We start from the raw sequence: 57671 nt of genomic DNA, 5'->3' as shown, positions 1-57671 counted from the left end.
GTACACCAAAGCCAATATCGAAGGATTTGCCATGCTGCAAAATCAGGAAATGTTATTGATCCTTTTCGGTGTTTTGATTGTGGTGGGAGGCCTATTGAGTGTGCTGAGCACATTGAGAGCTGTAAATAAATATTTAAACATGTCCCTTGACGAACTTTATTGATCATGAGCAATTCACCTTTTCCTTTTTCAAAGAAAAATTATCGACTTATGCTGGCTGGTCTGGCATTGATTATTCTGGGATTTGTCATAATGGCCCTGGATGGTGAGCCTCATGGCAATGGATTTTTAGGGTTGACTTTAGGCCCAATTATAGTTCTAGGAGGTTTTATCTTTGAGTTTTATGCGATTTTCGCCAAAACAGAGAAGAACTAAAATCAGCATCGCGCAGTTTCGCCTGGTGTGAACTGTTTCCCCACATAACATGCAGCAAGAAACTTACGGAGAAGTATTTCTGATCGATAAACCACTGGAATGGACCTCATTTGATGTGGTAAAAAAAGTAAGAAATGCCCTTCGTATCAAAAAAGTCGGTCACGCTGGCACCTTGGATCCCTTGGCCACAGGATTATTGATCGTATGCGCTGGAAAGCAAACCAAGCAAATAGAGACCTACATGGGTCAGGAAAAAGAATATTCCGGGACCTTTGTGATCGGTGCAACTACGGAATCTTTTGATTTGGAAAAACCAGTGATCCCTGTATCCGATCCCTCACACATCACCCTTGCGCATGTGACCTCTGCTGCGGCTCAGCTGACAGGTAATATTTTACAGGTGCCGCCCATGCACTCAGCGATCAAAGTGGACGGAAAACGGGTATATGAGTCTGCCAGAAAAGGAATTGAAGTAAAAATGGAAGCCCGACCTGTTGAGGTCCGTGAATTTGAAATAACAAGTTTTCTAGGAAATGAGGTTGGTTTTCGAATATCATGTTCCAAAGGAACTTACATCCGAAGTTTAGCCCGAGATTTAGGGGAAATTCTAGGTGTAGGAGCTTACATGAGTTCCTTGCGTCGGACACGAATCGGTAATTTTTCAGTAAAAGACGCGCATCAACTTCCTGAATTAATCGAATCAATAAAAGCAAGAACAGATGAAAATCTATGAAGGTCTTGCAGGTTTTAGCCCCGTCAAAAACGCTGTAGTTACTTCTGGGACGTTTGATGGGGTTCACTTGGGTCACCAAAAAATCCTGAAACGAATCCGCGAAATCGCAAGATCAATTCACGGGGAAACAGTTTTAATCACGTTTTGGCCACATCCCCGATTGGTTTTGTATCCGGATGAACACAAGCTCCGCCTGCTGAGTACGTTCGAGGAAAAAACTAAATTACTCAGGCAATTTGGCATCGATCACTTGATTACTATTCCTTTTACCAAAGAGTTTTCTCAATTAAGCTCTCAAGAATTCATTCGGAAAGTGCTGATAGATTCAATTGATACCAAAAAACTGGTAATTGGATATGACCATAGATTTGGAAAAAACCGGGAAGGCAGCTTCGAATACCTTAAAACTAACAGTACATCCTTCGGATTTGAATTGGAGGAGATTTCCCGTCAGGATGTAGATGAAATCGGCGTATCCAGTACGAAAATCCGAAAATCGTTAGTATCCGGAGATGTCAAAACAGCCATGACTTACCTAGGAAGACCCTATGAACTGAATGGAATAGTGATCAAAGGGCAGCAGATTGGTCGATCGATTGGTTTCCCTACGGCCAATATTCATATCCCAAATGACTACAAACTTATCCCAAAAGACGGCGTTTATGCAGTAGAAGCTCTTGTGGGTGGGAGTATGTATAAATCCATGCTGAATATAGGGAATAGACCCACAGTAGATGGAACCAAGAAGACAGTAGAAGCTAATTTATTTGACTTTCAAGGGGATCTATATGACAAGCAGATCACGGTGTATTTCCGGGAGTTCATTCGGGATGAGCATAAATTCGAAAGCTTGGATGCATTGAAAAATCAGCTTTTTCTTGATCAACAGCATGCAAGAACTATTCTATAAACCCAGATTAACATGATAAATAAGACTGTAAAAAATGCCGCTGAGGCTGTCGCAGACATACCGAGCGGTTGTATTCTGATGATGGGGGGCTTTGGTTTGAGCGGCATTCCAGAAAACTGCATTCAGGCCCTATTACAGAAACCGATATCAGGACTCACTATCGTATCAAATAATGCAGGGGTGGATGATTTTGGAATCGGCCTTTTGCTCAAAAAACGGATGGTGAAAAAGATGATTTCCAGCTACGTCGGTGAAAACGCAGAGTTTGAGCGGCAATTGTTAAGTGGAGAGCTGGAGGTGGATTTGATACCTCAGGGGACCTTAGCCGAACGTGTAAGGGCTGGAGGCGCAGGAATCCCGGCTTTTTTCACACCCGCCGGAGTGGGCACTGAAGTAGCTCAGGGAAAGGAAATCAGAGAATTTGACGGCAAGATGTATTTGATGGAACGCTGGCTCAGAGCTGATTTTTCAATCATTAAAGCTTGGAAAGGCGATACAGTAGGAAATCTGATATTTAAAGGTACGGCCCGAAATTTCAATCCCATCATGGCAGCTGCCGGCAAAATATGTATAGCTGAGGTAGAAGAATTGGTCGAAGCGGGGGAATTGGATCCCAACCAAATTCATACGCCGGGAATCTACGTACAGCGGATTTTTCAGGGAGTGAATTATGAGAAACGGATTGAGCAACGAACAATAACCCCCTAAGCCATGCTGACTAAAGAACAAATCGCAAAGCGAATAGCTAAAGAGGTGAAAAATGGACAATACATCAACCTTGGAATAGGTATTCCTACCTTGGTTGCCAATTATATCCCAGCAAGTTTAGATGTAGTCCTTCAGTCCGAAAATGGCCTACTGGGCATTGGCCCCTTCCCTACTGCGGATAAAGTAGATCCAGATTTGATCAATGCAGGCAAACAGACGATCACCATGGTACCGGGATCAAGCCTATTCAATTCAGCCGAATCTTTTGCCATGATCCGTGGAGGTCACGTTCACCTCACTATCCTCGGTGCAATGGAGGTATCCGAAAATGGAGACATTGCCAACTGGAAAATTCCCGGAAAAATGGTCAAAGGCATGGGTGGAGCTATGGACCTGGTGGCTTCTGCGGAGAATATCATCGTTGCCATGCAGCATTGCTCCAAGGATGGCCAGTCTAAGCTTTTACCACAATGCTCCTTACCCATAACTGGAATCAGGTGTGTCAAAAAAATAGTGTCTGATCTGGCAGTGTTGGAAGTTTCTCCAAATGGCGGCTTTATTCTAAAAGAAAGAGCTCCTGGAGTCTCAATCGATGAAATCAAAACCAAGACTGCAGGAAAATTGATCATCGAAGGAGAAATTCCCGAAATGACTTTTGATTAAATCAATCAACGGGAACTTGAATCGCATTTTACGGGTTTCCCGATAAATTTTGACTAAATGAAGAAATCAGAAATCAAATTCCAGATAGAACTGGATGAGCAAAATCTACCAAAAACTATCCAATGGGATGCCTCAGATAAGGAATCGGAAGGCTTAGAGTCCACCAAAAGCATCAGTGTCAATGTTTGGGATAATCTGAATCATGCCACGCTTCGAATTGATCTCTGGACTGAAGAAATGTCCGTAGTCGAGATGAAGCGATTCTATATAGACATACTAGGCGGAATGGCCCAGACTATCTTGAACAGTACAGGAGATGAATACATGTCAGAAGAAATAAAAGAACTATGTGACCGATTGGTCCGCCATGTGAATGAAGAGAACAAAAAAAACTCTTGATCTAAATCAAAAAACCCAAAAAAGTCCTGAATGCAATCAGGACTTTTTTTTAAAGTAAATGCAAATCAAAACTCAATGATTTAGGATTTTTTAATAAAATCAACGGAAAGGTTAAGTATTTACAATAGAAGCTTGAAAAATTTTCTATTTCTTTGGAAAAGTTCCTCAGTTTCCCAAAAGAGCCAATTTCTCATTTTAAGAAGCAGGCATTTTTTTTAGTTGGGAAAAATTGAAATATCAGTTTTTAACATAAATTTCGAGGAATTGAAAGCCTAAACGGCACAATGTCAATACACCAAAATAATTACACAAAATAGCCTATGAAAAATTTTACAAGAAAAATCTGGGGGACAGTGTTTTCACTCCTACTTCTGGTTTCCTTGGGAACCGGAGTTGCGCTCGCTCAGACAACCATCTCCGGCACAGTCACTGATGCAGATACCAAAGAGACATTGGTCGGAGTAAATATCCTTGTCAAAGGAAAAGTGATCGGCACGATCTCAGATCTCTCAGGTAAGTTCACCCTCAATGTATCACAGAACCCTCCGTTTACATTGGTGTTTTCAATGGTGGGTTTTACTACTCAAGAAGTGGAAATCACAAATGGAATAAGTGATCTTTCCATAGCCATGTCAGAATCCTCCATCATGGGACAAGAAGTAGTGATCTCTGCCTCCAGAGTGGAAGAAAGCATCATGCAATCTCCTGTATCGGTAGAAAAAATGGACATCATTGCCATTCGTGAAGTACCGCAGGCCAGCTTCTACGATGCCCTCAATAATATGAAAGGTGTAGAAATGAGTACGCAATCGCTTACCTTCAAATCGTTTAACACCAGAGGATTCAACGCAAACGGCAACGTGCGAACAGTTCAAATGATCGATGGAATGGACAATCAGGCACCTGGGTTGAACTTCTCCGTTGGTAATATTGTCGGTATTTCTGAGCTTGACCTCGAAAGTGTAGAACTACTTCCTGGTGCTTCCTCTGCATTGTATGGTCCAAATGCGATTAACGGGATTCTATTGATGAATTCTAAAAATCCTTTCCAATATCAGGGATTATCAGCAAGTGTTAAAACTGGCATCATGAGTGAGCAAAGCAGATCAACTGCTTCTACTGGCTTTTATGATTTCAGCGCCCGCTATGCAAAAGCTTTTAACAACAAACTAGCCTTCAAAGTAAACTTCTCTTATCTGTCTGCAGACGATTGGCAAGCCAATGATTTCAGAGATCAATCGCTTCTAAACGGCTCTTCTATTGAAGGAGGTTCAAGATTAAATAATCCAGGCTATAACGGTGTAAACGTCTATGGGGATGAAAGCACACAAAACCTGTTTTCGGTAGCTCAATCCTTGACACAAACCATCAATCCTGCAACTGGTCAGCCATTTTTACCAGCAGCAATCCTTCCTCTGATTCCACAGTCACAGATATCCCGGACAGGATATGCAGAGCGTGATCTGGCGGATTACAACACCAAATCAATCAAATTCAACGCAGCTCTGCACTGGAGATTGAATGACCGGGTAGAGGCGATATTCCAGGGAAATTATGGAGCAGGTACAACAGTCTATACTGGAGCTGACCGCTATTCCATTGCAAACTTTAAGTTGGGTCAATACAAAGCAGAGCTTAGAGGCTCACACTGGTACGTAAGAGCCTATACGACTCAGGAGCGTTCTGGAGATGCCTTTGCTGTAGGTATCGCAGCCAATGCAATCAATGAAGCTTGGAAACCTTCCGAACTCTGGTATGCCGAATATGCAGGAGCATTTGCGCAAGCCAAAGCTCAAGGCGCGGATGATGCTACAGCCCATGGCGTGGCACGTGGTGTGGCAGACACTGGAAGATTTGCTCCGGGTACAGCAGAATTCAACCAAGCCAGAAACAATACCACCTCTACTCCTATTCCTGGACAGTTTCAAACTATCCCAAGAAATATCGGATCCCAGTTTGTTGACAAAACTAACCTCTACCACGTTGAAGGTTCTTACCAATTAAAAGACGTCAAATTTGCCGATTTCGTAATTGGTGCTAACTATAGAAGCTATCAGCTGAATTCTGAAGGAACCTTATTTGCTCTTGATGAAAACGGCAGCGAATTTTCTATTGCTGAATACGGCGGATACGCTCAAGGCACCAAAAAACTGTTTAACGACAAGTTTAAACTGACAGCCTCTGTGAGATATGATAAGAACGAAAACTTCGATGGACAGTGGTCACCTAGAATATCTGGTGTATATACCGCAGGAAATCACAATTTCAGAGCATCTTATCAGACAGGTTTCAGAATACCTACCACACAGGATCAATATATTGATCTAGTAACTCCACAAGCTCGATTGATCGGTGGATTGCCTTTGTTTAGAGATCGATACAATTTCAGCCAAAACCCAGTGTATTCTCAAGCCACTGTAGCTAACTTCGGTGGTGCTGTGCTAAGAGATGCAGGAACTGAAGCCGTGAGAAACGCTGCTGTACAGCAGGCTATTCAGATCTTGATCGCTCAAGGTATCACACCTACTCCAGAATTGATCGCGCCACTAGCAGCTCAACTTGTACCTGTAATCGCGGCAACAAACAATCAGAACCTCCTTGTTGAAGAAGAATTGACTGACTTCCAGCCTGAGAGAGTAAAATCGTTTGAAGTAGGCTATAAAGGCCTTATTTCTAACAGACTCTTAATCGACGCCTATGCCTATTTCAACGAATTTGAAAACTTCATTGGCGGTCAGGTTTTGATTCAAGATAGAAATCCAAACCCTCAAAATCCTGCTTCAGCACTTGGGTTAAACCTATTGAGCGCGAACACAAGAAATGTGTTCTCCATGCCAGTCAACAGAACAGAAGTAATCAAATCATGGGGATGGGCCGTTGGATTGGATTACAAACTTCCTAAAAACTACTCCGTAGGCGGGAATGTATCCTATAACACACTATCAAACCTAGAGGACTTTGCAGAGACTGGATTTCAGCCATCTTTCAACACACCAGAATATCGATATGTTCTTAACTTCTCTAATAGAGAGTTTGTGAAAAACACAGGTTTCTCGCTGTCTTACAGATGGCAAGGTGAATTTGTATGGCAATCCTCATTCGTAGGCCCTGCAGTATCTTCTTCGCAACAATCCGTGATGCCTGCCTTCGGCACCTTTGATGCTCAGTTCAGCTACAAACTGAAAAACCTAAAATCCATCTTGAAAGTGGGCGGATCCAACTTGTTCAACTCAAGTGGATACCGTCAGGCTTGGGGTAACCCGACTGTCGGCACGATGTACTACATCAGTTTGACCTTTGATGAGTTTTTGAACTAAGACTCGATAAAATAAAATACAAAAGGCCATCTGGTAACTCCGGATGGCCTTTTTTAATTATCTATCACGAATACTATTTATTCAAATCAAAGAGATATAAGTCATTTGGAAGTTGAATGCTGGAAGCAACCAACCAGAAAATATGTTTGGATTAATAAATGGGTAACCTAAGGTGTAGGAAATTTTGGCTTTACAAATTAAGTAAGGTAAATAGCCCAAACCATTCCTATTTAGGAGATGATTACCAATGCTTTCCAGAGCTAAGAGATCCATGAATTGAATACAAATGAGTAATACAAAAGCAATTGAAAGTCATCTAGAATGAGCAAACTTTAGGAAAGAGCAAAAAAAAACCTGTCGATGAAGACAGGTTTTTTAGAATTCAAGAAACGTATATTAATTCACATCGCCCATCAATTTCTTGAGAACCGGTTTCAATAAAAAGAGCAATAGTGCAGATCCGACCACCGTATAGACGATCATCATAAACTGATCGGGCATGGCCGCCAAACCTTCTTCTGTTCCACCACTTGCCTCTCCAGCAATAATCCCGGCAAACAAGTTTCCAAGTGCCACAGACAAAAACCAAATGCCCATCATTTGTCCTCCATAGCCCTTTGGTGCTAATTTGGTTGTAACCGAAAGCCCAACTGGTGACAAACTCAACTCCCCAAATGTGTGAAGCATATAGGTAATGATTAACCAACTAGGGGCAGCTAAATCACCAGATGCCGCAATCTTTGTCGCGAAATACATCACAAAGAAACCCAATCCTAGTTGCAAAAGTCCAAAGGTAAATTTCAGAGGAGAGCTAGGTTCTAAATTTTTTCTCCCCAACCCTACCCATAGGGCTGCGAAAAACGGAGCGAAAATGATAATGAATAGTGAATTGATAGACTGGAAATAACCTGTTGGGATTTCCCAACCTAAGATCGTTCGGTCAGTAAATCGCTCGGCAAAAAGGTTCAAGGTGGACCCTGCTTGCTCAAAGCCTGACCAGAACATTGCTGAGAAAATAAAAAGGATTGCAATTGCGCCAACCTTCATTTTGTCAGGCTTTTCTAACCCACCAAAGAGCATCACATAGCCCAAATAACCAAAAGCAACTATTAATATAACTGTCCCCGATGCTCCTGCAATCGCTGAAGCGTCTATTGAAATCACACCTGTAAATAGTATCGCGATAATCACTGCACCAACTAGCCCGACCACTGAAGTAACGGACCTGAGTTTTTTCCTAGAAGCAATTTCTTGTTGCGTGACCGCAATAGGAGGTTCTCCATATCCATCCAGAGAGCTTCCTGTAAGTTTATATTGAATCAAACCAAACACCATACCTAGACCTGCCAATCCAAAGCCCATGTGCATATCATACTCAGCAACCGTACTACACGCTATAGGAGCAATAAATCCACCTAGGTTAATGCCCATATAAAAGATTGAAAATCCTGCATCACGCTTGGAACTGCCTGGAGGATAGAGTTGACCGACAATAGAGCTGATGTTGGGCTTCAATAATCCTGTCCCTAAAACGATCAAAATCAAACCCAAAAAGAAAGAAGTGGTGTCTAGGGTGCTGAGTGAATCTTTGGCTGCAGAGCCGCCATTAATCCAAGCTTCCACTCCTGGAAGTGCCATCATGAAATGACCTAGAGCAATAATAATTCCTCCGTACCAAACGGATTTTTTGAGTCCAAAAAGCCGATCAGCTAGCCAACCTCCAGGTAATGCCAAAAGGTAAACTCCCATCGTGTAGAGTCCATAAACAGCTCCGGCTGTTTTATCATCGAAACCTAACCCACCATCTACGATCGCTTTGGTCATAAAAAGGATTAAAAGTGCTCGCATTCCATAGTAACTGAAGCGTTCCCACATTTCAGTAAAAAAAAGCGTCATCAGTCCCTTTGGATGACCGAAGGCTGTTCCGCCTTCAAATTCTGGAGTCAGTTGTTTTTCCAAGTTCGTTTGTGTTTTGGGTAATATTCAATCTACAATGATAAACTTTTTTGCTTCTTGTTTCCAAAAGTTTTACAACCCTGACACTCAGATTCTCAAATTTTACTGAGGAAAATCAGCTTTAGCCTTTCCGCTATAACTATAAAAACTCTTCAAGTCAAATAATATTCTGTTTTTATTCCGTAATCGATTGAAAAGCGAAAAAATGAGGTTTTTTTGGTTTCGTTTTGAAAATATCTCCCTAATTTTGAGTAGACAATTTTCAGTATTTAAACCCAAATACGTATGCAGGACCTTGTTCTGACACCCTCTCTTTCTTCCTACCCACAACCAGATGTGGACACCAGTGGGAAAGTATTCACCAACCTTACCCCAGCCGAATTAGTCGAGCATGCTCTGAGCCGAAAGGAGGCATTCCTGACGGCCACAGGTGCCCTGATGGCAGACACCGGTAAATTTACCGGACGGGCTCCTCAGGACAGATTTATAGTGCTAGATGAGAAAACCAAAGACGCTGTCTGGTGGGGCGATGTCAATATCCCATTTGACGAAGGAAAGTTTGATGCTTTATTGGAAAAGATGAAATACCATCTTTCCACCAAAGACTTATTCGTCAGACATGCATTGGCTGGTGCTGATCCTGAGTACCAATTAAACCTAAAGGTGATCAACACCTTGGCCTGGCATAACCTATTTTGCTACAACATGTTTCTTAGGCCAAGCAAGGACCAAATCAAATCCTTTCAATCCGATTTCACGATCATCTGCGCGCCAGATTTTGAAGCAGACCCAGAACTGGATGGGACACGAAACCCAAACTTTGCCATCTTAAATCTAAGCAAGCGGATGATTCTGATCGGTGGAACTGCCTATGCTGGAGAGATGAAGAAGGGAATATTCTCAGTTCTGAATTTCATCCTTCCGCATGAGCGAAATGTGCTATCCATGCACTGTTCCGCCAATATGGGAAAGGATGGGGATACGGCGATATTTTTTGGACTTTCCGGTACGGGAAAAACTACGCTATCTGCGGATCCCAACCGCCAACTGATCGGCGACGATGAGCACGGCTGGACCAAAAATTCCGTTTTCAACTTTGAAGGTGGCTGCTACGCCAAAGTCATTGACCTGACTCGCGACAAAGAACCGGAGATTTATGATGCGATCAAGTTTGGGGCGATCGTTGAGAATACCCGATTCAAACCCGGGACAAGAGAAGTCGACTACACCAATAAATCTATCACGGAAAATACCCGTACCGCCTACCCGATCCATTACATTCCGAATGCGCTAAATCCCTCAGTAGCAGGCATCCCCAAAAATATCTTTTTCTTGACAGCAGATGCATTTGGAGTGATTCCTCCGATTTCAAAATTGAACAGCAGTCAGGCAATGTATCATTTTATCTCTGGCTATACCGCAAAAGTAGCGGGAACAGAAATGGGCGTCACTGAACCAAAATTGACTTTCTCGGCATGTTTTGGAGCGGCTTTCCTTCCTTTACATCCGACTACTTATGCAAAGCTTTTCGGCGAAAAAATGGAAAAGCATAAGGTGAACGTGTGGCTGATCAATACCGGATGGACTGGAGGACCGTATGGTATAGGCACCCGTATGAAGCTCTCTCATACTCGGGCAATGATTTCAGCTGCTCTCAACGGAAACTTGGAATTTGCGCCATTCAGAAAAGACCCAATTTTTGGATTTATGGTCCCTGAACTATGCCCAGACGTTCCTTTCGAAATCTTGAATCCAAGGAATACCTGGACAGATCCAAATCACTATGACGAAACTGCCAGAAATTTGGCTAAGGCATTTGTGGACAATTTCGAAAAATTCAGAGACGATGCTGATCACACGATAATAGAAGGATCTCCGATCGTTTAAGAAATAAGGGAATGAAATTCATTCCCTTTTCTTTTTTTCATGCTAAAAAACCAAGTCTAGGTCCTATTTTTGCCAACCAAATTCTTCTGAACCATTGTACGGTTAACTAGAAATTTTGAATCGGTGGAATCGGGTATGACAAATACCTCAAACATCAGGATAAGTACCTATCGAGCAAGATTTTAGGTGACCATTAAAAACAAATTATAAAGACATGAAAACTGCAGAAATCATTACAGAAAAAGGGACTATGAAAGTAGAATTCTACGAGAAGGACGCCCCTATCGCTGTTCAGAACTTCATAGACCTTTCGACCAAAGGGTTTTACGATGGGCTGACTTTTCACAGAGTAATCCCAAATTTTGTAATTCAGGGAGGATGCCCAAATGGAACAGGTACCGGTGGACCAGGTTACAAAATCAAATGCGAATTGGATGGGGACAATCAATACCATGATCGTGGTGTTCTATCGATGGCGCATGCCGGGAGAAATACAGGCGGTTCCCAGTTTTTCATCTGCCACAGCAGGACCAATACCGCACATTTGGACAGAAATCACACTTGCTTTGGCAAAGTAGTCGAAGGCTTGGATGTCATCGATGAGATCAGAGCAGGTGATAAAATTGAAAAAATCGTAATCTCAGAAGCTTAATGAAATCCCCTCAAATGAGGGGATTTTTTTTGAAGGACACTTAATCCAAGGTTTGGAATGGTAATTGAGTCTGATCAATTCATCAAGTTCAATCCATGAAAAATCGAATCGTCCTTCTCTCTTTTTTTATATTTCTGGTTACTTCTCAAGCTTCATTTTCTCAGCGATACGGCACAGCTGTTGGAATACGACTTGGCAACTCAGATTTAAACCGAACTTTTGGCCTTACAGTCCAGCAGCGTATACTTGACCGAGTAACACTTGAGGGTATTTTGCAATCGGATTTCAATAGAAATACAACCTTATCTTTTCTCGCCGAACGACATCGCCCGCTTATTTCCAAGCGGTTTAATTACTACTATGGTGGAGGGATTGCTTTCGGCAACGAGGAGAGTTTTGTGAAAAATGAGGAAACCAAACTTATAGATCATACCTATGGAAATTCAACGATTGGCATCGACTTGATCGCTGGGGTGGAATTAACCGTTGCGAATGCTGTGATTTCACTCGATTACAAGCCAAATATAAATCTTGCCGGGAGATCGGAGTTTTACAGAGGACAGGTAGGAATCTCAGCGAGGACTGTGTTGGTGAAAAGTAAGGAGCAGAAACGCAAACAAAGGCAACGCCAAAAAGCCAAAAAATCATCTCAAAGAAAATCCGTCAACCCCTTTTCTGAATTATTCAAAAAGAAATAATCACTGATTTTCTATTCGGTTTTGAAAGAAAACCTTTTCATGGATGTCGGAATTTTTGACCACGCTACGGTACCATTTCATCCGAAGCTTGTTTTTTTCAGATTCGGAAAGGTAAAAGTCAGGTAGGGTTAGCTCCTCAGCCTTTTTAACCAAATCATACAAAATAATGGAGGCTGAAACAGAAATATTAAAACTGTCGGTAAAGCCCAGCATGGGAATGTGTACGAGACCATCTGCTTTGGATTTGACCTCTTCTGATATTCCTTCGTGCTCATTTCCAAATACCAGAGCTAGTTTTTCTGTCGGCTGCAAATCGTAAATTGGCATGGCAGAAGGCTCTGGACTGGTTCCATAAATCTTGTACCCTTTGGCCTTTAGTGTGTGAAAACAGTTGTCTACAGAATTTGTCCCTTCTTTGAAGTGCTTGTATAGATCAACCCACTGAGAGGCACCACGAGTCACAAATGGATTGACCTTGTATTGATCCGTTTTTTCGATGATGTGAATGTCCTGCAGCCCAAAACAATCGCAGGTACGGATCACTGCACTGGCATTGTGAGGCTTAAAAATGTCCTCCAAAACGACTGTGAGATGTCGGGTTCGTTTAGATAGCACCTTTTCCATCACTGATTTTTTATGGGCAGTGATGTATTGACCTAAATAATCTAGCAGGTCCTGATCAAATTCGTTATCGTATATAGATTTAGTCATGAAAACTCAGGGGCTTTTAGAAAAGCCCCAATTGTTCATCATCGTCTTTTTTAGGCGTCAGATCGATCTTACTTCCAACTTCGAGCTCCTGATCTGTATCAGCAGACTCCACCTCTGAGACTTCTTCTTCTTCTTCACTTCCCACATCTTCATCGGTTTTTTCTGAAATGATCAGTGAAATTTCTTTGACTGGATAAGTGCTGAGCTTATTTCCAATGGCCTTCCAACCCTTGACATCGATGAGCATATCGAGGTCATACTCCATGATTTCATCTTCTTTTCCTTTACTCAACGTGACTGAAACCTGCGGTTGATTTGCAGTCGATACGACCTTGAGGTAAGATTGCTTATGATCCGTGATGAAGTTGAATCGCTTGTTGACAGTGGTAGTTTCAATCAAAAACCGCTTGACAAAAAAAGTTTTGGTTCCACCATCAAAATAAATGGCAGAGATGACTTTTTGAATATCAAACTTCTCTATCAAGACCACATCTTTGGGTTCGTATCGATTGGTCAATTCAAAGCTGGTAAGCTCGTAGTCGCCGTTTCGGTAAAAAACAAGAATCTTATCATCTCCCAAAAAGTTGCCAATTAACTTGCCTCTTTGATCTGTATTGAGCCGTCCGATCACGGCATCATAGAATATGTTGATCCCACCCAACGTGGATTTTCCTTCCATTTTCAGTTGAATCTTTCTGACTGGATATCGGGTCAGAATATTCCCGCCTGCTCCCCTGCCTTTGATTTCGATCTCAGCAAAGTCAAAGTCAAAAACTTTCACTCTTGCTTTGGCGCCCTGAGTCAAATAGACAGTCACGAGTTCCGCCTCACCATTCGGATTTGCAGTCAGGTAAAGAACTTTTGTACCCTTGGTTCCTTTGGTCAGATCGTATTCCTTGTCTCTTGTGATCCCACCGATTTGGAATCGCTTGACCATGGCTCGACCTGAGCCTCCATCCAGATAGATCAGGTTGTAGGTCATTCGGTCATCATTCTTTCGAAAAACACCTACATACAGGATATCCTTTCCCATAAATCCTTTCTCCTGAATTTTGGATACCATGAATTTACCATCACGACGCAAAACAATCACATCATCCAAATCAGAACAATCACAGATAAACTCATCCTTTTTAAGCCCATATCCAACAAAACCATCCGTCCGATTGACGTAGAGCTTTGCGTTATTTGCTGCTACCACAGTGGCTTCGATCGTATCCAAAGCACGAATCTCTGTCTTTCGCTCACGTCCTTTTCCATACTTATCCAGGAGACTTTGATAGTATTTGATCGAGTATTCCGTGAGATGCTTGAGGTTGTAATTGACCTCTTTTAGCTCCTCTTGAAGACGTTTCATCAATTCATCTGCCTTGAAGGCATCGAATTTCGAGATTCGCTTGATTTTGATTTCTGTCAGACGAACAAGATCATCCTGAGTGATTTCCCTGTAAAAGTCAGGCTTGTAGGGATCCAAACCACGATCAATTGCCTCCAACACTGCATCCCAAGTGGTACATTCCTCAATATCCCGGTAGATTCGGTTTTCGATGAAAATCTTCTCCAACGATGAGAAAAGTAAACGCTCCATCAATTCCCCTCTGCGAATCTCCAATTCTCGCTTGAGGAGTTCTTTGGTTTGCTGTGTATTGTATTCGAGAATTCTGTTTACTGTGAGGAATACAGGCTTGTCATCTATAATGACACAGGCATTTGGTGAAATGGAAATTTCACAGTCCGTGAATGCATACAAGGCATCAATCGTCACATCCGGAGAAACTCCCGGAGCCAGCTGGATCTGGATTTCGACATCTTTGGCCGTATTGTCGACGACTTTTTTGATTTTAATCTTTCCTTTATCGTTGGCTTTCAAGATAGAATCAATCAAAGAGTCTGTGGTAACACCATACGGAATCTCTTTGATAACTAGCGTCTTACTATCCTCCTCTTCAATTCTGGCTCTAACCTTTACTTTTCCGCCACGATGCCCTTCATTGTATTCTGAGAAGTCAGCCAGACCACCAGTCATGAAGTCTGGAAGGACATTGGTTTTGTTTCCTTTCAGGATTTCTATCGACCCTTCGATCAATTCGATAAAATTGTGTGGTAGGATTTTAGTAGAAAGTCCCACTGCGATTCCCTCTACACCTTGGGCTAGAAGCAAGGGAAACTTAACGGGTAGCGTGACTGGTTCACGCTTTCTTCCATCATAGGAAAGCTGCCACTCAGTAGTCTGCGGATTGAACACCACATCCAAAGCAAACTTGGACAGACGAGCCTCAATGTAACGCGCCGCTGCTGCACCGTCACCTGTGCGGACATCACCCCAGTTTCCCTGAGTCTCGATGAGCAGTTCCTTTTGACCCATGTTCACCATGGCATCGCCAATAGACTGATCACCATGTGGGTGATATTGCATGGATTGGCCGATGATATTGGCGACTTTGTTAAATCGGCCATCATCCATTTCCTTCATGGCATGGAGAATCCTCCGCTGTACTGGCTTCAGACCATCCTCTATCGCTGGTACAGCCCGCTCCAAAATCACATAGGAGGCATAGTCCAGAAACCATTCCTTATACATGCCAGTGATAGGCACAGAGGTGTGAAGACTTTCGTCTCCACCTTCTACAGTCTTATTTTCGTCACTCATTTATACTATCCAATTTTGGTAAATGTAAGTAGTCACCAAGACCATACTTACCGAAATCATATTTCCGATCAGGAAATAATCGTTTGAAACTTTATTCTCGTCAGCCTTAATCCTAGTACCAATTTTCAATGCCCCGAACAAGGTCAACCCATGGTATACTTCTGTAAACAAGCAGAGATAAAGAAATATCCGTTCAATAATTCCATTCCACATGGGACGAGTTGATCCATATTCCCCCAGATAATGCTTTCTGACCCTGCGAAATGTAACATATGCCACCAACTCAGAGCCTATATAAATGAGGAAAAAGCTAATCGATATCGGCATAAATCAATCTGGTCAGTTTTTTGCGTTTTCGGTAGGATTCCAATCCCAATGACTTGAACCTACGCCAAATCAGCGAAACATCTTTTGCTAAGATCTCAGCTACTTTTTTATAGTCTCGGTAATGAAAGTATCCACTAATAATCTGTCGATCCTTCCATTTCCATTCTTCTTGCATCTCTAAGAGGATATTCATGGCCAATGCCATTTGTGTTTTTTTAGCAATCGTACCAGAAATCACCATTCTATCCTCTTCCTGCTTCATTTCGACCAAAGCTTCCCTTACTTCTGAAAGTCCAGGCCCCAGCATCCCGTAGGCTATTGTTGGGTTAATAGGCGTAGAAATTTCCCCGAATCCCAAGCTATATCGAATCAGAATCTCTACATCCAGATCCCAGCGGTACTCCTCCAAAGCTATGACCACTTCAGCGGCTTCTTTTGCCGAAGTGACAATGCCTTGGAACTCATCCCCAAGTGTAATGGTCAGCGGTGATTCAAAGCTGGTAGAATAATCTTGATTCACCTTTTGGATCAACCTCGCAAAATTCTCCTGAAGTAGGGTTTGATCTCCTTCCCTGCTTCCTATGATATCTCCCATTAATATCCAATGTGACATAAGTTTCTAATTTTGCATTATTTATACAAATATATATTTTTTTGCATATTTTATACAAAAATATATTTATTGTATTTTTCATGCAAATTTAAACTACGTCAAGCTCCTCTTGCTCTTCAGTTTTTCTCGGATCATCCAGAGCCAGATCTTTTTCAATTTTCAGATTATCGATAATGAAAAGCTGTCGATCCGGCGTATTCTTACCCATGTAGAACGTAAGCAGATCAGATATCTTGGTCTCCTTATTCAAAATGATAGGATCAAGCCGAATATTTTCTCCAATAAATGTCCCGAATTCTTCAGGTGAAATCTCTCCAAGTCCCTTAAATCGGGTGATTTCCGGCTTGCTCCCCAACTTGTGAATCGCACGCTGCCGTTCTTCATCAGAATAGCAGTAGATCGTTTCCTTCTTATTCCGAACCCGGAAAAGAGGCGTATCGAGGATAAAAAGATGCCCATTTTTCACCAGGTCAGGGAAAAACTGGAGGAAATAGGTCATGATCAACAATCGGATGTGCATCCCATCCACATCTGCATCTGTAGCGATGACAATCTTACGATAGCGTAGATTTTCGATTCCGTCTTCGATATTTAAGGCATGCTGAAGCAGATTGAACTCTTCATTTTCATAGACCACCTTTTTGGTCATGCCAAAACAGTTGAGGGGTTTTCCACGAAGTGAAAATACAGCCTGAGTCTGTACATCACGCGATTTGGTAATAGAACCGGAAGCCGAATCCCCTTCTGTGATGAAGAGCATCGAATTGTTTTTTACATCCTCATTGGCCTTGGGATCATCGTAATGCACACGACAATCTCTCAGTTTTTTGTTATGAAGATTGGCCTTTTTGGCACGCTCATTTGCGAGCTTTTTGATCCCTGAAATCTCTTTGCGCTCACGCTCAGACTGCAAAATCCGCTTGAGTAAGGCATCTGCTACTGCTGGGTTCTTATGGAGATAATTATCCAGTTCGGTTTTGATGAAATCATTCACAAAAGTCCTCAGGGTAGGCCCATCGGGACCGACACTCTGAGAACCCAGTTTGGTCTTTGTCTGCGACTCAAAAACAGGCTCCTGGACACGCACTGCAATAGCCGCTACGACAGATTGCCGAATATCTGACGCGTCGTAGTCTTTCTTGAAAAATTCCCGGATCGTTTTCACAATCGCTTCGCGAAAAGCAGCCAAGTGAGTCCCTCCTTGCGTCGTATATTGCCCATTGACAAACGAATAATATTCCTCACCGTACGAACCTGAGTGAGTAATAGCCACCTCGATGTCGTTTCCTTTAAGATGAATGATCGGATAGCGTATACTTTCCTCATCAATCTTATTGGAAAGCAAATCATACAAACCCCGATCAGAAAAGTACTTCTTCCCATTGAAGTTGATTGTCAATCCGGCATTCAGATAGGCATAGTTCCAAATCTGATTTTCGAGATATTCTGGGATGAAGTGGTAGTTTTTGAAAATAGAAGCATCCGGAGAGAAAACGACTTTGGTTCCATTTCGATCATTGGAAGGCCCTATAGGCGGATCATTCACCAAAATCCCTTTTTCAAATTCAGCCATTTTGGATTGACCTTCCCGAAAGGATTGAACTTTGAAAAAATCTGCCAAGGCATTGACCGCTTTGGTACCGACTCCATTCAATCCTACTGATTTTTGAAAAGCCCCGGAATCATACTTTCCTCCGGTATTGATTTTGGAGACACAATCGATGACTTTTCCCAAAGGGATGCCCCGCCCATAATCTCGGATTTCAACCTTGTGCTCGGAAATTTTCACATCGATCGTCCTGCCATACCCCATCATGTGTTCATCTATGGCGTTGTCCAAAATTTCTTTGACCAAGACATAGATTCCATCATCCTGAGCACTTCCGTCACCTAATTTTCCGATATACATCCCTGGACGAAGGCGGATATGCTCACGCCAATCCAGAGATTTGATACTGTCTTCTGTATATTTTACTGGTTCTGCCATAATGCTACGTTAATCTCTATTCTGAACCTGCTTGAATTTGCCGATCAGCAGGACAAACAGTCCAATCACCCAAACTACCAAAAATGCTGGAAGCAAGTAAAAGAAAAAGTCAAACTGGCTACTGGAAATTTCTTCCTGATTGTTGATCGAGTGAACAAAAAACACCAATAAGGCCAAGCTGAGATTTACTATGCCTCCAAAAGAATAAAACCAGGCAAGAAAATAATCCCGAAACGGATCCCCAATTGGAAATATCCGGTGAAGCCGCTTGTTTGATTTCGTTTCCAAGGACTTAGGCGGCAATAAGATGATTCCATTGAAAATCACAAACGCTGCAATCATGCCATAAAAAAAAGAACCCTTTTCCCAATCTCTAATCAACGTTCCATTTTCATCGATGCCTAATCCGACGGTCTCTGGAAGTGCCGAATAGAAGTACAGGAGAAAGAACACAAAAAGCAAAATACTGACAAAGTAGAATGCCTTTCCAAATCTGTAATACATAAGTTTGAGTGATTGAATGCGCTAATATAACCGATTTGGGTAAACCGAATGAGTTAAAAATGTGTTCAAAAGAGCGATTTAACTGACAACTGAAGTCAGGGATAGCCCAATCAAGTGAAACTCAATGAACTGCCGATAAATCCAGAATTCTAGGCCTTAAAACCTTTGAAAGCTTTTGGGAAAGCTTCAAAAATTGACACCATCTTTGCGGCTCAATTACATCAAAATGAAAAAACTAACCTATCCACTAATCATCCTGCTATCAGCTTTTACCATGTTGTCTTGCAGTGGTCCATTAGATGCCGGAAATGTAAATCTTGAAAACTGGAAATCTGACCGCGATGGCTGCAAAGGTCTCAGAATGCAGGAACTTGAGGCATTTCAGGCGATCAAAAACACCTTCCTTGGGGCGGATAATCAGGCTTTGATCAAGACCTTTGGGCGACCAGACCGAGTAGAATTAGTGGATAAAAGCCAAAGTTTTTTCTTCTACTTTATCGAGCCCAGCGGAGATTGTGCCGGCGTGGAAAAAGAAAAAGAACCCCTGCGAGTTCTTTTCCGAATGAATGCGATCAGTAAAGTATCAGAAGTGACTATCACAACCCTGAACCCATAAAGCAAAGGGCAGCTGCACCAAGGGTACCTGCATTGTTTTCAAGAGTAGCTTTTTTCAGTTTAAGGTCTTTCACATAGTAGGGAGTCAGAAACTTCCTCGTATTGTACTCAATGGTTGGCATCATAAATTCGAGGCCAGCTGAAATCCCCCCTCCAAAATAAACGTCAGTAACGTCCAAAATGCGAACAGTAGATACAATCGCTTCACTGAGAATCTGTGCTACTTCCTTGAATACCATTAGCGATACTTCGTTTCCCGTCTTTGCGGTATCTACCAGCAAATGGGTTCCCAGATCTTTGCCAATCAACTCTCCTGCTTTTTCTGGATAAGCATTGATCAGATTGTCCATTATCCGCAGGATTCCATTTCTCCCGATGAGTGTTTCCAACCCTGCATTTCCTCTGGATAGCATATGACCCATTTCCAGTGCATTTCCCCTTGATCCTTTGAATACCTGACCATCTAAAACCAACGCACTGCCAATTCCGGTACCCATAGTGATAAACAGGAAATTTTCGGCGACATCGCCTTTACCATAGTAGAATTCACCGATAGCAGCGGCGGCAGCGTCATTTTCCATGAAAAATTCATGATTGGGGTACTTTTCCAATAATCCTGCTTTGAGTGGAAATCCGTTCAAATCCGGAATAGCGGGGATTTCCAATGGAGTCGTTCGGTTCTTGGATATCATACCAGGCAAGCCGATGCCTACTTTCTCAACTTCCGGGTATTTGGCCAGAAATTTCCCCATCCCCTCGATGAAGCATTTTCCAAAACCATCAGGATGATCTCTGTAGGGAGTAGTATCTTCTTTTTGGAAGTCCAGCATAGTGCCCTCCCTGTCTACTAATCCGATCTTGAGATGTGTGCCTCCGACATCTACACCCAAAAAAAGAGAATCCTGTTTGCTCATTGTTTATTTATAGGTTTGATTGTTAAAAAAGCAAAAGAAACGGTTTACTTCCTATAATCTTTGCCGATCTCGTAAAAAATTTTCAATACAGCAGGACAGACCAGTGTATTTTTCAAACTTAAGTCCAAAATCCCCAGCATATTTTTTCGATTTGTGTGAGGATATTCACGGCAAGCCTTTGGGCGGTCTTCATAGACAAGACACTTATTATCAGCTCCCAAAAATGGACAAGGCGATGACCTAAGTACATAATCGCCCTCTTCATCTCTGAAAAGATAGGCATCGATAAATTCACTGCTCTTCATCCTGAAAACTTTCGCGAGACGATCGATGTCAGTTTGAATAAAAATAGGACTTGTCGTCTTGCAACAGTTTGCACAGTCCAGGCAGTCGAGTTCTTGGAAAGTATCTTCATGCAGCTGCAGGAAAATTGAATCCAGGTTCTTCGGTTTTGTGTTTTTGAGCTTGTCCCTCAGCTTCTTATTTCCGGGAAATTCTGACTTACTTTCCTTGGAGAATTTTTCGAGATCTATTTTCAATTTTCAAATGATTGATTTATATGCACTTAAATAAAATCAAAAAAATCCAATCGTTTATTTGATCGGGCTGTCGGCGTTTTTTTGAATGACACTTAAAACCTTAAATGATTTCCAATCGATCGTATTTTTTGGTAAATTCATCTAACTAAACCCAAACGACTATGAAACTCCATCCATCAGAACTTTACTTCTATCATAGCCCCACACAGACTGTAGACAAGCAAACCAAAGCTTATGCAAAATCCTTGACCAAGTTTGTCAATGAAATAGACGTCATCAAGGAGAAGATCACTGCTACGCAGTGGGACCAAATCCTGAAGCTTCTCAACTTGAGGGCAAAAGACCTCATGAATCGAGCTCATCCGGATTACCAAAAACATATTGCTGGCAAAGATTGGGATGATGAAGGTTGGCTGAATATTCTTGCCAATTACTCCTACCTCATCAAAGCACCGATTGCCATTTTCAAAAAGAGAGCAATCCTCTGCAATACCCCAAGTGATATTCTTAAACTGGATTAATCGCGGTTTACAGAAATTCCCTCAGGACTGATGACGATCTGTCGCGCTTTGAACAGTTGGCCGATGCACTGTTTGAAGTGCTTCTTTGACATACCCAATACAGCTTGAATCTCTGCAGGGTCAGACTTGTCATGAAGAGGCAAAAAACCCTTTTCTTCCAAAATAGCTAAGATTTTCTCTGAACCCTCATCGTATTTTACTCTTCCCACAGGCAACACTTGTAGATCAAGCTTACCATCATCCCTTCTTTTTTTCACCCATAGCTTCCGTTTTGATCCTAGCTCCAGGGGCTGAAAAACCTCATTTGAATAAATCAACCCTTCATATCTATCCTCTAGCAGTACCTTGTAGCCCAAATCGGTTTTTTCAAAAATCAACCCCTCGGTCTCATTACCGGGCTCATAATCCTTGGGTGCCGGATACATAAAATCCCGGTATTTACTCACTCCGATCAGTCTGTTGCTTTTAAAATCAACACAGACCCGAATCAGGTATTTTTGTCCAACTTCCATGTTTTTTGCCATTTCTCCATTTGGGACAAAAAGATCTTTTGGCAATCCCCAATCCATAAATGCTCCAAATTTGGTCACTTCTTTGGCCTCCAAAACAGCAAAATCATCTAAGAGTGCGAATGGTCTTTGGGTCACGGCGACCGGTCTGTCTTCGCTGTCGGTATAGACAAATACCTCAAGTACGTCCCCCTCTTTTTCCTCGCCTTTGAGATAGCCTTTTGGAAGAAGCACCTCTCCCCCATCACTGAGCGCTAAATAAGCTCCAAAGTCAGTGAATCGATTTATTGATAATTTATTGATCAGGCCAAGTTCCTTCATGTATTTTTAATTTGATTTTTAAAGGCCACATAGCCTGTCCCGATTTTTCTTCAGGAGATTCTCAGATAATCGAAAGAGTTCACCCAAGGTAAAGTATGTAGCCTCGATTTAATCCGTCAAAGTTAGGGATAAATCCTGTCGCCCCACGGAAATTCTGCGACAAACAAAGTCAGGAAAGGACAAGTTTGAATTGGAAATGGAGTGGCTTAGACTTAGTTTTGAGCTCTTCATTAGTGGCCTTTTGGCCAAAATAAACCCAAATTATAGCATTCACTCCTTTCATTCAACGGATTATGAAATCAATCTCAGTCATAGGTTCGGGCACCATGGGAAATGGCATCGCCCATGTTTTTGCCCAGCACGGATACGATGTTTCCCTAGTCGACATCAAGCCAGAGTTTCTTGAAAAGGCCTTGTCTACGATATCCAAAAACATGGATCGTCAGGTAGCTAAAGGCTCTCTTTCCCAAGAAGATAAAGACGCAGCCTTATCGAGAGTATCCACCTTTACCAGTTTGGAAGAAGGAGTGAAGCATGCCAGTTTGGTCGTAGAAGCAGCTACCGAAAACATGGCCCTAAAACTGGATATTTTCCGGCAACTAGATCAATTTGCTCCCGCAGATGCTATCCTTGCCAGCAATACCTCCTCCATCTCCATCACCAAAATAGCTGCGGTAACTCAGCGTCCAACTCAAGTCATTGGGATGCACTTCATGAATCCTGTGCCTGTCATGAAATTAGTGGAGGTAATTTGTGGCTATGCTACCTCTAATGAGGTGACGCAGCGAATCATGGAGCTTTCGCAAAAGCTATCGAAAGACCCAGTAGAAGTGAATGATTATCCCGGATTTGTGGCAAACAGAATCTTGATGCCGATGATCAACGAAGCGATTTACACGCTTTTTGAAGGTGTAGCAGGAGTTTCTGAAATCGACACGGTAATGAAACTTGGGATGGCTCACCCAATGGGACCGCTCCAACTTGCGGATTTTATCGGCTTGGACGTTTGTCTCTCGATATTGAGAGTACTCCATGAAGGCTTTGGCAATCCAAAATATGCCCCTTGCCCACTTTTGGTAAACATGGTCGAAGCTGGCTATAGAGGCGTAAAAACAGGAGAAGGTTTCTATCGATACACTGCAGGAAGTAAAGATCTTGTGGTAGCACCCAGATTTTCAAAATAAATTGCCATGCATTTAGCCGTATCAGGAAATATAGGTAGTGGAAAAACTACGCTTACAGAGAAGCTCGCCAAACATTATGGCTGGAAGGCTGAGTTTGAAGCTGTAGACCAAAACCCCTATCTGCCGGACTTCTATGAGGATATGAAGCGGTGGGCCTTCCATCTTCAGGTTTATTTTTTAAACTCGAGATACAATCAAATTCGTAAAATCCAAGAAAGTCCAATCTCTACTATTCAAGATCGGACAATCTATGAGGATGCCTACATTTTCGCAGCCAATCTTTACAAAAGCAAACTCATGACGGAGCGGGATTACTACAATTACCGCAGCTTATTTGACTCCATGATCTCGCATGTGAAAGCTCCTGATCTCCTGATCTATCTGAAAGCAGACATCCCGAAATTGGTCGGGCAAATCGAAAAGCGAGGTCGAAGCTATGAAACGGCCATGCGAATTGATTACCTGAAAAATCTGAATTCTCACTACGAAGAGTGGATCGAGGGCTATAAGGAAGGAAAATTACTCATCGTAGATGTCAATGACCTGGACTTCGTGGAGAGGCCGGAAGACTTTTCTTTTATTGTGGAAAAGATCGAGCGGGAGATGTTTGGGCTTTTTGCTTGATTCACCTGATTCCAGATTTCAGGATCAAAATACACGACAACCAACACTCAGTCAGGCTATCTTCCGCATCAGCCAATTGAATAGCATGACTCGTTGTTCTTCCTTTGGATTGATGAGCAATTGATCGAGACGCTTCAGTGATCCTCCTGTCATGATTGTCTCATAGGGACAAAGTCTGATCAATTTGTAGCCGTGAAGCCGGGTTTGCAGGTCGTATTGAGCATCATTGTAAGCCAGCAATTTCCAGCCTGAAGCTCCATTTCCTGAGAAATCACCAGATTCTTCCGCTTGACCAAAGACGCTCTTCGCAAGGGGCGGACCATTCCAAATACGCTGCTGAAGGCCTACTTTGAGACATTCCTTTTCGAAGGTACGACACAGTCTTTTGTAGCTTTCTGAAAAAGGGAAATTCCATTCGCCGTACATTTCGGACCTTAGCGTCACTAGTCTGTACCGATTGAAGTGTACTTCATCGTCCCAAAGGATGAGGTATCGACCAAGTTTAAAATCAAATTTGAGCTTTTCAAGCAAAGGGAGAGCCCCTGTACCGCCTAAATCCTCAAAAATTTCCCTAATCCAAATTTCCCCCTTCGATTCCAGATAGTTGGCATTCACGTCAAGTTCAAACTGCCAATCGTAATCCGCGGCACCTTCTTTCAAAATCAAGTCAAGCTGCCGGGTCATCAAATGCTCCATTCCTTAGGTAGTTTCTCTCAGGATTTCCCAGGTGTGATCCGCTAATAATTTGACTTCTGCGACAAAAGCTGCCCAATCTTTTTTTCTACCCCATTCCTCAGGAGCAATCATACTCATGAAGTCTGATCCGTCAGCTTTTTGATATAAAAAATACCGGTGATTAATCAGCGGTTCAAATGCAATCGAAGCTTGGTATATCCGCTCCGAAACTTCGATTCGGGATTGGATTTTCTTAGCCTGATCAGCCAGAAGGCGCATCTGATCGTAGATCTGAGCCATCTGCATGTCGGTCTGACTGTGCATAGCAGCTACTGCTCTTCCTGTGATTTTGCCTTTATCCTCTGGCTTAATAATAGCGCTTCCGGAGTGATGGGCATAAGGCAAAATCCCTGGATTTTCAGTGGTTTTGTCTTTCATTCGCTCCAAATCGAGCTTATCTACATCTATTTTTTTTCCGATCATTTTTTTTCAGGTTCTACCTCTGTCGAGATCCTTTCTTTCAAATTGCCTTTTGATCCCGGAAAGGTCGTCCGTTGAGAAATGTCATAACCGATCCAGAGCATGATCAGCATAAAAATGACAAACAGCGCAAGGAAGATTTTTTTATTCTTACTCATTGATTTCATTTTACTCTTACACGAAGACAAAATTATGGACAGACTTGTTTTCGATCACGCAAAATTAAAACTCATAAAAGGAAATAAGGCTTTTTGAAAAATGTTTTTAAATTTATCACCATGCATTCAACACCGGATTTTTACTAGTTCACCCTCTTTTTCACCCGAATATGTACCAAATTATCAGTGAGCAATCCATTTATCAGTACTTTGGTGACGATGATCCGGATATGATCCGGGAAATGATCCAGATAATATTGGATACGAATATTAAGGATTTGAAAGAACTGGGCTCTTTTTACCATGAAAAGGACTACAACACGATCAAAAAGCGCTGTCACAAAGCCAAGCCAAGCATGAGTTATATCGGTGCGATAAAAACCCGCAAAACCTTGGAGGAAATCGAGGCAAACTTGGAGTCTTCAGCCCCATTAAACGACTCGCTCCAAAAGCAAATCCTGCTCATCGAAAGCGAATTAAACACCTTTATCTCCAGAATTAACTAATATCAAATTACACCTTTCATTTATTATGCAGAGAAAATTATTTCTCCTGCCGTTTCTTGTTTTGTTTTTAGCAGAAGCAACGGCCCAATCCAAATTATCAGTCGATTACATCATGCGTGATCCCAAATGGATGGGAACATTCCCTTCTTCACACCACTGGGGCGAGGATGGAAATCAGATTTTTTTCCAATACAATCTAGAAAATGACCCGGCTGATTCCCTTTACAAAATTGACATAAGTAGTCCTACTCAGATCTCAAAAGTTCACTGGGAAGAAGAAAAATCACTTGAAAAGCCTGGAAGTACTTACAATTCCGACTATTCCCTTCGGATCTATCGTAAAGGAAATTCGATCATACTCGACGATCTAAAAAAGAAGACAAGTGCTGCAATATTAGATTGGCATGAGTCTATTTCCAACCTCCGATTTCTTGCGGATGAAAATAGGATTGCCTTCAATTCTGGAGGAAATGTATTTGTCCTAGACAGAAGATCAAAAAGTGTCACTCAGGCAACCCACATCTCCAATGGCTCAAAGCCTGCAACCGGAAGCGGACCCTCATCATCCAATCCCGGCTTTTTGGAAGCTGAAAACTTGGAATTGTTGGACGTCGTAAGACAGCGAAAAGAGGCCCAAGAAAAATCCAGAGCCTATCGTGCGTCTATCCGAGAGTCATCCAATAACGAATTTGTGTACTATACACAGGGCAAAAACCTATCTAATCTTCAGCTCTCTCCCGATGAGAAATTTGCCACTTTTACCATTTACACTCCAGCTTCCAATAAAAATACCATCGTACCCAACTATGTTGATGCCTCAGGCTACACTGAAAATCTAAATACCCGGTCAAAAGTTGGAAACAAACCAGCCAAGGTAGAGGTCGGAATCTATGACCTCAACAGGGATACGGTTTATTTTGTCGGCACCTCAGATTTGCCCGGAATCAAAGACTTGCCAGACTATGTCAGTGATTATCCTGACAAAAAATGGGAAGAAAAAGAGCGTGACCTTTTGTTATCAAGTCCGATTTTTTCTCCAGATGGCAAAAGAGCCGTCATTCAAGTCCGTGCTTTTGACAACAAAGACCGATGGATTGCGGAAGTTGATTTAACAACTGGTACGCTTAAAACTTTGGACCGACAACGGGATGAAGCTTGGATTGGTGGTCCAGGAGTTGGCGGTGGATTTGGCGGTGGAGTATTGGGTTGGTTGCCTGACAACCAGCACATCTACTTCCAGTCTGAAGAAAGCGGCTATTCGCATCTATATCTGCTGGATGTCGTAACTGGAACAAAAAAAGCCCTTACCAGCGGCAAATTTGAAGTCTTTGACCCCTTCCTTTCCAAAGATCAAAAACACTGGTATATGACCACCTCTGAGGTAGATCCCGGAGAGCGTCATTTCTATCGCATGCCTGTAATGGGTGGAGCTCGGGAGCAGCTCACCTCTATGACCGGCAACAATGAAGTAGTCCTTTCCCCTGATGAAAAAAAGCTGGCGATAATCTATTCATACAGCAACACACCAGCGGAACTCTATGTGCAAGAGAATAAAGTCGGTGCCAAGGCCCAAAAACTGACCTCAGGTCAAAGCGAAGAATTCAAGGCCTATTCGTGGAGAGATCCACAGATTGTCAGATTCACCGCAGAAGATGGTGCACAAGTGCCTGCCAGACTCTATCTACCCGAAGCTTCAAAGAAAAACGGCGCTGCTGTGATTTTTGTCCATGGTGCAGGGTACTTGCAAAATGTCCACAAATGGTGGAGCAGCTACTTTAGAGAATACATGTTTCATAACCTGCTGACTGATCTGGGCTATACCGTTTTGGATATTGATTACCGCGCTTCTGCTGGATATGGGCGGGATTGGCGAACAGGAATCTATCGCCATATGGGTGGAAAGGACCTTTCGGATCAAGTGGATGGTGCCAAATTTCTAATGGCTCAGCATGGGGTTGAACCGGGTAAAATTGGAATTTATGGTGGAAGTTATGGTGGGTTCATCACCTTGATGGCCTTATTTAATCATGGAGATATTTTCACCTCGGGAGCAGCACTTCGCTCAGTGACGGATTGGGCGCACTACAACCATGGCTACACCGCCAATATCCTGAATACACCTGAAGAAGATCCAATTGCCTATCGCCGCTCCTCCCCGATCTATTTTGCTGAAGGTCTTCAGGGAAATCTCCTGATTGCTCATGGCATGTTGGATGTCAATGTACATTTTCAAGATGTGGTGAGGCTTTCTCAGCGATTGATCGAACTGGGAAAAGACAACTGGGAAATGGCAGTCTATCCTGTCGAGGATCATGGGTTTGTCGAACCTAGTTCATGGACAGATGAGTACAAGCGAATTTTGAAACTGTTCAACAACACGCTCCTAGTAGAAAATCCATGAGAAAGTCGGCCTTCATTTCGGTCCTATTCCTTTCAACTCTTCTTTATTCCTGCGGAAAAAAAGAACAAGACCCCGAACCAAAAACAGGCCTAATTGCTGAGAAAGCTATGGTCGTCTCGGCTCGGGAAGAAGCTTCAAAAATTGGCTTGGAGATTCTCCAAAAAGGCGGGAATGCTTTTGATGCCATGATGGCAACCGAAATGGCGTTGGCTGTGACTTATCCATTCGCCGGGAATTTGGGAGGTGGTGGATTCATGGTCTACCGAATGGCTGATGGTTCGGTGGGATCAATTGATTATCGGGAAAAGGCACCCTTGGCAGCCACAAAGGACATGTACCTAGATGAAAATGGGGAGTTTTTATCGGCCTTATCTACCAAAGGTGCCTTGGCTTCGGGTGTTCCTGGCACTATTGCCGGAATTTTTGAAGCGCAGGCAAAGTTTGGGAAACTCACCCCTAAGGAAATTCTACAGCCTGTGATTGATTTGGCTAAAAATGGATTTGTTGTTACTCCTAATCAAGCGGAGCGGCTTCAGCGTGCGAGTGCAGTCTTCATTGAAGTAAATGGACCGGAAACCTTTTTTGGAAAGGAAATCAATGCTGGGGATACGCTGAAAATCCCCGTTTTGGCTGCAACTCTGGAACGAATCGCAAAAAACGGACGCGACGAATTCTATAAAGGTGAAACTGCTAAAATCCTTGCCCAACACATCCAATCCAAAGGTGGGATCATTTCAGAAGAAGACCTAGCGACCTATGAAGCCAAATGGAGAGATCCTTTGGTTTTCCCCTATCGGGATTTGAAAATCATCTCCATGGCTCCACCAAGTTCCGGTGGGGTGACTTTGGCTCAGATATTTGGAATGATAGAGGGGCATGATTTAAAAAATTTTGGTCATCACTCAGCGGAGTACATTCAAGTCTTGGTAGAAGCTGAGCGAAGAGCTTATGCAGATCGAAATTACTATTTGGGTGATCCCGATTTTGTAGAAATACCTGTCGATCAATTGATTGATTCAGGCTATCTCAAGTCACGAATGGAGTCTTTTAGCTTTGCGAAAGCAACAAAATCAGAGGAGATTGCCAAAGGTGAAATCGCTTTTTATGAAAGTATGGAAACGACGCACTATTCGATCGTAGACGCAGAAGGAAATGCAGTTTCGGTGACTACAACCTTGAATGGCGCTTACGGTTCCAAAGTTTACATCGACGAATTGGGCTTTTTCATGAATAATGAAATGGATGATTTCAGCGCCAAACCCGGAACTCCAAACATGTTTGGACTTATCGGTGCGGAAGCAAATAGCATTGCACCGAGTAAGCGAATGCTCAGTTCCATGACTCCCACGATTGTGGAAAAAGACGGAAAGCTTTGGATGGTGGTAGGAACTCCGGGAGGATCCACCATCATTACCTCAGTACTTCAGACCATCTTGAATGTGGCCGAATTCGGAATGGGAATGCAGGAAGCTGTCGAATCCCCTCGCTTTCACCACCAATGGTTACCTGACTTGGTGAATTTTGAACCGAATTCATTTGATTCGACTTTGATTGCCACACTCAAATCCCGAGGCTATCTGATCAATGAAAACAACAGTCCGATTATTGGAAAAGTAGATGCGATCCTTGTTTTACCGAATGGAAAACTCGAAGGAGGAGCGGATCCTCGCGGGGATGATAAAGCGGTTGGGTTTTAAGGGTATTGCTGAGAAGTAAGGCAGGATTTGAAAGTGGTCCGTTGTGAAAAGTAAGAGGTTTGGACTACTTACTTCTTATTTTTTTGGACATTTTGAAGTCTAGTATTCGTAAAGAATGCCCTCCTCAAAGTTTTTTAAATTAAGCCAAACACTATTTCCATCTACTCGCAAGCTTGAAATATCAAAAGTCAGTTCTTTGGTAATTAAAGCTTCGCATAATTCTTTGTTTTCAAGTGACAGGACCAAATAGCGTTGAGGGGGTAATGATTCAGCCACAGCTCCAGAATCAATCAATTTTACTTTCCAAGATTCCCCGTTGCATCCGCTTGCACTGAATCTGATGGTTAAAAAATCACCGTCAACACTTACCGATCGAATAGCATAATTATCAGAAAGGGCAGAATCATACGCATCAGAGCTGATTAAAACAGCTGAGTCCACCAAAGGAAGATTGTCATCTTCTGAACAAGATAAAAGCTGAAAACATACAATTGAAATCAACAGATACAATATACGTTTCTTCATAAGTTCAATTTTTTATCAAGACGGGTCACAAGAATTGATCGCTACAACTTTTCGCGGTGACAATTGGTGAAACGATTCACTACTCACTATTAACCTCTTACATTTCACTTCCAACTCACAACTTACCAAAATCACACCCCCGTGATCTCCCGAAACTTCGCACTTTGTCGCTGGCTCAGGTCAATTTTATGGCCTGATTTCATCACGATCAAAAGCGTACTGTTGAAGTAGGGTTCGATCTTATTGATAAAATCCAGGTTGAACATGAACTGACGATTCGCTCTGAAGAATAGGTCCTCCGGGAGCTTTTGCTCCAAATAAGTCAGGGATTTGTGCAAAAGAGGCTGTTGATTTTCATAAAAAACCCGCACATAGTTTCCGACACTTTCCAACAGATAAATCTTATAAACAGGCACAAAATGGCATTTTTCTCCGTCCTTGATAAAGATCTTTTTATCAGCACTCAGTCGTTCTTCGGCAGGATTTTCCGAGGATTGACTTCTGGACCTAAACCGCTGAATTGCTTCGGCCAGTCGCTTTGGATTCAGCGGTTTGAGTAAATAATCCAAGGCATTGACTTCAAAGGCCTTGATAGCAAACTGATCATAGGCTGTCACAAAAATTACTTCGCGCACTTCCTCCAGACTTTCCAAAAATTCAAAACCATCTTTGCCCGGCATATTGATGTCCAAGAAAATCAGGTCAGGATTCAATGAATTGCAGTCTTCAATCGCTTGTTCTACCCGATCCGAAAAACCGACAATTTCTAGATCTTCATAAGGCAAGAGTAACACTTTCAGCTCTTCGAGTGCAAGAAGTTCATCATCGACTAAATAGACACGTTTTTTCATTTTTTAAACTATTGGATAAGTAATTCTAGCAACAACTTTTGAATTAGGCAGCTCATCCAAATAGAAAGTGGCTTTATCAGAAAACAGGCTTCTTAGCCGCACCTGTAGATTTTGCAAGCCAATTCCTAAGTTGAAGGTAGACTTCAATTGCCCCGAATTAATAACTTCTAGCGTGAGGTTTTTGCCTCGGAGTTTGCTTTGGATCCAAATTCCCCCTCCTTCCGGAAGCTGCGTAATTCCATGTTTGATTGCATTTTCTGCCAAAGTCAGGACCATTGCAGGCGGAACCTTGAGATCGAGGGTTTCTTCTTCCAGAGAAATATGGACATCGAGCCGCTTTCCAAAACGAATCTGCTCCAGCTCCAAATATTTGATTACCTCATTGATTTCCTCATTCAAGGCTATCAGGGGGGCTTTTTCATAATTCAGTGTGAACCGAAGCAACTCCGAAAGCTTAATAATGGCATCTCTGGCTTTTTCCTGATCGATCAAAACCAGGGCTTTGATGCTATTCAGGGCATTAAAGAGAAAGTGCGGATTAAGTTGGTTTTTTAGCAATTCGAGTTCAGCGGATTTGGCCACATTTTCAAAAAGTAGCTTCTGCTCCGAGATCTCCGAATTCTTCTTCAGAATATGATAGAGGTAATAAATGATAATCCAGACTATCGCATATCGGCCCAGATTCATGATCTGACCAAAGAAAGGAATCCAAAATTCACTTTTCCGAATATTGCTGAAATCAGTGACGATATAGGGTAAATAAAGCAAAATCACCATGATCAAGGTGATCATTCCTACATCAAATATTGCTCTGATCCAGATGCGTGATAGCGATTTTTCGAAAACGTCAAGCTTGATAAAAACCGATTTGTACACATGGGACACGATCAGACCCACCAATGAATACAAAAAGAACTGCTGTAGGTAAGCCCACTGAAACTCTCCCACTATGAAAAAGGTGTAATTGATCGTCTCAATGAAAATAATTGAACTCCAGCCAATCACTTGAAGCAACCAGTAGATTCTTGAGTTCTTTTGGGATGTGGGTTTATTCTTTGTCATTCGCTTGGTACAGGCTGCATCAGCCAATATGCTATCTTATCGGTTCTACGGTATAGCCTGAGTTTCTAAGCAACGCAACTACCCCAAATTCCCCTGCCAAATGACCTGCTCCCACAGCCACAAAAACCGGTTTGCTTTTCATGGCTTCCTCAATCTTTGGCACCCAGTTTTGATTTCGCTCATCGAGTAGAATTGACCGATAGTCAGCCATCATGCCGTTTGAATTCATCGTTTGGTCTAAAGCAAAAATATCTTCAGATAAATAAGTCGAAATCATCGATTGAAACTCGTTTTGAGCATAGTTTTCTGAAAGCATTTTACCCAGTTCATCCAGTTGCAATTTCTGAGGGATTTGATCAAAGATGCCTACTTGATATTCTACAGTTTCCAAGCCGGCGATTGGCATACCTGCTGCTGTGGCTTTAGTGGTAAAAAATGTCTCATAACTCTCCATCTCAGTACAAGGCAAGGCTTTGAGCAGGACCATAGAGGTAAGGACAAAAGGCTTCAAAACTCCAAGTTGCGCCAACCCTGCCCCATAGTTTTTAAGTAAAAACTCATCTAGCGATTTGGCTAAGGGTTCGTCCATGTCAGCTTGGATGTATTTCATGCCAGGATTCATGGATACTTGCTGCATTTTTAGCTGAAGCTGAGGGTCACTCATATCGAGTTCAAGGATGAGTTGCTCTGTGCTTTCCAAAGCCGAAGTGATCCGCTCATCCATCAGAAAGTCTGATTTGCAAATAATATGAATCGTTCCAAAGAGGTAGGATTCTTTCTCAAGGCCATTTCCGCTGATTTTCCAAAGCAATGAGCTTTCTTGTCCAGTTGCACTCCAAGCAAGACAAAATGCAAATACGGAGACCAAGCTGAGTCTTCTGAAGAAGTTTGATTGCATGTTTCAGGTTGTTTGATTATCGATGTAAAGAAGCGTAGAAAAAAGCCAACATTCAGCCCCAAATCCATCAATGCAGGAAATTATCGATAAATGAAGTTCACTCCTATTTCAAGTCTTTTTCTTAAGCATTCAAATTAGAATTCAACCAAATAAATCTCCCAAAAACGGCTCAATCTAAATTCAACAAGAATCCCGATTTTTTGTCCTACTTTGAGAAGTACACTTTCAAACCCAATTTCAACCATGAAAAATCGAAGAGAATTTCTTCAAAAATCAGCCCTAGGGATTGCCGGACTTGCAGTAGCACCGTCTTGGCTCCAGGGTGCTCCTGCGCTGATCAAATCGTTCAATAAGCCCAATTCAGAAATCAATGGGGTTCAGATTGGTTGCATTACGTATTCGTTCCGTTCCATGCCAGATCAAAGCGCCGAGGCTACGCTGAAATACGTCGTAGACTGTGGCCTGAGTTCAATCGAACTTATGGGAGATCCTGCTGAAAGTTTTGCCGGTATGCCAGCCTCACCGATCAATCGCATGCGAATGTTCCAGCTTGGAGGGAAGCAGCGAATAGGCGAGACCCTTACAGAAGATGAAACCAAGGAACTAGCTGATATGCAGGCTCAAGCCCAAGATTATGCTAAAACTGTGGCTGCATGGAGAGCCACTGCTGACATGAAGAAATTTGAGCAGGTGCGGAAAATGTACAAAGATGCAGGAGTGAGCATTTATGCCTTCAAGCCGAATGCTTTTGGAGTGAATAACACCGATGCAGATATAGCCTATGGCATGAATGCTGCCAAAGCACTAGGCGCAACCCATGTGACACTAGAGCATCCATCTGATGATGCTCAAACTTTGAGATTGGGCAAATTGGGTGAACAGCACAAAATGGGCGTCGGATACCATGGGCACGAGCAGGAGACTTTTACTTTTTGGGATACTGCGCTTTCGCAAAGTAAAATGAATGGCTTAAATCTGGATGCGGGTCACTACATCGCTGCTGGACATACAGACTTGATGCAATTGATCGAAAAGCAGCACAGCCGAATCTACAGCATGCACACCAAGGACAGACAGACCCCGGCTAATGGAAAAGGAAATCTCGCCTGGGGTACTGGAGATACACCGATTGGTGATATGCTTAAGCTGATGCAGAAAAACAAATATAAATTCCCAGCAACCATCGAGCTGGAATACCAAGTTCCTGAAGGATCCGATGCAGTCAAAGAAGTCCAAAAATGTTTGGAATTCTGTCGTAAAGCATTAGCCTAATAAGCCCTGAGCCGAGTCGAGAAATTGACTCGGTTTTTTTAGATCACTTTGGAATCTTTTCTCCTGCAGAAATTGAAGTCTCCAGCCTATTCTGTTTCGGTGGAATGGGACAAGTGGCAAAGGCCGTAAACGCACAGGGTGGATTGTAAGCAAAATTGAAATCTAGGATAGTTTTACCATTTTTGTCAGGATAGCTTACATACAAATACCTCCCGATTGGATAGGTTTCAGATTCATTGGTCAAGTCCGAAAAAATCACAAAAAATTTCCCAGCCTCGTCTAAGGCAGTCAGTTCATAAGCTTTTCCATGAAGTTGAAATTTTACTATTCCCATTACTTTCCACTCCACGAGCTGTCCAAGTACATTAGGAATGTCCATAGTTTCGTTGAATTTGGGAACGAAAAGCGCCTCAACCCTAAAAGCTGAATCATAGTCAAAATAAGGAATGGGCTTAAAAGCTGACAAAGCCGGATGCTCCAAATCCCGCAATCGCATCGCAAATTTATCACCTCTCTTAATCACAGTCCATTTCCATCGGTCATAGTACACTCCGCCTGAAGTGTAATCAACAACTGGAAATTGAAGAATCTTGGCAGGCAGTTGGCGTTTGATCTTTTTTGTAATCTTTTGATTGAAAAAAAACCAAATCGAATCATTCCTAAACTGGAAAGTGCCAATGTTCTTCCCTTCTATTCTTTCGGAAAGCAACAAACTGTCATTTTTGGTTCGATTCAGATAAGGAAGGCGCTCATCAAACCATTCCAATCCAACTAAATTTAACCAGCCATCCTCAGCCAAAAGTTCTTGTGCTCTTTGAACCCTAAAGGTTTCAAAATCCAAATTTTGAGCAAAAACAGGATTCAGTCCGATCAAAAACAGTAATGTGATGAAGAAATTTTTCATTGCAGGCAACTCCTAGATTTCAGACTTTTAATTAATTCGTTTTCTTTTCTCCTACTAGTGGCTGAATCAATCCTGCAAAAATCATCACTGCAATACAACCTACTGCATTGTACCACAGGAAACCGATGTCCCAGTGAAAGCCTAAAATCCCTGTTCCGTTTCGGAAATGAATCAATAAGATCAGGGCCTGTGAGAGTAATGCTGCGATAAACACAGCTCTGCCTTTGACCCATTTCATAAAAAATCCCACAATAAAGATTCCTAAGATGGTACCATAAAAAAGAGAGCCTAGCAGGTTTACAGCCTGAATTAAGTTTTCAAAAAGGGAGGCATAGGTCGCAAAAAGGATAGCTCCCACTCCCCAAAACGCAGTGAAGGCCTTGGATGAAATGACATAGTGTTCGTCACTGGCATCTTTTTTAATGGAGCGCTTGTAGAGATCTACCGTGCTGGTAGACCCGAGTGCATTTAATTCCGAACTGGAAGATGACATCGCCGCGGAGAAAATAACTGCAAAAAGCAATCCTACAATCCCCTTGGGAAGGTAATCCATCACAAACCGCATAAAAACATAATCGGTATCTCTTGTTTCGGCGACTGGATCGTTTTGAACAATGAGGGCTTTCACTTCATCCCGAATCTCATTTTGTTCGGTCTTGATACCTTTAATTTGCTCACGGATAAGGGTCACGCGGTCTTGATTTGCAGCATCTATTGCTCCCAGCATTTCTTGGTATGCAAGTTTTCCTGACTCAAAATTCTCCGAATACTTTTCTTCCAGCGCTTCAAACTGCGGTGCATATTCGCTTTGCTTGAGTTTTTCGGTCTGCACCTGGTTGAAGATCACAGGTGGCTGAATAAACTGGTAAAAAACAAACACCATCACACCAATAAAAAGGATCACAAACTGCATGGGTATTTTCAAAAATCCGTTCATGATCAAACCCATTCTGCTTTGAGTGAGCGTTTGACCAGACAGGTAGCGCTGAACTTGACTTTGATCTGTACCAAAGTAGCTCAAGAAAAGAAAAACCGCAGCGGTCATGCCGGACCAGACATTGTATCGGTCTGCCAGGTCAAACTCAAAACTCACCACATTGAGTTTATCCATTTTGCCTGCCACATGCAGTGCCTCCTGAAACGATATCGGAAGCATCTGAATGACAATAATTCCGGCCAGCACCATGCCCCCCATCATGACTGCCATTTGTTGTTTTTGGGTAATAGCAACCGCTTCTGTTCCTCCTGACACCGTGTAGAGGATCACCAGACAACCAATGAAAATATTGGTCCAAGTAAGATTCCAACCCAAAAGTGTCGATAGGATGATCGCCGGAGCATAGATGGTAATCCCAGCTGCCAATCCTCGCTGGATAATGAAAAGAAGTGCTGTTAGGGTTCTGGTTTTGAGATCAAATCGATTTTCAAGGTATTCGTATGCGGTGTAGACTTTGAGTTTGTAATAAATCGGAATAAAGCTCACCGAGATGATAATCATCGCCAATGGCAGACCAAAGTAAAACTGAATGAATCGCATTCCATCTTCATAGGCCTGCCCGGGAGTACTCAGGAAAGTAATCGCAGATGCTTGGGTTGCCATGATGGATAAGCCTATCGCCCACCAATTGGCGTCTTTTCCGCGCAAATACGAATCAAGATTTTTCTTCCCCCGGGTTTTATACACTCCATAGCTGGCAATCGAGAGCAGGGTAACAAAGAGTACTATCCAATCTAGTGTACTCATGCGAATGCCACAGTTAGCCAATAAAACAGCACAATCATCATCACCAAACTGGCCATCAGGCCGAGGTAAATTCTATTCCAGTGAATCGGCTTTTGCTCCATTTTACTGCTCAATTAGATTGATGAATAATTTGATCGCACCAGGAACACCAGCAGGCAATTGCCTGAAAAATGATATGCCGGTGTACACAAAGTTGCCTTTTCCATAAGAACCTACGATAAGCGAGCCATTACTAGCAGGTTCATCGGGGTCCTGCATCACAAAAGGTGTTTGGTACGCAGAATCTATAGCCGTGGCAAAATAGAGGCCTCGCTCCTGAACCCAACCTTCTAAATCAGCTTCATTCATCTGGTTAGGCGACGAAAGGACGGCACTTTTCCAATCAGCTACCACAGGAGATCCCTGAACTGCCACTCGATCCCGTCCTATTGTAAATGCATAGGGTCCGATTTGGTTAGTCAAAAGCGGTGAACTGGTGTTGTATTGGACGATCAGGTTACCTCCTGATTTGACATATCCCATGAAAACCTGCTGATTTGCAGCCAAAGCCTCATTGGTATTGTAGGCGCGGATTCCAACCACAATAGCTTTAAACTGACTCAGATTATCCACTGAAAAGTCCTCCGATCCGATCATCGTAACCTCATATCCCAGCGCAGACAAAACTCCCGGCACATCATCTCCCGCACCGGGAATGTATCCGATTTTTCCATTGGAAAGCTTCCAGTCTTCCTGAATCAGATTAAATGAAGCAGGGCTTAAATACGTCAGATTTGGGATGTGCTTGTAAGAAATAGTTTTGATGAGCTGATTATAGCTTTTGCCAGAGGCAGTGGTAAATCGGGCTGTCACTTGTTTCTTTCCCGGGCCATTTGGCAAAAAAGCCACTTGATAGACTCTCCGTTTTTGAAGATTCAAATCCTCAATACTCACTATCCGATACTGATCTTTTTCAATTCCTTCAAAATCAAGTTCGCCTTCCAAGTATTGATCCCGGAAATTCACTGTTACTGTCAAAGTGGGCTCAGCTCCTGAAACCAGGAAAACATTATCTTTTGAAACTATCAAATCCACCTCTGGAACAATCACAAAAGGCTGCTTCACTTCTCCCTCCACAGGATCATTGTATTTGTATTCCAGTTGGACTGTTTTTGTGAATTTTTGATCTCCAATTGAAAATGAAAGTTCTCCTCCCACATGCGGATCATTAAAAGGTGCTCCTATTTGTTTCTGATTCGGCACAGAATACAAGGCACCATCTATGGGGTTTTCTAACCAATACGGCTGGCTATAGGAAGTTTGTTCGGGTATTACAAAATCAATCGACAGATTGACAGTTTCATTGTTTTTAACCATTCCTGTCCCTTCTTTTCCTGCATAATAAGTATCTCCAACCTGAAGCCTAACTCCTTCTACTTCAATGCTAGAAGGATTATTTAGCACAAACTGGGTTTTGATCAATTCTTCTGGAAATCCAGATTCTTTCCGCGCTGTAAACTCAAACTCCAGACCCAAGGCATTAAAAATCACTTGATCTAATTTTGAAATTTTTTCTTTAATCCAAATCTCACCGCTTTCAAGACCCAGCAATGCTCTTCTCAACTCCAAGAGGGAAGAAACATTTTTCTCCGGCTCCAAAAAGTTAAACTGGTTTAGTACCTGGTCAATCTTCGAATTGATTTCCTTGCCACGTGGGATCGACTCCCAGCGATCAGCCACACCCTCAAAGGGACTGCTTTCATATTCTTCTCCGGCTACCAATTCAATATAGTCGCGCGATGAACCAATTCCTGCTGTGGATCCAAAACCCTGTGACTTGTGCATTGTCCGACTGTCCGCGGCTATTTGATTATAGGTTTTGCCAAGGAGAGGATTGTACCCCCCTACTTCAAAAGCATAATATTTCTTTCCTTCCTCAGGCTCAAAATCACCTCTGAAATTATATGCATTGAAGAAAATTCGCTTGGGTTGCCATGGCTTGACCCACTGCAATTGCTCAGGAAATGCGTCTGATTTTCCGGCAAGTTCAAAAGCCTCACCTGCTACTATTGCGGAGGTAGTATGATGGCCATGGGTCACTCCCGGGATCGTATTGAATCTGGTGATAATGATATCGGGTTGGAACCTGCGAATGGCCCAAACAACGTCAGCGAGGACCTTTTGCTTTTCCCAGTTTTGAAGTGTTTCGCTTGGATTTTTACTGTAACCAAAATCCATCGCTCGGGTAAAATACTGTCTTCCTCCGTCAGTTTCCCTGGCTTTGATCAGCTCTTGGGTTCGGATTTGTCCCAATTCAACTCCCAATTCCTTTCCGATAAGGTTTTGACCGCCGTCCCCACGGGTCAGACTAAGGTATGCGACTGCTGCATGTTCGCCATTTGCTAGGTAGGCTATCAGCCGGGTATTTTCATCATCAGGATGAGCCGCGACATAAAGGACTCGTTTGGTCTCCTTAATCTGGAGCAACTGATGAAATATTTGAGAAGATGGGATCGACTGAGCTAGGGACAAATGTCCCACAAAAACAAAGAATAATACGATAATCGTTTGAAATACCTTTGGCTGCAGCATATTGGGTTTTAATTGACAAGGTAAGCTATCGGAATCCTCAGGCAAAAAAAAACATTTTGTGACCAATGGAGAAATTTCCAAAAACCAAGTTTATCATTTTCCCTGGACTGTATAACCTAGAGTAAATTCAAAAAAATCTGCCTTAGCCTTATGTGCTTTTATCTGCATGCCTGCAAAAAGATGATCCCCTAATCGATACCTCGCTCCTATTCGTTCATAAAACCAAGTAATCTCCTGGTTCAATTCATTTCTATACAAGTATACGCCTAAACCTATCGGGACATACAATCGCTTCGTCAGTTGCCATTCCCAAGAACCAACCACTGCAAGAGATGTCTGGTCTTTAAAAGAATAAATCTCTCCAGGATTTCTTAATTCCATTCCTTGGGCCCAGAAAAAGTCCAAACCAACACCCAGGCGGTACTTGTAAACTGGCTCCAAAAGGTAATTGACACCAATTCCTCCTCTGAAGTAAGTAGGATCACCAATTTCATAATTTTTCATCCCGGTATAGAGTGTGAAATTCCAGAAAGTGTTGAGTTCCTTCTCTGGAATGATTGGAGGATTTTCAGGAGTAGGGTAAAGTTCTCCTAGCTTTATACGCATAGAAACATTCAATGGAAAAAGGTTGATTCCTGCGTTTGGCTTTTTGGCAGATCCATTGGAATAATGCTTCAGACCAAAAGTAGCCATGAGATCTACTCTTTCTGAAAGCGTAAAGGTTGAACTCAGCCCCGTGTAGATGTAGGCATTGATTTGAGAACCAATGTATTGATTGCTGGGATTTATCAAAGAATCATAGGGTGTCAAATTAAATCCCACACCTAGCTGATTGAAATAACCAAAACTAAATTTGCGCTGAAGTCCCGCGACTGAAAAGGGAATTTCCATAAATCCGTAAACGGCCTGTGGTCTTCCTATTTCTTTATAATTCTTAAGGGCAGAATTAAATCCAAATCCTAAAGTTGGATAGCGGTAAAGGTAATTGTAAGGAGTATTGCGTATTTTTTTCCAACCCAACTTAATATCAATAGCCTTATAATCGACCGCATCTTTGATCTCATCGCCCCAGGTCGTACCATTACTTAACATGGGTCCTGTTTCGTAAGAGATACCGATGACTTTTTGAAATTTTGTCTCTTGGGCCAAAACTGAATTCCAAAACAAAATCAGAGACAAAAAAAAGACAGCTTTGACCAGATTATTCATTTCGAAATGCTACGTAACGCGAATTCAACAAAAGTATTAAAAAAGTGGGGGTTGGAACAACTTTCAAAAGAACCAAAAAAAAGGCCGGCAAATTACCGACCTTTTATTACTTAAATTCTTTTAGTTTTCTTGCCAATTTGCGCCAAGAAGTTCTGTCAATTTCTTATCCAATGCTTCAGCCTCCGCAGTATTTTTCAAGCGGGTGTGAACTTGGTAAAGGATAATCATAATATCTGTGTTGTCAGGCTTGATCTCCAAAGCTTTTTCAAAATACTTGACAGCATCTTTATAGTTTTCGTCTGCTTTCTTACCGATGATTGGAGATTGTTTTTCCCACTCCGCATCAGATAGGTCATTCAGTGTGTTTAGCATTTTTGTAGCCTGCTCAAGTAATAAAGCACCAGTGTAATAGTTGCCTTCAAAGAAATTTGGATCTACTTCTACAGCCTTTTTGTAATCAGCAAGTCCACCTTCCAAATCACCTGCCTGCTCTTTCAAATATCCAGATCTTAACAATAGTCCAGTGTTATTTGGATCATTTGATAGTGCATCGTTGATTTGAGCCATTGCTTCGTCCATCTTATTCAATTGAAGAAGCAATTGGATTTCGTACTCAGCCAAGACTTTATCTGTAGGATAATCCGCTTTAGCCTTGGTTACCAATTCATAAGCTGCTTCGGGATTCTTTTCTTCAGTGCTCAGAATCTGTACCATAAAATAATAGGCATTTAGCTTATTGTATTCAGGTACGTCGATCAAGTAACCAAAGTGTCTTTTTGCATCTTCGAACTTTCCAAGATCATTTGCCAAGAAACCTGCATTGTAATGAATTGTGGTATCTTTCAAATCTATCTCTCCGGCCAAATTGAAGAATTCATAGGCCATTTCTAGATCTTCATCGTTGTATCGCTCGATACCCTTGTCAAACGCGACGTTTTTCAGGGTATAGATAGAGTAAGGTCGAAGGTTATCAGGTACACCAGGTAGATCTTCTTCATACACTTCTTTTCCTACACCGGCAGCTTTATCACTACCTGCCATTTCAAAGGCTTTGTTGAACGTACCAAGGGCAGCAGCACCAGTTTGGACTGTTTCCATGGTGTTTGACGAGTCCGAACCAAATATCTTTGTTTCAATCTGTGCTTTCAAAAGAAATGTAGCTGGATCTCCACTAGTCTCAGGATTGGTGGCAGCAGCATCCACAGCTGTAAGTGCGGTTTTTAAATCACCGGATTTAAATCCTTTTTCAGCTTCTTTTATTACTTTTTTTTGTCCGAAGGCAATCGTAGTTGCCCCCACAAGGACCATAGAGAGAATCAGCTTTTTCATTTGCTTTTTTCTTAATTGTTTGGTTATTCAGTTGTTTCTTCAGGTGTTTCAGGTGTTCCGTTTTCAGTAGGTTCGGCAGATGGATCTTCTAATTCCTCCTCTCTTGAAATCTTTTCTACAGAAGAAATCTCATCCCCTTCTCCTACTCTGATCAACTTCACACCCTGGGTCGCTCTACCCATTACTCTTAGCTGATCCATAGAAATCCGGATGGTAATTCCGGACTTATTGATAATCATAAGATCATCTGAATCAGTCACTTGTTTGATCGCAACTAAAGCTCCGGTTTTCTCAGTCACATTCATCGCTTTGACACCTTTTCCGCCGCGATTGGTGATTCTGTACTCCTCTAGATCGGAACGTTTTCCATATCCTTTTTCAGAGACCACGAGTAATGTTGCGTTTTCCTCAGAGGCACAAACCATGCCAATGACATAATCTTTATCTTCATTTAACGTTATCGCCTTCACTCCCGTAGCGGTCCTTCCCATAGGCCTTACTGAAGATTCTGGGAAGTGGATGGCTCTGCCGGATTTCGCAGCAATGACGATATGCTGTCTTCCATTGGTCATGTTGACATTTACCAACTGATCATCCTCTCTGATATTCAGCGCGATAATACCATTGGTACGTGGTCGGCTGTACTGCTCAAGGGTAGTTTTCTTAATGATCCCTTTCTTAGTGATCATGACCAAGAAGTGATTGTTGAGATAATCTTGATCATCCAGGCTTTCCACCTGAATAATAGATCGAATCTTATCATCAGACTCAATATTGATCAAATTCTGTATCGGCCTACCCTTGGATGTTTTCGATCCTTCGGGTATTGCGTAGGTTTTTAGCCAAAAGAGCTTGCCCTTATCCGTAAAAATCAAAAGATAATTATGAGTGGAAGCGGTAAATAGGTATTCGGTGAAATCGTCTTCTTTGGTACTTACCCCTTTGGATCCTATTCCGCCTCTTCCCTGAGTTCGGTACTCTGTTAAGGCAGTTCGTTTTACATACCCCTGATGAGACACAGTGATCACAACCTCTTCATTTGGAATCATGTCTTCGTAGCTGAAATCTTCAGCATTATGCTCGATCTCTGTACGACGATCATCCGCATACCGATCTCTAACTTCCTGAAGTTCGGTTTTGATGATTTCCATTCGCTTTTCCTCGTTTCCAAGGATTTCTTTCAGCTCTTCGATCAGCGCCATGATCTCCTTGTACTCTTGGATGATCTTGTCGCGCTCCATTCCGGTAAGACGCTGCAATCGCATATCCAAGATCGCACGTGCCTGAATTTCACTGAGTTCAAATCGCTCCATCAAGCCATTTCGGGCTGTCTCTGGATCCGGAGAATTTCTAATCAAGGAAATTACCTCATCCAGATGATCCAATGCAATCAAGTAGCCTTGTAAAATATGCGCTCTTTTCTCAGCTTCTTTTAATTCAAACTCGGTCCTGCGGACTACGACCTCATGTCTATGTGCGACATAGTGAACTATCAGATCCTTTAGATTGAGAGTATAAGGTCTGCCTTTTACCAAGGCAACATTATTTACTGAAAAAGAAGTCTGGAGTGCAGTGTGTTTGTACAGGTTGTTTAATACAACACTAGAAATCGCATCACGCTTCAGTTCATACACTATTCGCATCCCGGATCGATCCGATTCATCCCGAATAGCTGAAATTCCCTCAATTTTCTTTTCATTGATCAGCGCCGCAGTCTTTTCGACCATGTTGGCTTTATTGACCATGTAAGGGATCTCAGTGATGACAATCATTTCCCGGTTGCCACCGTCTTTGACTTCCACGTTAGCTTTACCTCTGACGACGATTCGCCCTCTGCCAGTTTCAAAAGCGGCTTTTACGCCATTGTAACCGTAGATGATACCACCTGTAGGGAAATCGGGAGCGATGATAAATTTCATCAATTCGGCGATGGTGATATCTCTGTTATCGATATAGGCAACAATACCGTCAATGACTTCTCCCAAATTATGGGGTGCCATATTGGTAGCCATACCTACTGCAATTCCTGATGCACCGTTGAGCAAAAGTGCGGGCACTTTAGCAGGGAGCACAGTTGGCTCCTTTAGTGAGTCATCAAAATTAAACTGAAAATCTACCGTGTCTTTATTGATATCCACCAGCAATTCTTCTGCGATACGCTTCAGTCTGGCTTCCGTATATCGCATCGCAGCGGGATTATCTCCATCAATGGAACCAAAGTTACCCTGACCATCCACCATGGTGTACCGAAGTGACCAATCCTGGGCCATCCGCACCATTGTCTCATATACAGCTGAATCTCCATGTGGGTGATACTTTCCGAGTACCTCACCTACGATTCTTGCAGACTTTTTGTATGGTTTGTTGTGTAAAACGCCGAGTTCCTGCATTCCATAAAGGATTCGTCTGTGAACTGGCTTGAGTCCGTCTCGGACATCTGGAAGTGCTCTTGAAACAATAACCGACATCGAATAATCGATGTAGGCACCACGCATTTCCTCTTCAATATTAATTGGGATAATGTTCTCGTTTTCTCCTTGAGCCATATAATGCTAATTCGGGGGTCGATTAAGGCCGCAAGATAGTAAAAAAGGCAAGGTTTCGAAAGCCCTGTTTAAAAGCTTATCGGCACGTTTTCTTTCTCAATACCACTGTCCGATTTTTCGGTTTTGTAGGTTAAAAATTGAGCTGCCCCGATATTCTATCCCATCATGGAGATGCTTCATGACTACACCGCAGCCTCCAATTTTACAGCGTTTGGTGCCGGGAATCTTTATAGCCAGGCCCGCCTGTAAGCCATAGACGTTTTGGTCAATATTCTGGAATTCAGTGTAGTCCGATGAGGCGTAGGTAAATTTCCTGAATTCTGCCCCTCCTTTTACAAAAAACTTGGCATACTCTGAAAAATCATATTCTACCCGCATCGATACTCCCATATAAGGATCTGGGGAAACTGCCAATCGGGGGACATAGGGCACCCCTCCGACCATCAGGGAGGGGGCAACTGAGTTTTTTAATTTCATTTTACCAAATTCACCCTCCAAAATAAATCTCCAAGGATAATTCTGTCGGGCTCTTTGTCTCAATTCCGATTGCATATACAGATTGTTGGTACTGTATCTGCGGTATTTCCACTTCAAAAATCCCTGTCTTCTTTTCGCATCATAGAGCACTAGTCCCACAGTACCATATGTTTTTGAGATTTGGTAGGAAGCTCCCTCAAAGGCAAATTCATGATCATTTCCCCGCATTGGAGCCAGATTCCCCCACTCCATTCCATATCCTCCGCCAATGGTCAGTAGATTGAATAAATTAATTCGCACTCCTGCGTTGACAAGTGGGAAAATCCATTCATTGCTGGAAAATGACAAAGTATCCTGCAGAGAAAATGCTGAATTTTCAAAGTTTTGATACTGCGTGATGGGATAGAGTGATGGGTTTTCTGAATAAAAAGTAGTGCCAATTTGATGGTAAGCCGCTCCGGTGGATATTTCTAAGGCAAATAATTCAATAACATTCCGAAAAGCATTGCCAACTCCTGATTCACTCTTTGGGTTTTTAGCTTTATCACTTATTCCGAAAATATCTTCATCCTGAGCCTGAAGCGGCAAAAAATGGACAAAGAAAATAAGGGCAAGTACTAGATGTTTTTTGGATTTCATGAGTAAATAACGCTATTCCCTGTGGTATGGTGTGAAAATAAAAAAAGAAGCCTCTTTTAGTAGAAGGCTTCTCCAAATCTTTTGCCAATCAGCGCAATAATTTAATTATTTCCGTCTCCGTCCTCTTTGACTTTCATCTCTGCAACCAGATTGTCCAGTTTTTCTTTCATGGCCGGATCTTCTTTGATCGCTCCGTTTACTTTATTGTAAATAGATACTCCCAAAACCGTGTCATCTTTGATCAGTTCTGTTTTATAATCTACTACAGATTGCTGCAGGGAATCTTGAAAATCCTTAATTGCCTTGTAAGCGGCTCTTTCTTCATCTGTCAAATTGATCTCTGCTTCTTTGGCGGCATCGCCCCAAGCAGCCTTGATTTCATTATACCGTGCCCCTCCATCAATCACCTCATTATTGAGAATCATATTCTTCAGTTCCTCTGTCTTTTTAGCAACAAACTCAGAGGTCATCACTTCAACAGTGGCAAATTTTTTCAGATCTTCATCACTTACAGCTTCTTCTGTGGCTGTCTCCTGAGCATATCCCGCCATACCAAACGCTCCAAAAAGGAACAAAAACATCCAAATCTTTTTCATAATTATTGTGGTTTTAAAATGAATAACTCACAATAAAAAGCACCAAGGATAAGGATGCAAGAATTTTAAAAGTATTTTAAGGTATTTTATGATAAACGGTATAAAGAAAAAAATCAACGAACTATAAATTTTTGAGTGCTTCGATGGTTTGAATTGAATCACTGGAACTAAATACAAAACTTCCCGCAACCAATATATCTGCGCCTGCATCCTTCAATTTTGGGGCATTGGTAAGATTAACGCCGCCGTCGATTTCAATTCGTGCCGATGATCCTTTCTTTAGAATCAACTCTTTAAGCTTAGAAACTTTCGCGTAGGTATTTTCAATAAACTGCTGACCTCCAAAACCCGGATTGACGGACATCACACAGACTACATCCACATCTTCGATGGTATCTTCCAAGAGTGACACGGGCGTATGGGGATTGATAGCCACACCAGCTTTGGCCCCCAGCGATCGAATTGCCTGGATAGTTCGGTGTAAATGCGTACAGGCTTCGTAGTGAACTGAAATAATCTCTGCTCCAGCTTTTCTAAAGGCTTCCAAATACTGATTGGGATTGATAATCATCAAATGGACATCCAAAGGCTTTTTAGCATGGTTGTGGATCGCCTTTGTAACTGGTAATCCAAAAGAAATATTTGGCACAAAAACCCCATCCATTATATCCACATGGATGTAATCCGCTTGGGAGGAATTCAACATTTCTACCTCCTGTTGAAGATTTGCAAAATCTGCGGCTAAAATGGAAGGGGAAATTAAAAGAGACATAAGGCGTTTTAAATAGAAAATGAATAGCCGAAGCCTACAAAGTCAGGACTTAGCGACGTACTAATTTGGTTTGCTTAATGTATGCACCTTCCTGCATTTGAATTAAATACATGCCAGGTTTGATTCCATTAAGTTGTACTCGGTAAGGAGCTTTGGCATCGACTCGTGATAATTCCGCTTGGATCAATGTTTTTCCGGTCAGGTCAATAAGCGAGAAATTACTTTGGAGACCTGTGCCAAAATGAATTGAAATCTCATCAGATACTAAAGGATTGGGATATACTTTCCATTCGATGTTTTCCGCACCTTCTACAGCTAAAATCTCCCCATAGTAAGCATCGAAGAAATTAGGAATACCATACCCCAATAAGTTGTCTGGATTATCAAATTGCGTGGCACTTCTCAGCAAATTGTCAATCAACTCATCTTTGGTCCACTCGGGTCTGGCCTCCCAAAGACCAGCAGCCAAAGCGGCAATTTGGGGAGCCGAAAAAGAGGTGCCATTTGATGATCCAACAGAGCCATTGGATCGAATCAACACAGGCGATGCCCCAAAAGCCGCTAATTCTGGCTTCAATCTACCGTCTCCAGTGGGGCCTTGAGAGCTAAATCCAGATCTACTCAAATCAGTGTTAACCGATCCGACTGAGAGAATTCCGCTCGCATCCGCTGGCGCGACCAAACTGGATACACCCCTGCCCCCGTAATTCCCTACGCTATTCACGATCAAAATCCCCTTCTGAGCTGCAATAGTAGCTCCTTTGGTGATTATGGCTGTATTCCCATCCAAGTCCTCCAAAGTATAATTCATAGCTGGATCATCAAAGTCCCAGTAACCCACAGAACTATTGATGATATCCACTCCCAGACTGTCTGCGTATTCTGCTCCTCTCACCCAATTGTATTCCTCCACCCGATATTCTGTCGCTACTTCTTCTGTGATTACTAGAATGTAGTCTGAATCATAGGCTCCCGAGATCAATTTTCCAGGCTCATTTGCAGCGATCAGGGACAGCACATTTGTACCATGCTGATTGTCCATGAAAACTTCCACATTCCATGGCCTTACGAAATCACGCTGGCCAATAATTTGATTATTACTTGCGAGATGACTTAAAGATGAAGCTGTGTTGGTTCCGGGAAATCCGGCGTCAAATACAGCCACAGTTACCCCTTTGCCAGTAAAACCCTCCTCATGCATTTTATCAATCCCGATGAGTTGATTTTGAAAGTCATATTGACTGTCTGTTACTGCTAGCTCCCGTGTGTTCAGCTTTGGCGTCTCACAATTTGTTTCGAGGGTAACAGAAGCAAAGACTTTGTACCGGATTCTGGCACCTGGATTTGTCAAAAATCCGGGAGCTATTAGTTCTACCTTTTCTACAAAAGGCAATGCCTCAATCCCGGCTACAGATGCTTGGTCAGCGACAACAACCGCAGCGTTCATCCATTTGCTGGCATACAAAATGGAATTGGATAGTCCGGCTAGTTCGTTTAAATACCTAGCGGAAACGGGGAGATCGAGGCTATCTGCCTGAATTCCTTCACGACTTCTCCTTTGGAGGGCTTTCTGAGTAAGAAAATCCTGAGGGGATTGCAGCGAAAGTCCATTTTGAGGTTTGTATTTGAAGTGAACGGCATACCTGTTTTGGGCCTGAGCAGTCAGACTCAAAAACAACAGGCATACAAAAACCATTGAAAATCTAATTCGATCCATACTCCACCAATTTCAAATGAATTTTAATACCACTGGATATTAATTGCTGTCCCAAACAGTCATTTCTCGAACAATAAGTTAACACTTCATCGTATTTTTCAATCAAACCTACGCCTTTTCCGAATGTTTCAAACCGGATATCACGGATCGTGATTTGGTCATCTAGGTCTTCCTGATTGACTCTCACCGCTGTCACCTGTTCATTGCTAGTCAGCGTTATAGACTCCACCAGATCAATCTCAAATTCATCCTCGCCTTCTGCTTGGTAAGCTTTTCCATTCCAGACCCTTCCTAAATCAGGTGCAAAAACAAGGGGAACAAGTGTTGAGTTTTGGACCGTCCTCAGGAGACTTCTGTCCCGAAAAATCATCGTGTATTCCAACTCAAGATTCCAATTCAATCCATCCGGAGACTTGGCACGCTCAACAATGTATGTAACTTCATTCTCCGCATTCAAATAGGAAGATCTCACCCTATCTCGGTAAAAGAATTCTGAGAATTCTGAATCATTCTCTCCAAAATAAATTGTTTCCTCTACTGCGTATATCCAAAAAAGTCCAATCCCCAAAGGTTGATAATCTTGCTCAAGGTTCAGAATAGGCGTTTCTTTTTCTTGATCACAAGCCGAAAAAAGTACCATTAAAGCAAACAGATATGGCGATAAAGATTTAATCATAGCTGGAATTTGGTACTAAAAATACGTGCATTTTTCGTCTATACTTCTATTGCAATAATTTTTTCGAATGAGTTTAATTTACTTTTTCCTATACTAGGACCTACTTACCTTTGAGTAATTTTGAAATAAACCATGGCGCTACGAACTTTTGTAAAATTAAATCAAATCTCAAACCTCACAGACGCAAGGTATGGTGCTGGGATGTATGTGGATCTTTTGGGATTTAACTTAAATGTGGACACCGAAAACTACATTACCCCAGCCCAATTCAAAGAATTGACTGGATGGGTATCCGGTGTAGAATTTGTCGGTGAGTTTTCTCATGAATCACAGCCTAATATTCTGGAAATTGTAAAAGAATATCCCGGAATAACCTGGATAGAATTTGACCGGATCGAAGTATTGGAAGGACTAGTTGGGCAGGGATATGCTTTGATTTATAAAATGAATTTGGAAGATGTAAAACATATTGAGCCGGAAGTAGCCTCAGAATTGCATAAATCTGGCATTATCTTTCATGTGGTGTCCAAAGACAATCATCTCAAAGTGGATGATGCAAATGTCATCACCAAACTGGCTGAAAGATGTAAGGTAATCCTTGGCGTAGGCATCAATTCGGAAAACGTCCTCAAATTAGTAAAAGGCCTCAAAATCTTTGGGATTTCCCTAGATGGAGGTCAGGAATCAAAACCAGGACTTAAAGACATGACCGAGCTTTCTGAAATTCTAGAGAAGCTCGAAGTGGAAGAATAAGCAACAAAAAACCCGACTGAATAAGCCGGGTTTTTTTATTTATTGATCAAATAGATCTGTCAGTTTATAGGGACTCTGCGGACCGGTAAAAATACTGCCGTCCACGAATCGGTGACTTACACCTATAGCGGCTAAAGCCTCCAAATCTCTTGGATCAAGGGTTATTTCAGCGGATTTCAGGTTTTCTATGATTCTTTCCTGATTGATCGATTTGGGTATGACGGCTATATCTCGCGAGATAGACCATGCTATCAGCACCTGTCCTGCACTGACTTCATGTTTTTTTGCAATCTCAGAAACCACGGTATTGTCTAGCAGTCTTGGGTCGTTTTTATGCCGCTCTGCCCGTGAATCCGGTGAGCCCAATGGAGAATAGGCCGTCATCAGAATTCCGTTTTCTGAACAAAATTTCACCAATTTTTCCTGAGGCAAAAAGGGATGAAGCTCCACCTGGTTCATTTCCGGTTGTTCACCATCCATGGCAAGCAGTTCACTTAGCTTTTGCTTATTAAAATTGGAAACTCCGATATGTTTGGTCAATCCTGCTGATTTCTGTTCCTGCATGGCCTCCCACGTTTGTGTCAAAGGCACATCCTGATAGGTATAGTATTCTTCTCGATGGGTGGCAAAACCAACACCCGGTTTAAATGCGATTGGCCAATGGACCAGGTACAAATCAAGATTGTCCAGTCGAAGGTCACTGAGCGTCTTTTCCAAAGCGGGTTTGACATCCTCATGACGGTGGCTGTCATTCCAGAGTTTGGAGGTGATAAATAAGTCTTTTCGCTTAACCAGTCCATCTGCAAGAGCATCCGCAATCCCCTGTCCCACTTCCCGCTCGTTTTGATAAATGGCAGCACAATCAATGTGGCGGTACCCTGCTTCAATAGCCCAGTAAACTGCCTTACGGACTTCGCCGGGCTTACTTTTCCATGTACCAAGTCCGAGAATAGGGAGTTTATCTCCGTTTCTAAAAATCAAGTTTTTCATTTCAGTTTAAATTTCGAGGTTGAATTGTAGGGTTTGATTACTATTTCGTGAAGCTTCAATCAATTAATATGATTTTTTTTCCAAATACTTTTTAAATCGATTCATCACCCAAAGGTGCAATTTCGCTTGGGTATTTATATATACGAACCAAGGTAATCTTGGGACGAATTCATGGATGGCGGAGATGATGTATTTGCTGTCAAGCACTTCCCTGAATTCCAGCCAGCCGTAATCAAACCGCTTGACTAGCCAACCCCCTGAGATATAAAAAAGTTGCCTTTCAAAATCACTTCGGTCTGGAATCATCGTCAATTGGAGCATGGGTTTCCTTCCCCACAACAAATAAAAGCCCAGGTCGCCATTTTTAGCGACTTTTCCATTAATCAGAAATCTGAAGAAAGTTGGTAACCAAATGTTGTACCGATTTGCCACCCAGAGCGCAGAATGCCGGTTTTTATTCGGCATCCGTTGGATAGACCGGACTGTATTTTTCACCTTTTCACTTTTGACAAAAGTAGGCTGCTTGGGATAATCAGTTTCTGTCAAGGCAACTTCACAGGCTTTTTCAAATGATTGGTATTCAATCTCTTTTTCGGAAAAAGCCAATTCGGGTGAGACTGTAAGCGTATGCCGCAAGCTTTCCACCAATGGTGAAACAAGCTGAGGAGGGCTGTCTCCAAATATACCCACCCAAAGCTTTGAAAGACCGAGAGAAAACACCGGAACCGAGAATACCAAGCGCTTCTTTCCCATGGCTTTAGCGGTTCGCTCAAGCATATTTCGGTATGACATCACCTCAGGATTGCCGATTTCGATAGGTTTGCCGTAGACGTTGGGATTTCCTATGCAGGTGTCAATTATAGTCAGGGTATCCTTAAGTGAAATGGGTTGGGTCTGGGACTCGGTCCATTGTGGACACATAAGTACAGGAAGACGCCTGACTAAATTTTTGATCATATCAAAGCTGGATCCTCCCGGGCCTACAATGATAGAAGCACGAAGCGCGGTAAGTTTTGCCTTTCTTGAGCCCAAGGTTTTCTCTACTTCCAGGCGGCTTCTTAGGTGCCGGGAAAGTGTATCCTCTGGCTCATCGGGCAGCAATCCTCCCAGATAAATGATTTGTTTCACTTCATTGAGTTCCGCTGCACGGCTGAAGTTATCCGCCAAAAGTAAGTCTGTATCTTCAAAACTCCCCTGATTGAGTCGAGTCGAAGCATTCATCGAGTGCACCAAGTAAATGGCTACGTCTACGCCTTTCAGTGCTTCCACCGTGGAGGTAATGGAATAGAGCTCCACCTGCCTCCATTCCACCTCGGGATAGGGATTTAGATCAACTTTTTGCCTACTTAGTGCGACAAAATTGTACTTGTGTCGGTATTCTTTGATTAACCAACGACCAATGTACCCTCCTGCTCCGGCTATGGCAACAGTTAGTTTTTGGTCCTCAGTTTTTATTTTTGAATAGGGCATAAAAAATGGGGCTGAGTGAAATATAACACTTCCAGCCCCAGTCTGTTTGATTTCCGAGTTATTTCATTGCAAACTCTCTGGCCAAAATCGTGGTGTAATACTTGGTAATCATATTGGGAACTTCCCAAGCCGGCATTTTTCCGTCCTGAAAGTATTCCAAAAATCGCTCCGTCACCTGTGCAAAGTGTGCTTCATGACCATTGTGATATGAATCAGGGACTAACACTTGATATTCTCCAGAAGGCATTTTCTTCAGTTCTAGTCCAGGATATTTGGTCTGAAGTGTCTCATTAATGGCTTTTTCCAGATTTGCAGGATCATTGGACGCTACAGCTACATACAACACCGGACGGTAATTCTCTTCTTTTCCCTGACGGATAATGAGCTTGGCTTTGGTGCCTCTCATCATGCTATAATGTGTATCTGCGCTACCTTCAGGAGCTTGGAAATTCCAGATGACACTTACTTTGGCATGTTTTCCTTTTAGCGTATAGTTCATTTCCCCATTGGAAAAGACCGCTAGATTTTCTCCATCCATTGATTTTTGAAGAAAATCCGAGAACTCGCTTTTCCCGGTTACTTTTTGAAATTTCTCCAAACTCAAAGAAGTGGCCCAGCGTTTCGCTGAAATCATTTGCACATCTGAAGTATCCAGAATCACTTCAGGAAAAGCCTCCCACTGAATCAAATCCACTAAATGCGTAGTCACATCGACGATCCCATCTCCCTCTTTTTCTACATCAAAGAACCAATCCGGGCGGATCAAAGGGCTACCTGATACATATTTGAAGAAATGATGCACCGATTCCTTGGTGATGGCTGGATTTTCCGGAGTGCCATTTTCCAGTTCCCCAAATACTTCCGGAATCATCGACAATTCCCGCTGCAACATAGTAGTGATCTCAAATCGCTCCGTCATGATATCGTAAAGCAACAGATCCTTTTCTTCAGCGATTTGAAAGGCTTTTTTTAATTTTTTAAATCCTTCAGGATTTATCACCAAAGGCTTGTCCGCATAGACATGGATTCCATTTTCAATTGCAGCCAAGATGTAATCGATTTTTTGATCATTCTTTCCAGCTACCATCATGACATTACCCGGCTTTTGGGAAATCATTTTCTCCAGATAATCTGGTCCTGTATAGACTTCAAGACTCCACGCTGTAGGGTTTTCTTCTCGGTTATTGTACCCTGCTATCCGATTGAGATGATCCTTGATTTCAGGTCCTTCCGGTGCAAAGATGTGAATCGTCGAATCCACCACTGGATACATAGACTTATGGATCAGTCCTGCATGGAAATGTCCCGGGTCGAGGGTCATGATTTTTACTTTTGAATCAGATTCAATCACTTCAGTTTTCATTTCTGATGGAGTACATGAAATGGAAAAAAGGGCCAAAGCGGCCCAAGAAGATACTTTTGAAAATTTCATTTTAGATTATTTTAACCACAGAGCTTCCTGCAGGCAAGGCAGGGTTCACTGAGCATTAAGTTTTTTAGTATATAATTTAACCTTGGAACGCTGAACTGAATGGCTTTCGTGAGTTTTTTTAGGAGCACAAAGATTAAAAGCCTCGCTTTTATTCCACCGCTACAAGAAGCATTGAGATCATACAACTTATAGCAGTTTACTGTTTCATCTTGCTACTTAAATCTTGATAATTATTACCCTCCTTATTTATTGCCTTTTGTATCTAGCATCTTGAATCTTATCTCTTACGTCTCTTCTAAACTTTCACATAATCCGTTCCCCAAGGCGCTCGCTGGGGTCTACTCAAATGCGAATTTGCCTCCGCATCGTTGATGAATTCCTCTTTCACAGGATCCCAGTTAAGTTTTCTGCCCAGTTTCATTGCAATGTGACTAACCAAACAGACAGAACATGCTCGATGTCCAATCTCTACCGGAGAAAGCAAAGCTGCATTGCCCTGAATCGCTTCCAGCCAATTGCCGTGATGTTCAGTACTGCGGGTTAGATGAATTTCATTTTCTCCAATCACAGATTGTAGGATTTTGGGATCAGATGCATCCAATGCTTTGGCATTGTTTCCTTGTGCCACAGGATCAGAAGCCGAAGCCACGTAATTACCCCTTGACACCCAGATCCAACCCTCAGTTCCTTCGTAGCGAATTCCATTGGGATAACCCCCGGAGGTAAACATCATCACACCATTGTCATATTCTGCCTTGACCATGAAGTCCCCATGGACATTCCAGAGTCCAGCTCTGGGGAATTCGGCCACTGCCTCAATGTATCGAGGGCCCGTTAGCTCAGTATCCATCCCCCATGCCGCTGAGTCAAAGTGATGCTGACCCCATCCGGTGATCATTCCTGCACCGTAGTTTTCGAGTCGAAGCCATCCCGGACGGCTGTAGTCATTCTGAGGATGCACACCTATCTCTGTATAAGGTACCTCAGGGGTAGATCCCAGCCACATGTCAAAATTCAAATTAGACGGCACGGGCATTGCCGGGGCTGGAGGTCCCGCAGGATCTCCAGGAAGGCCTATTCTCACCGTATGGAGCTTGCCTATTCTTCCATTTCGGACTAGTTCTGCAGCCACTCTGAATTGCTCACTGGAGCGCTGTTGGGTACCGAGCTGAAGTACAACTCCTGTTTTATTGACCACATTGACCAGCTGACGACCCTCTTTTATTGTAAGAGAAGTGGGTTTTTGGACATAAATATGCTTACCAGCTAGAGCCGCTTCCATCGCAGGCTGCGAATGCCAATGATCCGGGGTCGAAATGATGACCGCGTCGATATCCTTATTTAGCAGCATCTCGCGATAATCGCCGTACTGCTTCACATCCATGTATTTTTCTCCGAGTTTTTTGGTATAGTAGTCTTCCACCAACTTTTTACCATCAGCCATTCGCTTGCTGTCTACATCACCTACGGCTACAATACGAGCTACATCGTGTCTCCAGATCCCCGGCAAATCGTGTTCGCGGGCTATTCGTCCACATCCGATCTGTCCGATGTTGATCTTATTGCTAGGTGCGTTTTTCCCAAAAACAGAAGCGGGTACTATCGTCGGAAATCCGAAAGCGGCGGTTGCCAAGGCGGATTTTTTCATAAAATCTCTTCGTTCCATAAGTGTATATCAAGTTAAATCGGGTTCAAATTATTTGACAAAAGCTCTCCAATACGCTTCCGCCTCCTCCGCTGTTAAGTCTCCGTCAAAGACAATCATTCGGTATTTTAAGGTGTAGCGTTCGTTGGGCTGAATCTCCCAGGATTCATGTCGGATTGGGCAGAATTCAATGAAAACATTCCCCTCGCCTTTGTATTGACCGAGAGGCCAGACACGAAGCGGTTCGGGATGGGATTTATTGGTATTGTGGCTGAGAAAAAGGATTCCACTCTGCCCGGAGGGATCTGCTGTTTGGCCTTTGACGATGATCCATTTCGCATAGGAGCCATCGGCATCTTTTCTGGTTTTTCCGTCTGAAGTCAGAATTGAACTGTTGGCATCGCCCCAAAGCTCTGTGGCTCGAAAACCAATTCCACCACCATATCTGTAGTCATCCAATAGAATTCCTCCGGGGATTTTGGTAAAAATAGTCGTGGTATAATCCACCATATATCTCCCCTTGTCCGCAGGTTTGACCTTGATTCGAAGATCTTCCTCGATGGCTAATTTTTCGCTTTCTGGCGCTTTGAGATCGAGGTGATTTTGCCGGACGTTCAGTTCAGCTGCACCTCCTGCTACTTTTTTGGAAAGCACCTTTGCAAAATCGACTCGCCCTTTGCCATCACCAAGATTCCAAAAGTCCACTTCCCTCCCACTGATGGTTGCTCGCGTCCAAGGACCCCAGATGCCGTAGTGATGGTAATGATCCGGTGGCTGAATTCTGCTCAAAACTTGGCCACTCGGTGAAGCAATAGGATGGATAAAACCGGACTTCTTAAAGTCAGCTTTTATTCCCTCAGGAACATCGGTTGTGGCCGTTTGGTAAGTTAGCACCCGTTGGTTATCGATCAGAAAATCAATGCCAATCGGAGTCTCCTTTAAATCTACTTTTTGCGAAAACGATGCCGTAGAAATACAAGAAAAAATGAATATCAGCAGAAATAATCTTTTGAAACACATGGGAAATTCGGGTTATTGGGCTTTAGAATTCAAGTTATCAAAAACTATAAGAAAGCATAACCTAACTGAACCCAATACCCTATGAAGCGGATTATTTTCTACGCAATCGTTTCCATCTTCTCCTTGAATCTGGCTTATAGCCAAAGTCTCCCAGAGGTCACATTAGATCAGGCATGGAAAGATAAAATCCATGCTTTGGCACCGGAGAAAGCAACTTTTCCAGCCAAAAAGAAAAAGGTTTTGGTCTTTTCGCTCCACACTGGATTTGATCATTGGGTAAGGCCTCACACCGAGGAAATGGTCAAAATCCTAGGAGAAAAGAGCGGAGCGTTTACCGTA

Annotated in this window: 54 protein-coding genes (2 of these 54 only partly in view); 21 read left to right on the top strand and 33 right to left on the bottom strand. The window is 42.6% G+C overall.

Annotated features, from left to right (window positions below; all coding sequences use genetic code 11):
- The 8 genes from DK188_RS05185 to DK188_RS05150 form a co-directional block, all read left to right on the top strand.
- A protein-coding gene (locus DK188_RS05185) for a cell division protein FtsX (RefSeq protein ID WP_111669735.1) crosses the window boundary here: on the top strand, positions 1-163 show its 3' end. It extends 728 nt beyond the left edge of the window; only the last 163 of its 891 coding nucleotides appear in the window; its start codon lies beyond the left edge, outside the window; the stop codon is at positions 161-163.
- A gap of 2 nt (positions 164-165) precedes the next feature.
- A complete protein-coding gene (locus DK188_RS05180; protein WP_111669734.1) occupies positions 166-375 on the top strand; it encodes a DUF3098 domain-containing protein in 210 nt (69 codons plus the stop codon).
- Between the two features lie 49 nt (positions 376-424).
- Positions 425-1108 carry a tRNA pseudouridine(55) synthase TruB gene (gene truB / locus DK188_RS05175; RefSeq protein WP_111669733.1) on the top strand — a complete coding sequence of 228 codons (684 nt, stop codon included), beginning with the start codon at positions 425-427 and terminating at the stop codon, positions 1106-1108.
- A complete protein-coding gene (locus tag DK188_RS05170; protein WP_111669732.1) occupies positions 1095-2018 on the top strand; it encodes a bifunctional riboflavin kinase/FAD synthetase in 924 nt (307 codons plus the stop codon). The genes truB and DK188_RS05170 overlap by 14 nt, the downstream gene beginning before the upstream one ends.
- A 12-nt stretch (positions 2019-2030) precedes the next feature.
- Entirely contained in the window at positions 2031-2726 is a 696-nt protein-coding gene (locus tag DK188_RS05165) for a CoA transferase subunit A (protein ID WP_111669731.1), read from the top strand.
- Between the two features lie 3 nt (positions 2727-2729).
- Positions 2730-3389: a 3-oxoacid CoA-transferase subunit B gene (locus tag DK188_RS05160; protein WP_111669730.1), complete on the top strand. Its 660-nt coding sequence runs from the start codon at positions 2730-2732 to the stop codon at positions 3387-3389.
- Between the two features lie 57 nt (positions 3390-3446).
- Positions 3447-3788: a gliding motility protein GldC gene (gldC, locus tag DK188_RS05155; RefSeq protein WP_111669729.1), complete on the top strand. Its 342-nt coding sequence runs from the start codon at positions 3447-3449 to the stop codon at positions 3786-3788.
- 320 nt (positions 3789-4108) lie between these two features.
- Entirely contained in the window at positions 4109-7105 is a 2997-nt protein-coding gene (locus DK188_RS05150; RefSeq protein ID WP_111669728.1) for a TonB-dependent receptor, read from the top strand.
- A gap of 396 nt (positions 7106-7501) precedes the next feature.
- Here the strand turns inward: DK188_RS05150 and DK188_RS05140 are convergent, their stop codons facing one another.
- Entirely contained in the window at positions 7502-9001 is a 1500-nt protein-coding gene (locus DK188_RS05140) for a peptide MFS transporter (protein WP_232825666.1), read from the bottom strand.
- A gap of 345 nt (positions 9002-9346) precedes the next feature.
- Here DK188_RS05140 and pckA point away from each other — a divergent pair, with 345 nt between their 5' ends.
- The 3 genes from pckA (at position 9347) to DK188_RS05125 (ending at position 12298) form a co-directional block, all read left to right on the top strand.
- The gene (gene pckA / locus DK188_RS05135; protein ID WP_111669725.1) at positions 9347-10948 is read left to right on the top strand and encodes a phosphoenolpyruvate carboxykinase (ATP); all 1602 of its coding nucleotides are present in this window, start codon (positions 9347-9349) and stop codon (positions 10946-10948) included.
- A gap of 214 nt (positions 10949-11162) precedes the next feature.
- Positions 11163-11600, top strand: a complete 438-nt coding sequence (locus tag DK188_RS05130; RefSeq protein ID WP_111669724.1) for a peptidylprolyl isomerase — start codon at positions 11163-11165, stop codon at positions 11598-11600.
- Positions 11601-11695: 95 nt separating this feature from the next.
- The gene (locus DK188_RS05125) at positions 11696-12298 is read left to right on the top strand and encodes a hypothetical protein (RefSeq protein ID WP_111669723.1); all 603 of its coding nucleotides are present in this window, start codon (positions 11696-11698) and stop codon (positions 12296-12298) included.
- Here the strand turns inward: DK188_RS05125 and DK188_RS05120 are convergent, their stop codons facing one another.
- The 6 genes from DK188_RS05120 to DK188_RS05095 form a co-directional block, all read right to left on the bottom strand.
- Positions 12299-13009, bottom strand: a complete 711-nt coding sequence (locus tag DK188_RS05120) for a TrmH family RNA methyltransferase (protein ID WP_111669722.1) — start codon at positions 13007-13009, stop codon at positions 12299-12301.
- A gap of 16 nt (positions 13010-13025) precedes the next feature.
- Entirely contained in the window at positions 13026-15659 is a 2634-nt protein-coding gene (locus DK188_RS05115) for a DNA gyrase/topoisomerase IV subunit A (RefSeq protein ID WP_111669721.1), read from the bottom strand.
- Positions 15660-15986 carry a hypothetical protein gene (locus DK188_RS05110; protein ID WP_111669720.1) on the bottom strand — a complete coding sequence of 109 codons (327 nt, stop codon included), beginning with the start codon at positions 15984-15986 and terminating at the stop codon, positions 15660-15662. It abuts the gene before it with no gap.
- Positions 15970-16599, bottom strand: coding sequence for a SatD family protein (locus DK188_RS05105; protein WP_111669719.1), 630 nt, complete (start codon positions 16597-16599; stop codon positions 15970-15972). The genes DK188_RS05110 and DK188_RS05105 overlap by 17 nt, the downstream gene beginning before the upstream one ends.
- 88 nt (positions 16600-16687) lie before the next feature.
- A complete protein-coding gene (locus DK188_RS05100) occupies positions 16688-18586 on the bottom strand; it encodes a DNA topoisomerase IV subunit B (RefSeq protein ID WP_111669718.1) in 1899 nt (632 codons plus the stop codon).
- A 9-nt stretch (positions 18587-18595) separates the two neighbouring features.
- Positions 18596-19090, bottom strand: a complete 495-nt coding sequence (locus DK188_RS05095; RefSeq protein ID WP_111669717.1) for a DNA topoisomerase IV — start codon at positions 19088-19090, stop codon at positions 18596-18598.
- A 226-nt stretch (positions 19091-19316) separates the two neighbouring features.
- Between DK188_RS05095 and DK188_RS05090 the strand changes: the two genes are divergently transcribed.
- Complete coding sequence (locus DK188_RS05090; protein ID WP_111669829.1) at positions 19317-19706, top strand: hypothetical protein; 390 nt, start codon at positions 19317-19319, stop codon at positions 19704-19706.
- Here DK188_RS05090 and DK188_RS05085 read toward each other — a convergent pair.
- Entirely contained in the window at positions 19687-20619 is a 933-nt protein-coding gene (locus DK188_RS05085) for an ROK family protein (RefSeq protein ID WP_111669716.1), read from the bottom strand. The two genes, DK188_RS05090 and DK188_RS05085, sit on opposite strands and share 20 nt — an antisense overlap.
- 44 nt (positions 20620-20663) lie before the next feature.
- On the bottom strand, positions 20664-21152 hold the full coding sequence (locus DK188_RS05080; RefSeq protein WP_111669828.1) for a YkgJ family cysteine cluster protein: 489 nt from the start codon (positions 21150-21152) through the stop codon (positions 20664-20666).
- A gap of 167 nt (positions 21153-21319) precedes the next feature.
- Here DK188_RS05080 and DK188_RS05075 point away from each other — a divergent pair, with 167 nt between their 5' ends.
- Positions 21320-21679 (top strand): arsenate reductase family protein, encoded by a 360-nt coding sequence (locus DK188_RS05075; RefSeq protein WP_111669715.1) that lies wholly within the window; start codon positions 21320-21322, stop codon positions 21677-21679.
- Here the strand turns inward: DK188_RS05075 and DK188_RS05070 are convergent.
- Positions 21676-22509, bottom strand: a complete 834-nt coding sequence (locus DK188_RS05070) for a CvfB family protein (protein ID WP_111669714.1) — start codon at positions 22507-22509, stop codon at positions 21676-21678. The two genes, DK188_RS05075 and DK188_RS05070, sit on opposite strands and share 4 nt — an antisense overlap.
- Positions 22510-22802: 293 nt before the next feature.
- Between DK188_RS05070 and DK188_RS05065 the strand changes: the two genes are divergently transcribed.
- Positions 22803-23693 (top strand): 3-hydroxybutyryl-CoA dehydrogenase, encoded by an 891-nt coding sequence (locus tag DK188_RS05065; protein ID WP_111669713.1) that lies wholly within the window; start codon positions 22803-22805, stop codon positions 23691-23693.
- 6 nt (positions 23694-23699) lie between these two features.
- Complete coding sequence (locus tag DK188_RS05060; RefSeq protein WP_111669712.1) at positions 23700-24317, top strand: deoxynucleoside kinase; 618 nt, start codon at positions 23700-23702, stop codon at positions 24315-24317.
- A gap of 51 nt (positions 24318-24368) precedes the next feature.
- On the opposite strand, the gene DK188_RS05055 is transcribed toward DK188_RS05060, so the two are convergent.
- Genes DK188_RS05055 through DK188_RS21625 form a run of 3 tightly spaced genes read right to left on the bottom strand, consistent with a single transcriptional unit; the run spans position 24369 to position 25630 of the window.
- The gene (locus DK188_RS05055) at positions 24369-25013 is read right to left on the bottom strand and encodes a DUF7255 family protein (protein ID WP_111669711.1); all 645 of its coding nucleotides are present in this window, start codon (positions 25011-25013) and stop codon (positions 24369-24371) included.
- A gap of 3 nt (positions 25014-25016) precedes the next feature.
- Positions 25017-25475 (bottom strand): DUF2452 domain-containing protein, encoded by a 459-nt coding sequence (locus tag DK188_RS05050; protein ID WP_111669710.1) that lies wholly within the window; start codon positions 25473-25475, stop codon positions 25017-25019.
- Entirely contained in the window at positions 25472-25630 is a 159-nt protein-coding gene (locus DK188_RS21625) for a hypothetical protein (protein ID WP_198672964.1), read from the bottom strand. The genes DK188_RS05050 and DK188_RS21625 overlap by 4 nt, the downstream gene beginning before the upstream one ends.
- Before the next feature lie 170 nt (positions 25631-25800).
- Between DK188_RS21625 and DK188_RS05045 the strand changes: the two genes are divergently transcribed.
- The 3 genes from DK188_RS05045 to ggt are packed head-to-tail and all read left to right on the top strand — an operon-like array spanning position 25801 to position 30234.
- Entirely contained in the window at positions 25801-26136 is a 336-nt protein-coding gene (locus tag DK188_RS05045; RefSeq protein ID WP_111669709.1) for an Hpt domain-containing protein, read from the top strand.
- 25 nt (positions 26137-26161) lie between these two features.
- Complete coding sequence (locus DK188_RS05040; RefSeq protein ID WP_111669708.1) at positions 26162-28537, top strand: S9 family peptidase; 2376 nt, start codon at positions 26162-26164, stop codon at positions 28535-28537.
- Positions 28534-30234, top strand: a complete 1701-nt coding sequence (gene ggt / locus DK188_RS05035; protein WP_111669707.1) for a gamma-glutamyltransferase — start codon at positions 28534-28536, stop codon at positions 30232-30234. The genes DK188_RS05040 and ggt overlap by 4 nt, the downstream gene beginning before the upstream one ends.
- 99 nt (positions 30235-30333) lie before the next feature.
- On the opposite strand, the gene DK188_RS05030 is transcribed toward ggt, so the two are convergent.
- The 4 genes from DK188_RS05030 to DK188_RS05015 form a co-directional block, all read right to left on the bottom strand.
- Complete coding sequence (locus tag DK188_RS05030; protein ID WP_111669706.1) at positions 30334-30759, bottom strand: hypothetical protein; 426 nt, start codon at positions 30757-30759, stop codon at positions 30334-30336.
- 131 nt (positions 30760-30890) lie between these two features.
- A complete protein-coding gene (locus tag DK188_RS05025) occupies positions 30891-31610 on the bottom strand; it encodes a LytR/AlgR family response regulator transcription factor (protein ID WP_111669705.1) in 720 nt (239 codons plus the stop codon).
- Between the two features lie 3 nt (positions 31611-31613).
- Positions 31614-32672 carry a sensor histidine kinase gene (locus DK188_RS05020; protein WP_111669704.1) on the bottom strand — a complete coding sequence of 353 codons (1059 nt, stop codon included), beginning with the start codon at positions 32670-32672 and terminating at the stop codon, positions 31614-31616.
- Between the two features lie 31 nt (positions 32673-32703).
- The gene (locus tag DK188_RS05015; RefSeq protein ID WP_111669703.1) at positions 32704-33570 is read right to left on the bottom strand and encodes a TraB/GumN family protein; all 867 of its coding nucleotides are present in this window, start codon (positions 33568-33570) and stop codon (positions 32704-32706) included.
- A gap of 243 nt (positions 33571-33813) precedes the next feature.
- On the opposite strand from DK188_RS05015, the gene DK188_RS05010 reads away from it, so the two are divergent.
- Positions 33814-34842 carry a sugar phosphate isomerase/epimerase family protein gene (locus tag DK188_RS05010; protein WP_111669702.1) on the top strand — a complete coding sequence of 343 codons (1029 nt, stop codon included), beginning with the start codon at positions 33814-33816 and terminating at the stop codon, positions 34840-34842.
- A 43-nt stretch (positions 34843-34885) separates the two neighbouring features.
- Here DK188_RS05010 and DK188_RS05005 read toward each other — a convergent pair whose 3' ends face one another.
- The 11 genes from DK188_RS05005 to DK188_RS04955 form a co-directional block, all read right to left on the bottom strand.
- The gene (locus DK188_RS05005) at positions 34886-35746 is read right to left on the bottom strand and encodes a DUF1684 domain-containing protein (protein ID WP_111669701.1); all 861 of its coding nucleotides are present in this window, start codon (positions 35744-35746) and stop codon (positions 34886-34888) included.
- Between the two features lie 31 nt (positions 35747-35777).
- Positions 35778-37490 (bottom strand): sodium:solute symporter, encoded by a 1713-nt coding sequence (locus DK188_RS05000; RefSeq protein WP_111669700.1) that lies wholly within the window; start codon positions 37488-37490, stop codon positions 35778-35780.
- A 102-nt stretch (positions 37491-37592) separates the two neighbouring features.
- Positions 37593-40061: a PIG-L family deacetylase gene (locus tag DK188_RS04995; protein WP_111669699.1), complete on the bottom strand. Its 2469-nt coding sequence runs from the start codon at positions 40059-40061 to the stop codon at positions 37593-37595.
- Positions 40062-40154: 93 nt separating this feature from the next.
- On the bottom strand, positions 40155-41270 hold the full coding sequence (locus DK188_RS04990; protein WP_111669698.1) for an acyloxyacyl hydrolase: 1116 nt from the start codon (positions 41268-41270) through the stop codon (positions 40155-40157).
- 120 nt (positions 41271-41390) lie between these two features.
- Complete coding sequence (locus tag DK188_RS04985; RefSeq protein WP_111669697.1) at positions 41391-42599, bottom strand: tetratricopeptide repeat protein; 1209 nt, start codon at positions 42597-42599, stop codon at positions 41391-41393.
- Positions 42600-42622: 23 nt separating this feature from the next.
- Entirely contained in the window at positions 42623-45145 is a 2523-nt protein-coding gene (gyrA, locus tag DK188_RS04980) for a DNA gyrase subunit A (RefSeq protein ID WP_111669696.1), read from the bottom strand.
- A gap of 96 nt (positions 45146-45241) precedes the next feature.
- The gene (locus DK188_RS04975; RefSeq protein ID WP_111669695.1) at positions 45242-46261 is read right to left on the bottom strand and encodes a hypothetical protein; all 1020 of its coding nucleotides are present in this window, start codon (positions 46259-46261) and stop codon (positions 45242-45244) included.
- 101 nt (positions 46262-46362) lie between these two features.
- Positions 46363-46857, bottom strand: a complete 495-nt coding sequence (locus DK188_RS04970; protein WP_111669694.1) for a hypothetical protein — start codon at positions 46855-46857, stop codon at positions 46363-46365.
- Between the two features lie 121 nt (positions 46858-46978).
- The gene (gene rpe / locus DK188_RS04965; protein ID WP_111669693.1) at positions 46979-47629 is read right to left on the bottom strand and encodes a ribulose-phosphate 3-epimerase; all 651 of its coding nucleotides are present in this window, start codon (positions 47627-47629) and stop codon (positions 46979-46981) included.
- Between the two features lie 49 nt (positions 47630-47678).
- Positions 47679-49346 carry a S8 family serine peptidase gene (locus DK188_RS04960; RefSeq protein ID WP_111669692.1) on the bottom strand — a complete coding sequence of 556 codons (1668 nt, stop codon included), beginning with the start codon at positions 49344-49346 and terminating at the stop codon, positions 47679-47681.
- On the bottom strand, positions 49333-50022 hold the full coding sequence (locus DK188_RS04955; RefSeq protein WP_157963165.1) for a hypothetical protein: 690 nt from the start codon (positions 50020-50022) through the stop codon (positions 49333-49335). The genes DK188_RS04960 and DK188_RS04955 overlap by 14 nt, the downstream gene beginning before the upstream one ends.
- Positions 50023-50154: 132 nt before the next feature.
- Here DK188_RS04955 and trpF point away from each other — a divergent pair, with 132 nt between their 5' ends.
- On the top strand, positions 50155-50775 hold the full coding sequence (trpF, locus tag DK188_RS04950; RefSeq protein ID WP_111669690.1) for a phosphoribosylanthranilate isomerase: 621 nt from the start codon (positions 50155-50157) through the stop codon (positions 50773-50775).
- 39 nt (positions 50776-50814) lie between these two features.
- Here the strand turns inward: trpF and DK188_RS04945 are convergent, their stop codons facing one another.
- The 5 genes from DK188_RS04945 to DK188_RS04925 all read right to left on the bottom strand — a co-directional run bounded on the left by DK188_RS04945 (position 50815) and on the right by DK188_RS04925 (position 57332).
- Entirely contained in the window at positions 50815-51765 is a 951-nt protein-coding gene (locus DK188_RS04945) for an aldo/keto reductase (protein WP_111669689.1), read from the bottom strand.
- Positions 51766-51828: 63 nt separating this feature from the next.
- The gene (locus DK188_RS04940; protein ID WP_111669688.1) at positions 51829-53235 is read right to left on the bottom strand and encodes a Rossmann-fold NAD(P)-binding domain-containing protein; all 1407 of its coding nucleotides are present in this window, start codon (positions 53233-53235) and stop codon (positions 51829-51831) included.
- A 58-nt stretch (positions 53236-53293) separates the two neighbouring features.
- Complete coding sequence (locus tag DK188_RS04935; protein WP_111669687.1) at positions 53294-54667, bottom strand: putative oxidoreductase C-terminal domain-containing protein; 1374 nt, start codon at positions 54665-54667, stop codon at positions 53294-53296.
- A gap of 295 nt (positions 54668-54962) precedes the next feature.
- Entirely contained in the window at positions 54963-56333 is a 1371-nt protein-coding gene (locus DK188_RS04930; protein WP_111669686.1) for a Gfo/Idh/MocA family protein, read from the bottom strand.
- A 30-nt stretch (positions 56334-56363) separates the two neighbouring features.
- Positions 56364-57332, bottom strand: coding sequence for a DUF6807 domain-containing protein (locus tag DK188_RS04925; RefSeq protein WP_111669685.1), 969 nt, complete (start codon positions 57330-57332; stop codon positions 56364-56366).
- 81 nt (positions 57333-57413) lie between these two features.
- On the opposite strand from DK188_RS04925, the gene DK188_RS04920 reads away from it, so the two are divergent.
- Positions 57414-57671: the 5' end (the start) of a ThuA domain-containing protein gene (locus DK188_RS04920; RefSeq protein WP_111669684.1), read on the top strand. 663 nt of this gene lie beyond the right edge of the window; 258 of the gene's 921 nt are visible here — the first part of the coding sequence; the start codon lies at positions 57414-57416; its stop codon lies off the right edge, out of view.

Source organism: Algoriphagus litoralis (assembly GCF_003259255.1).
Classification (GTDB): Bacteria; Bacteroidota; Bacteroidia; order Cytophagales; family Cyclobacteriaceae; genus Algoriphagus; species Algoriphagus litoralis.
The sequence above is the reverse complement of the archived record's forward strand: the minus strand, read 5'-3'. Positions and strand labels throughout refer to the sequence as shown.

What these genes read in the sequence shown, in the direction of transcription:
- DK188_RS05180 (WP_111669734.1), top strand. Translation starts at nt 166, where the DNA reads ATGAGCAATTCACCTTTTCCTTTTTCAAAGAAAAATTATCGACTTATG.
- truB (WP_111669733.1), top strand. Translation starts at nt 425, where the DNA reads ATGCAGCAAGAAACTTACGGAGAAGTATTTCTGATCGATAAACCACTG.
- DK188_RS05170 (WP_111669732.1), top strand. Translation starts at nt 1,095, where the DNA reads ATGAAAATCTATGAAGGTCTTGCAGGTTTTAGCCCCGTCAAAAACGCT.
- DK188_RS05165 (WP_111669731.1), top strand. Translation starts at nt 2,031, where the DNA reads ATGATAAATAAGACTGTAAAAAATGCCGCTGAGGCTGTCGCAGACATA.
- DK188_RS05160 (WP_111669730.1), top strand. Translation starts at nt 2,730, where the DNA reads ATGCTGACTAAAGAACAAATCGCAAAGCGAATAGCTAAAGAGGTGAAA.
- gldC (WP_111669729.1), top strand. Translation starts at nt 3,447, where the DNA reads ATGAAGAAATCAGAAATCAAATTCCAGATAGAACTGGATGAGCAAAAT.
- DK188_RS05150 (WP_111669728.1), top strand. Translation starts at nt 4,109, where the DNA reads ATGAAAAATTTTACAAGAAAAATCTGGGGGACAGTGTTTTCACTCCTA.
- DK188_RS05140 (WP_232825666.1), bottom strand. Translation starts at nt 9,001, where the DNA reads ATGACGCTTTTTTTTACTGAAATGTGGGAACGCTTCAGTTACTATGGA.
- pckA (WP_111669725.1), top strand. Translation starts at nt 9,347, where the DNA reads ATGCAGGACCTTGTTCTGACACCCTCTCTTTCTTCCTACCCACAACCA.
- DK188_RS05130 (WP_111669724.1), top strand. Translation starts at nt 11,163, where the DNA reads ATGAAAACTGCAGAAATCATTACAGAAAAAGGGACTATGAAAGTAGAA.
- DK188_RS05125 (WP_111669723.1), top strand. Translation starts at nt 11,696, where the DNA reads ATGAAAAATCGAATCGTCCTTCTCTCTTTTTTTATATTTCTGGTTACT.
- DK188_RS05120 (WP_111669722.1), bottom strand. Translation starts at nt 13,009, where the DNA reads ATGACTAAATCTATATACGATAACGAATTTGATCAGGACCTGCTAGAT.
- DK188_RS05115 (WP_111669721.1), bottom strand. Translation starts at nt 15,659, where the DNA reads ATGAGTGACGAAAATAAGACTGTAGAAGGTGGAGACGAAAGTCTTCAC.
- DK188_RS05110 (WP_111669720.1), bottom strand. Translation starts at nt 15,986, where the DNA reads ATGCCGATATCGATTAGCTTTTTCCTCATTTATATAGGCTCTGAGTTG.
- DK188_RS05105 (WP_111669719.1), bottom strand. Translation starts at nt 16,599, where the DNA reads ATGTCACATTGGATATTAATGGGAGATATCATAGGAAGCAGGGAAGGA.
- DK188_RS05100 (WP_111669718.1), bottom strand. Translation starts at nt 18,586, where the DNA reads ATGGCAGAACCAGTAAAATATACAGAAGACAGTATCAAATCTCTGGAT.
- DK188_RS05095 (WP_111669717.1), bottom strand. Translation starts at nt 19,090, where the DNA reads ATGTATTACAGATTTGGAAAGGCATTCTACTTTGTCAGTATTTTGCTT.
- DK188_RS05090 (WP_111669829.1), top strand. Translation starts at nt 19,317, where the DNA reads ATGAAAAAACTAACCTATCCACTAATCATCCTGCTATCAGCTTTTACC.
- DK188_RS05085 (WP_111669716.1), bottom strand. Translation starts at nt 20,619, where the DNA reads ATGAGCAAACAGGATTCTCTTTTTTTGGGTGTAGATGTCGGAGGCACA.
- DK188_RS05075 (WP_111669715.1), top strand. Translation starts at nt 21,320, where the DNA reads ATGAAACTCCATCCATCAGAACTTTACTTCTATCATAGCCCCACACAG.
- DK188_RS05070 (WP_111669714.1), bottom strand. Translation starts at nt 22,509, where the DNA reads ATGAAGGAACTTGGCCTGATCAATAAATTATCAATAAATCGATTCACT.
- DK188_RS05065 (WP_111669713.1), top strand. Translation starts at nt 22,803, where the DNA reads ATGAAATCAATCTCAGTCATAGGTTCGGGCACCATGGGAAATGGCATC.
- DK188_RS05060 (WP_111669712.1), top strand. Translation starts at nt 23,700, where the DNA reads ATGCATTTAGCCGTATCAGGAAATATAGGTAGTGGAAAAACTACGCTT.
- DK188_RS05055 (WP_111669711.1), bottom strand. Translation starts at nt 25,013, where the DNA reads ATGGAGCATTTGATGACCCGGCAGCTTGACTTGATTTTGAAAGAAGGT.
- DK188_RS05050 (WP_111669710.1), bottom strand. Translation starts at nt 25,475, where the DNA reads ATGATCGGAAAAAAAATAGATGTAGATAAGCTCGATTTGGAGCGAATG.
- DK188_RS21625 (WP_198672964.1), bottom strand. Translation starts at nt 25,630, where the DNA reads ATGAGTAAGAATAAAAAAATCTTCCTTGCGCTGTTTGTCATTTTTATG.
- DK188_RS05045 (WP_111669709.1), top strand. Translation starts at nt 25,801, where the DNA reads ATGTACCAAATTATCAGTGAGCAATCCATTTATCAGTACTTTGGTGAC.
- DK188_RS05040 (WP_111669708.1), top strand. Translation starts at nt 26,162, where the DNA reads ATGCAGAGAAAATTATTTCTCCTGCCGTTTCTTGTTTTGTTTTTAGCA.
- ggt (WP_111669707.1), top strand. Translation starts at nt 28,534, where the DNA reads ATGAGAAAGTCGGCCTTCATTTCGGTCCTATTCCTTTCAACTCTTCTT.
- DK188_RS05030 (WP_111669706.1), bottom strand. Translation starts at nt 30,759, where the DNA reads ATGAAGAAACGTATATTGTATCTGTTGATTTCAATTGTATGTTTTCAG.
- DK188_RS05025 (WP_111669705.1), bottom strand. Translation starts at nt 31,610, where the DNA reads ATGAAAAAACGTGTCTATTTAGTCGATGATGAACTTCTTGCACTCGAA.
- DK188_RS05020 (WP_111669704.1), bottom strand. Translation starts at nt 32,672, where the DNA reads ATGACAAAGAATAAACCCACATCCCAAAAGAACTCAAGAATCTACTGG.
- DK188_RS05015 (WP_111669703.1), bottom strand. Translation starts at nt 33,570, where the DNA reads ATGCAATCAAACTTCTTCAGAAGACTCAGCTTGGTCTCCGTATTTGCA.
- DK188_RS05010 (WP_111669702.1), top strand. Translation starts at nt 33,814, where the DNA reads ATGAAAAATCGAAGAGAATTTCTTCAAAAATCAGCCCTAGGGATTGCC.
- DK188_RS05005 (WP_111669701.1), bottom strand. Translation starts at nt 35,746, where the DNA reads ATGAAAAATTTCTTCATCACATTACTGTTTTTGATCGGACTGAATCCT.
- DK188_RS05000 (WP_111669700.1), bottom strand. Translation starts at nt 37,490, where the DNA reads ATGAGTACACTAGATTGGATAGTACTCTTTGTTACCCTGCTCTCGATT.
- DK188_RS04995 (WP_111669699.1), bottom strand. Translation starts at nt 40,061, where the DNA reads ATGCTGCAGCCAAAGGTATTTCAAACGATTATCGTATTATTCTTTGTT.
- DK188_RS04990 (WP_111669698.1), bottom strand. Translation starts at nt 41,270, where the DNA reads ATGAATAATCTGGTCAAAGCTGTCTTTTTTTTGTCTCTGATTTTGTTT.
- DK188_RS04985 (WP_111669697.1), bottom strand. Translation starts at nt 42,599, where the DNA reads ATGAAAAAGCTGATTCTCTCTATGGTCCTTGTGGGGGCAACTACGATT.
- gyrA (WP_111669696.1), bottom strand. Translation starts at nt 45,145, where the DNA reads ATGGCTCAAGGAGAAAACGAGAACATTATCCCAATTAATATTGAAGAG.
- DK188_RS04975 (WP_111669695.1), bottom strand. Translation starts at nt 46,261, where the DNA reads ATGAAATCCAAAAAACATCTAGTACTTGCCCTTATTTTCTTTGTCCAT.
- DK188_RS04970 (WP_111669694.1), bottom strand. Translation starts at nt 46,857, where the DNA reads ATGAAAAAGATTTGGATGTTTTTGTTCCTTTTTGGAGCGTTTGGTATG.
- rpe (WP_111669693.1), bottom strand. Translation starts at nt 47,629, where the DNA reads ATGTCTCTTTTAATTTCCCCTTCCATTTTAGCCGCAGATTTTGCAAAT.
- DK188_RS04960 (WP_111669692.1), bottom strand. Translation starts at nt 49,346, where the DNA reads ATGGATCGAATTAGATTTTCAATGGTTTTTGTATGCCTGTTGTTTTTG.
- DK188_RS04955 (WP_157963165.1), bottom strand. Translation starts at nt 50,022, where the DNA reads ATGATTAAATCTTTATCGCCATATCTGTTTGCTTTAATGGTACTTTTT.
- trpF (WP_111669690.1), top strand. Translation starts at nt 50,155, where the DNA reads ATGGCGCTACGAACTTTTGTAAAATTAAATCAAATCTCAAACCTCACA.
- DK188_RS04945 (WP_111669689.1), bottom strand. Translation starts at nt 51,765, where the DNA reads ATGAAAAACTTGATTTTTAGAAACGGAGATAAACTCCCTATTCTCGGA.
- DK188_RS04940 (WP_111669688.1), bottom strand. Translation starts at nt 53,235, where the DNA reads ATGCCCTATTCAAAAATAAAAACTGAGGACCAAAAACTAACTGTTGCC.
- DK188_RS04935 (WP_111669687.1), bottom strand. Translation starts at nt 54,667, where the DNA reads ATGAAATTTTCAAAAGTATCTTCTTGGGCCGCTTTGGCCCTTTTTTCC.
- DK188_RS04930 (WP_111669686.1), bottom strand. Translation starts at nt 56,333, where the DNA reads ATGGAACGAAGAGATTTTATGAAAAAATCCGCCTTGGCAACCGCCGCT.
- DK188_RS04925 (WP_111669685.1), bottom strand. Translation starts at nt 57,332, where the DNA reads ATGTGTTTCAAAAGATTATTTCTGCTGATATTCATTTTTTCTTGTATT.